The organism is Streptococcus alactolyticus, assembly GCF_012277075.1.
GTDB classification, from domain to species: domain Bacteria; phylum Bacillota; class Bacilli; order Lactobacillales; family Streptococcaceae; genus Streptococcus; species Streptococcus alactolyticus.
In genome coordinates this window covers 57,672-114,036 of sequence record NZ_JAAXMT010000003.1, presented here as the reverse complement: position 1 = coordinate 114,036, position 56,365 = coordinate 57,672, and the positions used below count along the sequence as shown (strand labels likewise).

60 protein-coding genes and 2 pseudogenes (2 of these 62 only partly in view) are annotated in these 56,365 nt (G+C 41.7%); 12 read left to right on the top strand and 50 right to left on the bottom strand.

All coding sequences use genetic code 11. The features are described 5' to 3' along the window. On the top strand, positions 1-1,174 hold the 3' portion of the coding sequence (locus HFK82_RS00995; RefSeq protein WP_168260476.1) for a carboxylesterase family protein. It extends 518 nt beyond the left edge of the window; only the last 1,174 of its 1,692 coding nucleotides appear in the window; the start codon falls outside the window, past its left edge; its stop codon occupies positions 1,172-1,174. 105 nt (positions 1,175-1,279) lie between these two features. Here the strand turns inward: HFK82_RS00995 and HFK82_RS00990 are convergent, their stop codons facing one another. The 7 genes from HFK82_RS00990 to rplK form a co-directional block, all read right to left on the bottom strand. Beyond that, on the bottom strand, positions 1,280-1,495 hold the full coding sequence (locus HFK82_RS00990; protein WP_154455435.1) for a YozE family protein: 216 nt from the start codon (positions 1,493-1,495) through the stop codon (positions 1,280-1,282). Further along, a complete protein-coding gene (gene msrA / locus HFK82_RS00985; RefSeq protein WP_168260475.1) occupies positions 1,492-2,001 on the bottom strand; it encodes a peptide-methionine (S)-S-oxide reductase MsrA in 510 nt (169 codons plus the stop codon). Before msrA ends, HFK82_RS00990 begins: the two co-directional genes overlap by 4 nt. Before the next feature lie 98 nt (positions 2,002-2,099). After that, a complete protein-coding gene (locus tag HFK82_RS00980) occupies positions 2,100-2,957 on the bottom strand; it encodes a CvfB family protein (protein ID WP_168260474.1) in 858 nt (285 codons plus the stop codon). Positions 2,958-3,027: 70 nt separating this feature from the next. After that, entirely contained in the window at positions 3,028-3,585 is a 558-nt protein-coding gene (gene frr, locus HFK82_RS00975; RefSeq protein WP_154455438.1) for a ribosome recycling factor, read from the bottom strand. A 51-nt stretch (positions 3,586-3,636) separates the two neighbouring features. Beyond that, on the bottom strand, positions 3,637-4,374 hold the full coding sequence (gene pyrH, locus HFK82_RS00970) for a UMP kinase (RefSeq protein ID WP_168260473.1): 738 nt from the start codon (positions 4,372-4,374) through the stop codon (positions 3,637-3,639). A gap of 192 nt (positions 4,375-4,566) precedes the next feature. Then, positions 4,567-5,256, bottom strand: a complete 690-nt coding sequence (gene rplA / locus HFK82_RS00965) for a 50S ribosomal protein L1 (RefSeq protein ID WP_154455528.1) — start codon at positions 5,254-5,256, stop codon at positions 4,567-4,569. A 146-nt stretch (positions 5,257-5,402) separates the two neighbouring features. Beyond that, positions 5,403-5,828 carry a 50S ribosomal protein L11 gene (rplK, locus tag HFK82_RS00960; RefSeq protein WP_003065913.1) on the bottom strand — a complete coding sequence of 142 codons (426 nt, stop codon included), beginning with the start codon at positions 5,826-5,828 and terminating at the stop codon, positions 5,403-5,405. 224 nt (positions 5,829-6,052) lie between these two features. Here rplK and HFK82_RS00955 point away from each other — a divergent pair, with 224 nt between their 5' ends. After that, a complete protein-coding gene (locus HFK82_RS00955; RefSeq protein WP_168260472.1) occupies positions 6,053-6,406 on the top strand; it encodes a DUF3397 family protein in 354 nt (117 codons plus the stop codon). Positions 6,407-6,436: 30 nt separating this feature from the next. Here HFK82_RS00955 and HFK82_RS00950 read toward each other — a convergent pair whose 3' ends face one another. Then, positions 6,437-8,815, bottom strand: a complete 2,379-nt coding sequence (locus HFK82_RS00950) for an FtsK/SpoIIIE family DNA translocase (protein WP_168260471.1) — start codon at positions 8,813-8,815, stop codon at positions 6,437-6,439. A gap of 144 nt (positions 8,816-8,959) precedes the next feature. On the opposite strand from HFK82_RS00950, the gene HFK82_RS00945 reads away from it, so the two are divergent. The 3 genes from HFK82_RS00945 to HFK82_RS00935 all read left to right on the top strand — a co-directional run bounded on the left by HFK82_RS00945 (position 8,960) and on the right by HFK82_RS00935 (position 12,452). Further along, positions 8,960-9,790, top strand: coding sequence for a peptidylprolyl isomerase (locus tag HFK82_RS00945; protein ID WP_168260470.1), 831 nt, complete (start codon positions 8,960-8,962; stop codon positions 9,788-9,790). Between the two features lie 117 nt (positions 9,791-9,907). Continuing rightward, positions 9,908-10,564 (top strand): metal-dependent transcriptional regulator, encoded by a 657-nt coding sequence (locus HFK82_RS00940; protein WP_168260469.1) that lies wholly within the window; start codon positions 9,908-9,910, stop codon positions 10,562-10,564. A 166-nt stretch (positions 10,565-10,730) separates the two neighbouring features. Then, entirely contained in the window at positions 10,731-12,452 is a 1,722-nt protein-coding gene (locus HFK82_RS00935; RefSeq protein ID WP_168260468.1) for an alkaline phosphatase, read from the top strand. 59 nt (positions 12,453-12,511) lie between these two features. Here the strand turns inward: HFK82_RS00935 and HFK82_RS00930 are convergent, their stop codons facing one another. The 10 genes from HFK82_RS00930 to metG form a co-directional block, all read right to left on the bottom strand. Further along, a complete protein-coding gene (locus HFK82_RS00930; RefSeq protein ID WP_168260467.1) occupies positions 12,512-13,204 on the bottom strand; it encodes a 5'-methylthioadenosine/adenosylhomocysteine nucleosidase in 693 nt (230 codons plus the stop codon). Positions 13,205-13,256: 52 nt separating this feature from the next. Continuing rightward, on the bottom strand, positions 13,257-13,577 hold the full coding sequence (gene macP / locus HFK82_RS00925) for a cell wall synthase accessory phosphoprotein MacP (protein ID WP_168260466.1): 321 nt from the start codon (positions 13,575-13,577) through the stop codon (positions 13,257-13,259). After that, on the bottom strand, positions 13,577-14,131 hold the full coding sequence (locus HFK82_RS00920) for an NUDIX domain-containing protein (RefSeq protein WP_168260465.1): 555 nt from the start codon (positions 14,129-14,131) through the stop codon (positions 13,577-13,579). Before HFK82_RS00920 ends, macP begins: the two co-directional genes overlap by 1 nt. Positions 14,132-14,296: 165 nt before the next feature. Continuing rightward, complete coding sequence (glmU, locus tag HFK82_RS00915; RefSeq protein WP_154455402.1) at positions 14,297-15,685, bottom strand: bifunctional UDP-N-acetylglucosamine diphosphorylase/glucosamine-1-phosphate N-acetyltransferase GlmU; 1,389 nt, start codon at positions 15,683-15,685, stop codon at positions 14,297-14,299. Between the two features lie 106 nt (positions 15,686-15,791). Further along, the gene (locus HFK82_RS00910; protein WP_168260464.1) at positions 15,792-16,763 is read right to left on the bottom strand and encodes a Gfo/Idh/MocA family protein; all 972 of its coding nucleotides are present in this window, start codon (positions 16,761-16,763) and stop codon (positions 15,792-15,794) included. Between the two features lie 23 nt (positions 16,764-16,786). Beyond that, a complete protein-coding gene (locus HFK82_RS00905) occupies positions 16,787-17,230 on the bottom strand; it encodes an ASCH domain-containing protein (RefSeq protein WP_168260463.1) in 444 nt (147 codons plus the stop codon). A gap of 9 nt (positions 17,231-17,239) precedes the next feature. After that, positions 17,240-17,938 (bottom strand): 3-oxoacyl-ACP reductase, encoded by a 699-nt coding sequence (locus HFK82_RS00900; protein ID WP_154455405.1) that lies wholly within the window; start codon positions 17,936-17,938, stop codon positions 17,240-17,242. Further along, positions 17,931-18,167 carry a DUF2829 domain-containing protein gene (locus HFK82_RS00895; protein ID WP_154455406.1) on the bottom strand — a complete coding sequence of 79 codons (237 nt, stop codon included), beginning with the start codon at positions 18,165-18,167 and terminating at the stop codon, positions 17,931-17,933. The genes HFK82_RS00900 and HFK82_RS00895 overlap by 8 nt, the downstream gene beginning before the upstream one ends. 70 nt (positions 18,168-18,237) lie before the next feature. Next, entirely contained in the window at positions 18,238-19,473 is a 1,236-nt protein-coding gene (locus HFK82_RS00890) for an aminoacyltransferase (protein ID WP_168260462.1), read from the bottom strand. Positions 19,474-19,630: 157 nt separating this feature from the next. After that, a complete protein-coding gene (gene metG / locus HFK82_RS00885; protein ID WP_168260461.1) occupies positions 19,631-21,634 on the bottom strand; it encodes a methionine--tRNA ligase in 2,004 nt (667 codons plus the stop codon). A 179-nt stretch (positions 21,635-21,813) separates the two neighbouring features. On the opposite strand from metG, the gene HFK82_RS00880 reads away from it, so the two are divergent. Then, entirely contained in the window at positions 21,814-22,641 is an 828-nt protein-coding gene (locus HFK82_RS00880) for an exodeoxyribonuclease III (RefSeq protein ID WP_168260460.1), read from the top strand. A 44-nt stretch (positions 22,642-22,685) separates the two neighbouring features. Here the strand turns inward: HFK82_RS00880 and HFK82_RS00875 are convergent, their stop codons facing one another. The 5 genes from HFK82_RS00875 to serC form a co-directional block, all read right to left on the bottom strand. Then, positions 22,686-23,039: an arsenate reductase family protein gene (locus HFK82_RS00875; RefSeq protein WP_240928794.1), complete on the bottom strand. Its 354-nt coding sequence runs from the start codon at positions 23,037-23,039 to the stop codon at positions 22,686-22,688. A gap of 13 nt (positions 23,040-23,052) precedes the next feature. Beyond that, positions 23,053-23,538 carry a methylated-DNA--[protein]-cysteine S-methyltransferase gene (locus tag HFK82_RS00870; protein ID WP_168260499.1) on the bottom strand — a complete coding sequence of 162 codons (486 nt, stop codon included), beginning with the start codon at positions 23,536-23,538 and terminating at the stop codon, positions 23,053-23,055. 112 nt (positions 23,539-23,650) lie between these two features. Beyond that, entirely contained in the window at positions 23,651-24,829 is a 1,179-nt protein-coding gene (locus HFK82_RS00865) for a 3-phosphoglycerate dehydrogenase family protein (RefSeq protein ID WP_168260458.1), read from the bottom strand. A gap of 46 nt (positions 24,830-24,875) precedes the next feature. Next, a complete protein-coding gene (locus HFK82_RS00860; RefSeq protein ID WP_154454582.1) occupies positions 24,876-25,424 on the bottom strand; it encodes a GNAT family N-acetyltransferase in 549 nt (182 codons plus the stop codon). 62 nt (positions 25,425-25,486) lie between these two features. Then, positions 25,487-26,584: a 3-phosphoserine/phosphohydroxythreonine transaminase gene (serC, locus tag HFK82_RS00855; protein WP_168260457.1), complete on the bottom strand. Its 1,098-nt coding sequence runs from the start codon at positions 26,582-26,584 to the stop codon at positions 25,487-25,489. 136 nt (positions 26,585-26,720) lie between these two features. Between serC and HFK82_RS00850 the strand changes: the two genes are divergently transcribed. Beyond that, complete coding sequence (locus HFK82_RS00850; RefSeq protein ID WP_154454580.1) at positions 26,721-27,353, top strand: copper homeostasis protein CutC; 633 nt, start codon at positions 26,721-26,723, stop codon at positions 27,351-27,353. A gap of 39 nt (positions 27,354-27,392) precedes the next feature. Here HFK82_RS00850 and HFK82_RS00845 read toward each other — a convergent pair whose 3' ends face one another. The 25 genes and pseudogenes from HFK82_RS00845 to HFK82_RS00725 all read right to left on the bottom strand — a co-directional run bounded on the left by HFK82_RS00845 (position 27,393) and on the right by HFK82_RS00725 (position 50,168). Then, positions 27,393-27,734 (bottom strand): P-II family nitrogen regulator, encoded by a 342-nt coding sequence (locus tag HFK82_RS00845; RefSeq protein ID WP_154454579.1) that lies wholly within the window; start codon positions 27,732-27,734, stop codon positions 27,393-27,395. A 21-nt stretch (positions 27,735-27,755) separates the two neighbouring features. Beyond that, positions 27,756-28,991, bottom strand: a complete 1,236-nt coding sequence (locus HFK82_RS00840) for an ammonium transporter (RefSeq protein WP_154454578.1) — start codon at positions 28,989-28,991, stop codon at positions 27,756-27,758. Between the two features lie 343 nt (positions 28,992-29,334). Then, entirely contained in the window at positions 29,335-30,204 is an 870-nt protein-coding gene (gene rsmI / locus HFK82_RS00835; RefSeq protein WP_154454577.1) for a 16S rRNA (cytidine(1402)-2'-O)-methyltransferase, read from the bottom strand. 7 nt (positions 30,205-30,211) lie between these two features. Further along, complete coding sequence (gene yabA / locus HFK82_RS00830) at positions 30,212-30,532, bottom strand: DNA replication initiation control protein YabA (protein WP_154454576.1); 321 nt, start codon at positions 30,530-30,532, stop codon at positions 30,212-30,214. Beyond that, on the bottom strand, positions 30,525-31,325 hold the full coding sequence (ricT, locus tag HFK82_RS00825; protein ID WP_168260456.1) for a regulatory iron-sulfur-containing complex subunit RicT: 801 nt from the start codon (positions 31,323-31,325) through the stop codon (positions 30,525-30,527). Before ricT ends, yabA begins: the two co-directional genes overlap by 8 nt. Then, positions 31,322-32,197 (bottom strand): DNA polymerase III subunit delta', encoded by an 876-nt coding sequence (locus HFK82_RS00820; protein WP_168260455.1) that lies wholly within the window; start codon positions 32,195-32,197, stop codon positions 31,322-31,324. Before HFK82_RS00820 ends, ricT begins: the two co-directional genes overlap by 4 nt. A gap of 17 nt (positions 32,198-32,214) precedes the next feature. Then, complete coding sequence (tmk, locus tag HFK82_RS00815) at positions 32,215-32,844, bottom strand: dTMP kinase (protein ID WP_168260454.1); 630 nt, start codon at positions 32,842-32,844, stop codon at positions 32,215-32,217. Positions 32,845-32,956: 112 nt separating this feature from the next. Next, positions 32,957-33,616, bottom strand: a complete 660-nt coding sequence (locus tag HFK82_RS00810; RefSeq protein WP_154454572.1) for a CBS domain-containing protein — start codon at positions 33,614-33,616, stop codon at positions 32,957-32,959. Positions 33,617-33,729: 113 nt separating this feature from the next. Continuing rightward, positions 33,730-34,440, bottom strand: coding sequence for an ABC transporter ATP-binding protein (locus HFK82_RS00805; RefSeq protein ID WP_168260453.1), 711 nt, complete (start codon positions 34,438-34,440; stop codon positions 33,730-33,732). Then, positions 34,440-35,204, bottom strand: a complete 765-nt coding sequence (locus tag HFK82_RS00800) for an ABC transporter ATP-binding protein (RefSeq protein ID WP_154454570.1) — start codon at positions 35,202-35,204, stop codon at positions 34,440-34,442. The genes HFK82_RS00805 and HFK82_RS00800 overlap by 1 nt, the downstream gene beginning before the upstream one ends. Continuing rightward, positions 35,204-36,157, bottom strand: coding sequence for a branched-chain amino acid ABC transporter permease (locus tag HFK82_RS00795; protein ID WP_154454569.1), 954 nt, complete (start codon positions 36,155-36,157; stop codon positions 35,204-35,206). The genes HFK82_RS00800 and HFK82_RS00795 overlap by 1 nt, the downstream gene beginning before the upstream one ends. A 3-nt stretch (positions 36,158-36,160) precedes the next feature. After that, positions 36,161-37,045 carry a branched-chain amino acid ABC transporter permease gene (locus HFK82_RS00790; RefSeq protein ID WP_168260452.1) on the bottom strand — a complete coding sequence of 295 codons (885 nt, stop codon included), beginning with the start codon at positions 37,043-37,045 and terminating at the stop codon, positions 36,161-36,163. 51 nt (positions 37,046-37,096) lie between these two features. After that, on the bottom strand, positions 37,097-38,278 hold the full coding sequence (locus HFK82_RS00785; protein WP_168260451.1) for an ABC transporter substrate-binding protein: 1,182 nt from the start codon (positions 38,276-38,278) through the stop codon (positions 37,097-37,099). A 103-nt stretch (positions 38,279-38,381) separates the two neighbouring features. Continuing rightward, positions 38,382-38,633 (bottom strand): DUF2129 domain-containing protein, encoded by a 252-nt coding sequence (locus HFK82_RS00780; protein WP_168260450.1) that lies wholly within the window; start codon positions 38,631-38,633, stop codon positions 38,382-38,384. 3 nt (positions 38,634-38,636) lie between these two features. Then, positions 38,637-39,065 (bottom strand): YlbF/YmcA family competence regulator, encoded by a 429-nt coding sequence (locus tag HFK82_RS00775; RefSeq protein ID WP_154454565.1) that lies wholly within the window; start codon positions 39,063-39,065, stop codon positions 38,637-38,639. Positions 39,066-39,168: 103 nt separating this feature from the next. Next, complete coding sequence (locus HFK82_RS00770) at positions 39,169-39,759, bottom strand: ATP-dependent Clp protease proteolytic subunit (RefSeq protein WP_154454564.1); 591 nt, start codon at positions 39,757-39,759, stop codon at positions 39,169-39,171. Between the two features lie 160 nt (positions 39,760-39,919). After that, entirely contained in the window at positions 39,920-40,549 is a 630-nt protein-coding gene (gene upp / locus HFK82_RS00765; protein WP_154454563.1) for a uracil phosphoribosyltransferase, read from the bottom strand. Positions 40,550-40,657: 108 nt separating this feature from the next. After that, positions 40,658-41,665 (bottom strand): helix-turn-helix domain-containing protein, encoded by a 1,008-nt coding sequence (locus HFK82_RS00760; RefSeq protein ID WP_168260449.1) that lies wholly within the window; start codon positions 41,663-41,665, stop codon positions 40,658-40,660. A gap of 36 nt (positions 41,666-41,701) precedes the next feature. Next, positions 41,702-42,676, bottom strand: a complete 975-nt coding sequence (locus HFK82_RS00755) for a helix-turn-helix domain-containing protein (protein ID WP_168260448.1) — start codon at positions 42,674-42,676, stop codon at positions 41,702-41,704. 17 nt (positions 42,677-42,693) lie between these two features. Then, positions 42,694-43,508 (bottom strand): annotated as a pseudogene (locus HFK82_RS00750) (oxidoreductase). A gap of 261 nt (positions 43,509-43,769) precedes the next feature. Further along, positions 43,770-44,288, bottom strand: a complete 519-nt coding sequence (locus HFK82_RS00745) for a Rossmann-fold NAD(P)-binding domain-containing protein (protein WP_240928793.1) — start codon at positions 44,286-44,288, stop codon at positions 43,770-43,772. Between the two features lie 222 nt (positions 44,289-44,510). Then, positions 44,511-45,911 (bottom strand): NAD-dependent succinate-semialdehyde dehydrogenase, encoded by a 1,401-nt coding sequence (locus tag HFK82_RS00740; protein WP_168260447.1) that lies wholly within the window; start codon positions 45,909-45,911, stop codon positions 44,511-44,513. A 181-nt stretch (positions 45,912-46,092) separates the two neighbouring features. Next, positions 46,093-47,262 carry a MalY/PatB family protein gene (locus HFK82_RS00735; RefSeq protein WP_168260446.1) on the bottom strand — a complete coding sequence of 390 codons (1,170 nt, stop codon included), beginning with the start codon at positions 47,260-47,262 and terminating at the stop codon, positions 46,093-46,095. A gap of 1 nt (position 47,263) precedes the next feature. Then, complete coding sequence (locus HFK82_RS00730) at positions 47,264-48,358, bottom strand: cystathionine gamma-synthase (RefSeq protein WP_168260445.1); 1,095 nt, start codon at positions 48,356-48,358, stop codon at positions 47,264-47,266. Between the two features lie 175 nt (positions 48,359-48,533). Beyond that, positions 48,534-50,168 (bottom strand): putative polysaccharide biosynthesis protein, encoded by a 1,635-nt coding sequence (locus HFK82_RS00725; RefSeq protein WP_168260444.1) that lies wholly within the window; start codon positions 50,166-50,168, stop codon positions 48,534-48,536. A 103-nt stretch (positions 50,169-50,271) separates the two neighbouring features. On the opposite strand from HFK82_RS00725, the gene HFK82_RS00720 reads away from it, so the two are divergent. The 5 genes and pseudogenes from HFK82_RS00720 (at position 50,272) to HFK82_RS00700 (ending at position 55,643) form a co-directional block, all read left to right on the top strand. Next, positions 50,272-51,723 (top strand): UDP-N-acetylmuramoyl-L-alanyl-D-glutamate--L-lysine ligase, encoded by a 1,452-nt coding sequence (locus tag HFK82_RS00720; RefSeq protein ID WP_168260443.1) that lies wholly within the window; start codon positions 50,272-50,274, stop codon positions 51,721-51,723. Between the two features lie 119 nt (positions 51,724-51,842). Further along, complete coding sequence (locus HFK82_RS00715) at positions 51,843-52,625, top strand: ABC transporter ATP-binding protein (RefSeq protein WP_154454553.1); 783 nt, start codon at positions 51,843-51,845, stop codon at positions 52,623-52,625. A 21-nt stretch (positions 52,626-52,646) separates the two neighbouring features. After that, complete coding sequence (locus HFK82_RS00710) at positions 52,647-53,585, top strand: ABC transporter substrate-binding protein (RefSeq protein WP_168260442.1); 939 nt, start codon at positions 52,647-52,649, stop codon at positions 53,583-53,585. Between the two features lie 37 nt (positions 53,586-53,622). Further along, a pseudogene (locus HFK82_RS00705) lies at positions 53,623-54,645 on the top strand (FecCD family ABC transporter permease). Continuing rightward, positions 54,642-55,643 carry a FecCD family ABC transporter permease gene (locus HFK82_RS00700; protein WP_168260441.1) on the top strand — a complete coding sequence of 334 codons (1,002 nt, stop codon included), beginning with the start codon at positions 54,642-54,644 and terminating at the stop codon, positions 55,641-55,643. Before HFK82_RS00705 ends, HFK82_RS00700 begins: the two are co-directional and overlap by 4 nt. Before the next feature lie 33 nt (positions 55,644-55,676). Here HFK82_RS00700 and HFK82_RS00695 read toward each other — a convergent pair whose 3' ends face one another. Continuing rightward, positions 55,677-56,333 carry a DUF1803 domain-containing protein gene (locus HFK82_RS00695; protein ID WP_154454549.1) on the bottom strand — a complete coding sequence of 219 codons (657 nt, stop codon included), beginning with the start codon at positions 56,331-56,333 and terminating at the stop codon, positions 55,677-55,679. Beyond that, a protein-coding gene (locus HFK82_RS00690) for a YiiX/YebB-like N1pC/P60 family cysteine hydrolase (RefSeq protein WP_154454548.1) crosses the window boundary here: on the bottom strand, positions 56,330-56,365 show its end. The gene runs 477 nt beyond the window's last position; 36 of the gene's 513 nt are visible here — the last part of the coding sequence; the start codon falls outside the window, past its right edge — the gene reads right to left on this strand; the stop codon is at positions 56,330-56,332. Before HFK82_RS00690 ends, HFK82_RS00695 begins: the two co-directional genes overlap by 4 nt.

The window sequence follows — 56,365 nt, the reverse complement described above, 5'->3', positions numbered from 1 at the left end:
AGATGAAGAAAATTCTGGTAATTTTGCGTTACTGGATATCGCTCAAGCACTAGACTGGGTAGAAAAGAATATTGAAACCTTCGGTGGTAACAAAGATAATGTGACCTTAGCTGGATTTTCAGCAGGAGGTCGAGATGTTATGGCCACTTTAATTTCACCTACTTTCAAAGGAAAATATGACAAGGCTATCTCCTTTAGCGGTGGAATGACACTTTCAGATGAAGAGGAAAGTCAAGAGATTTTCGCAACAGCTATTGCACCTTTAGTTGTTGAAAATGGCCTACAACCAACTGAAGAAGATGCTAAAAACTGGCTCCTCGAAGATAATAATGAAATTGCTGATTATCTCAAAAATCTTTCTGCTGATCGTTTAGCTCCATTTATGGGAAATGCAGGTATTCGCTTGTCTGTTTTCCCACATCTTTATAAAGATGGAACTGTTATTCCAGAAGAAGGCTTTGAGACTGAAACATTCAACGATGTGCCGCTTATGCTTGTCACTGGAACTAATGAATTTTCACTCTTTATTGCATCAGATGAGCGCTTCGCAGAGGATTTTAATAGTGGGGACTTATTCCAAGATGAACAAAAACAAGCAGAATTTGACTATTCAAGAAATTACGGTGGTCAACTTTACAGACTTTCAAATGGGGTTGACAGTGCACGAAAATTAGCAGGAAAATATAATTCAGATATCTATATTTCAGAAATTTTCTATGGCGATGATTCAAATGTAACACCTCAATTAGCATCAACTCTAGGAGCTTTTCACGGTATCTTTAAAGCAATGCTTCAAACTCCGTCAAACTATGCTACATTTATTGGAGAAGAATTTGATAACGATGGTGCTAAGGACATGTCAAGTGACTTTAAGGCTTACCTGAAAAACTTCTTAGCCTCAGGTAATCCAAACGATAAAAATTTGGTTAATTGGCCAAAATGGTCAGAGCAAAGCGAAGTCCTATCAATTTCTGCTACTGAAAATGCTAAAGACATTAAAGCAGCGACTGATAGTGAGACTGCCAGTGATATTTTAGAAAAAATGCAAGCGGACACTACCTTATCTGAAGGGGTAAAAAATGAATTGAATACAACTGTATTAGGTGGTCGCTGGTTCTCCGCTCCCCTTGATGAAATCTATTCTAGTCAAGAAGAGCAAGTTGTTAAAAATTAACTCATAATTAAAAGCAATAGCCTCAGTGCTATTGCTTTTATATTAACAATAATACCAATAATTCATTTATTAGAAAAAGTGCTAAAAAAGAGAGGTTATAACCTCTCAATGTGCTAAATAATCTTCCCAAATCTGGTCAAAGTCACTAAGATTGAAGGTGAAGTCCGCCTCATTTTCCAAATAAGTGCTGATAACTTCAAAATCATCGCTATGCTTTGGGAAAGTTGAATCTTCAAATACCAAGTCCGCTAAAATAGCGACAGGTTCGTGACTTTTGGGGTTACGCTGGGTCATTAACCAGGTATAAAATGATTTTCTCATTGCCAATACTCCTTTAAAAACTGATGTCGGATGGCGCTACTTTGGGCATAGCGTTCAGGGTTCTTTTTGTAGAAACCTTGGTGATAGTCCTCAGCCACGTAAAATGCTTGTGCAGGTTCAATCGTCGTCACGATAGGTGAATGAAAACGTCCTGACTCTTGTAGGGCTTGTTTGGATTGCTCTGCGATGCGACGTTGCTTGTCGTTTTCATAAAAAATCACAGGACGGTAATTATCACCGCGGTCCTCAAATTGCCCAAACGCATCCGTCGGATCTGTTTGTGCCCAGTAAATCTCCACCAAATCCGCATAAGAAATAACGTGCTCATCAAAAATAATCTCAACTGCTTCGGTATGCCCTGTCTGGTGGGCTTTGACTTGCTCATAAGTTGGATGAGGCACATGACCTCCAGTGTAGCCCGAACGCACAGATAAAATACCATCTAATTCCTCAAAAGGCTGCACCATGCACCAAAAACACCCACCTGCAAAAATCGCTCGTTCCATTCTAGCACCTCCAAAAATAATGTTTCTATTATAACATAAGACTTTCAAAAAAAGAGCGTGTTAGACCATTTCTAACACAACTCTTTTTGATAAAGCCTTTAATCGATTAATTCTGTTCCAAGGGCATCTTGTTTGACTTTCTTAGCTTTCATCAAACCACCCAAAGCTTTTTTAAATTGTCCTTTTGAAATACCAAAAGTAGCCTTGATATCCTCTGGTGATGACTTGTCATTCAAGGTCATAAAGCCACCATTTGACTGCAAATAAGTCAAAATCATCTGCGAATCATTTTCCAACATTTCAAAAGAACGCGGTTTTAACGAAAGGTTTAGCGTGCGGTCAACAGCACGATAACCAATGACGCGAGCCGTTACTTCTTCCCCAAGACGTGGTTCCGCATAGCGCTCACTTGGATGGATAAAACCAAGCATATTATTATCTGGCAGGTAAACAAACGTTCCTGACAATTTCAAACGGTAAACAATTGCGCGTAACTTCTCATTTTGCATATTGTCATAAGCTGGTCCTGAGAGTTTTTGGAAAACTTCAGGTTCTGCTGGAATGGCCCAAATGCGGTCTTTTTTATCCACATCCAAACGAACATAAAGCTTGTCACCCTTCTTAGGCCAAAGTTCTTTTAAATCAGGCAAAACGTCTAGCGAAACGACAAATTGTTTGTCTGGCAGACCTGTGTCTAGGAAAACACCGAGGTCGCGACGCACTTCTGTCACAACGCCCCAACCATAGCTAGTGCGTGTTGCTGCCACATCTGCAGTTGTTAGACGTGCTTTTTGGTGCAAATCCGTGTAAGCAAAGCCCTTGACCATATCTCCGATAGCGTGTGAACCCTCGCTCTTATCCAAAGTGAAAGTCACTCCATCTTTTTGAACAAAATAGGCTTTTGCATTTTCATCAATTACCAAACCAGTGATAACCGTAGCAAGTAGTTTATTCATGTTTTTTTCCTTTATCATAGAAAAGAGAGTGGAATCTCCACCCCCTTACCTTTGTCTTATAGAGATGACATTAGACTTCTAGCAATTCTTTTTCTTTGTTAGCAGTCATGCTGTCAATGTGTTTCACAGCTTCGTCAGTAACTTTTTGAATATCTTTTTCAAGCACTTTCAATTCGTCTTCTGTGATTTCTTTGGCTTTTTCTTGTTTTTTAGCTTCGTCCATCGCATCACGGCGGATGTTACGGATAGCAATTTTGGCACTTTCACCAACTTTTTTCACTTCTTTAGCCAAATCTTTACGTGTTTCTTCTGTCAATGCTGGAATAACAAGACGGATCACTGAACCATCATTGGCAGGGTTAATACCAAGGTCAGAAGCGTTGATCGCATGCTCAATGTCTTTCAAAACAGATTTGTCAAATGGAGAAATCAAGAGAACACGCGCTTCTGGAACGGTAATAGAAGCCAATTGGTTCAAAGGTGTTGGTGCGCCGTAGTATTCCACTTGAATACGGTCTAAGAGTGACGCGTTAGCACGTCCAGCACGAATAGAAGCAAATTCACGCGCCAAAGCACTGTGTGATTGTTCAAAGCGTTCTTTCGCTTTTTCAATAATAGCATTAGCCATAAGTCAGTATTATCCTCGTTTCTTGTTTTTTTAAAATAGTAGAGCCAACTCTTAATGGTTGTGGTGGTCTGCTTTGTTAGAAACCGTTGTCCCGATAGCTTCACCAAAGACCACACGTTTGATGTTACCAGGTTCGTTCATGTTAAAGACAACTAAGTCAATATCGTTGTCCATTGAAAGGGTAGAGGCAGTAGCATCCATGATTTTAAGACCACGTTTAATCACTTCAACGTGTGTTAATTCGTCGAATTTAACTGCATTGGCATCTTTCTTAGGATCTGCGTTGTAAACCCCATCAACACCATTTTTCGCCATCAAAATAGCTTCTGCTTCGATTTCAGCAGCACGAAGGGCAGCTGTTGTATCTGTTGAGAAATAAGGTGAACCGATACCCGCACCAAAGATAACGATACGACCTTTTTCAAGATGACGAAGGGCACGTCCACGAATATAAGGTTCCGCAACATTTTGCATTGGGATAGCTGTTTGAACACGAGTGTCCACACCATATTGTTGCAAGCTATCAGCCATAACAAGGGCATTCATGACTGTTCCTAACATTCCAGTGTAGTCTGCCTGTACGCGATCCATACCAGCTGCCGCAGCTGGTTCACCACGCCAAAGGTTTCCACCACCGATAACCAAGGCAATTTCAACACCTGAATCATGAACTTCAGCAATTTCTTTTGCGATAGCTTGAACAGTGGCAAGGTCAATACCCACACCCTTATCACCAGCCAAAGCTTCTCCAGACAACTTAATTAAAATACGTTTATACTTAGGTTCCACTACACGTTACTCCTTCTTTTATCCCTACTATTTTATCATAAATTGCTTATTTTACCTAGCAAAATATCTCATTTTTAACGATTCAATACTCGCCAGTCCCTAAGGTACAGCGTTAAAAAATTTTTTGACACAGCTTATAAAAAAATCCGCTTCAGCGAAACGGAAACGGATTTTTTCTGTCATATCATTACATTAGAATGAGCTTGGATCTACTTTGATACCGACACCTTGAGTTGTTGTGATAGACAAGTTAGTCATGTAAGTACCTTTAGCAGTAGCTGGTTTAGATTTCACGATAACATCGTGGAATGCTTTGAAGTTTTCAACCAATTTGTCTGCGTCGAATGATACTTTACCGATGATAGCTTGTACGTTACCAGCTTTATCAGCACGGTAAGTGATTTTACCACCTTTAGACTCTTCAACTGCTTTAGCAACGTCCATAGTTACTGTACCAGTTTTAGGGTTTGGCATAAGGTTACGAGGTCCAAGGACACGTCCAAGACGTCCAACGATAGCCATCATATCTGGTGTTGCGATAACAACGTCGAAATCAAGCCAACCATCGTTGATTTTAGCAACAAGGTCATCTTCACCAACGAAGTCTGCACCAGCAGCTTTTGCTTCTTCAGCTTTAGCACCACGTGCGAAAACAAGCACACGTTGTGTTTTACCAGTACCGTTTGGCAATACCATTGCACCACGGATTTGTTGGTCAGCTTTACGAACGTCAATATTAAGTTTATATGCAACTTCTACAGATGCATCAAATTTTGCGAAGTTAGTTTCTTTTGCAAGCGCCACAGCTTCTTCTACGCTGTATGCTTTAGTGCTGTCAATTTTTTCAAGTGCAGCACGCATTTGTTTGCTTTTTTTAGCCATTTAAAATTCTCCTTGTAATGTGGTCATATCGATTTGATTTAAAATCTCCCACGTCACTCATCAAATCATGATGAAGTCTTGCGGGTCTAGTGTGAGTGATTTTTCGGTCTAGCAACCAAATTCAGTCACAATTTGGGTGTCATTGATTAATCAACAACAGTGAATCCCATAGAACGAGCAGTACCTTCAATCATACGCATTGCAGATTCAATATTTGCAGCGTTTAAGTCTGGCATTTTAGTTTCAGCAATTTCTTGTACTTGTGCACGAGTAACTGTTGCAACTTTTGTTGTGTTAGGTGTTCCTGAACCTTTTTCAACACCTGCAGCTTTTTTCAAAAGAACAGCAGCTGGTGGTGTTTTTGTAACGAAATCAAATGATTTGTCTTCATACACTGAGATAACAACTGGGATGATCATGCCAGCTTGATCAGCTGTACGTGCGTTAAATTCTTTAGTGAATCCCATGATGTTAATACCTGCTTGACCAAGAGCTGGACCAACTGGTGGAGCTGGTGTCGCTTTACCAGCAGGAATTTGAAGTTTAACAACTTTTTCGACTTTTTTAGCCATTTTTAAATCCTCCTGTTGTGGTTTTGGCGGTAATTAAGATTTTTACCTCCCACAGATATGCTCAATCGCATACTTTACCATTATACAGGAATTCAGGGAAAAAGCAAGCTATTTAGCTCATTATTTTTCAAAAAAATCTTCCCCTTTTTTTGAGAGCAAAGGAAATTTGAGGAAAAAGGCTCTAATCATTTACATCTTCAGGGTTTCGGTATAAAATATAGGACATGGTATATAAATTATTTTCGATTGCTTTTTTGGTGCTGACGCCGCTTTTTTCTTACATTTTGGTTACCTTTTTTAACCTAAAACGCTTTGGGATCTTGTTTACAGACCTGTCTTTTCCCTTGTTTGCACTTGAAATTGCTTTAGTGGCAATGCAATCTTTGACATTAGATGTTTTCTTTTACTACTTGATTTGCCTATCTTTGTTGGCTTTGATTTTGAGCATTACTTTTTTGAAACGTTACCACGCTTTTTCTTATCGCCGCTTTTTGAAATTTTTCTGGCGGTCAGGGTTTATTTTGACAGCTATTTTTTATGTCATTGAGTTGATTTTAGTCTTTACAATTGGACGCTAAAAAAACGTTAGCTTTACAGCTAACGTTTTTTTAGTCTTCCGATGTTGCAGTAGTCATCAAAACTTTTCGAGGTTTGGTTCCTTCGGCGGGCCCGATGACACCAGCAGCTTCTAATTCATCCATTAAACGAGTAGCACGGTTAAAGCCTACTGACAAACGGCGTTGGAGCATTGAGGCACTGGCTTTTTGGGTTTCAAGCACTAAAGCCTTAGCGTCTTCAAATAGGGGATCACCTTCTTGAGCGCTGCTGCCATTTCCTGATTTCAAATCAGCCTCAGACACATCACCTGGGTCAAAACTATCGTCATATTCGGCGTCAGCTTGATTTTTAATAAAGCTAACAATATGCTCCACATCGTCATCTGAAATGAAAGAACCTTGCAAACGGACAGGGTGATTTTCATCAATCGGTTTAAAGAGCATGTCCCCACGTCCCAAAAGTTTTTCAGCGCCGTTTTCATCCAAAATCGTACGGCTATCGGTCCCTGATGACACGGCAAAGGCAATCCGCGATGGCACATTGGCCTTAATCAAACCGCTAATAACATCAACAGATGGGCGTTGGGTTGCTAAAATCATGTGAATACCTGCCGCACGCGCTTTTTGCCCCAAACGAATGATGGCATCTTCCACTTCTTTGCTGGCAACCATCATCAAATCTGCCAACTCATCCACAATAACCACAATCAAAGGTAGTGGAATGTGTTTTTGGTCAGATTGTTTGTTAAACTCTTCAACCTTGGCATTGTAACCTGCAATATTGCGAACGCCAAAATGGCTAAAGAGTTCATAACGGTTTTCCATTTCATCCACCACTTTTTGCAAGGCTCTAGCTGCCTTACGAGGGTTGGTTACCACAGGAATCAACAAATGGGGAATATCATTGTAAACCGATAATTCAACCATTTTGGGGTCAATCATCATGAATTTGACTTGGTCAGGTCGTGCTTTCATCAAAATGCTGGCAATGATGCCATTGACCGCAACAGATTTTCCTGAACCCGTTGAACCAGCTACGAGCAGGTGAGGCATACGAGCCAAGTCAAAGGTGCGTGCCGTACCATTGACTGCTTTTCCAAGGGGAACTTCCAACAATTTATTCGGGTCAGTATTGGATTGCTCCCATAATTCACGGAAAGTAACCGTGGCAATTTCAGAATTCGGTACTTCAATACCGACTAAGGATTTACCTGGAATAGGGGCTTCGATACGTACATCTTTAGCAGCCAAGGCTAGGGCTAGATCATCTGCCAAATTGGAAATGCGGTTGACACGCACACCAACGGCTGGTTTGACTTCGTACTTGGTTACCGATGGGCCAATTTCAGCACGTTCTACCTTGACATCAATACCAAAGCTGGTAAAGGTGTCCTCTAACACCTTGATATTATGACGGACAATGCTTTTTTCCTTGGATTGATTTTTGGGCTTGTCTGGTGCAAACAAATCAATCGTTGGCAAGGTGTAATGCAGGGCTGTTTTTGCCGTAAAATCAACGTCCAAAGGTTCGTCAGCTTGTTCTTCTTGCTCAGGTAGATCAGCGGCTTGTTGATCATCATCCGTCACAACTCCTTGGTCATAAGACAAGATTTCAGGCTCTGCGTCTGAAGGTTGGGGCACTTTGTCAGACTCTGTTGCAGGCATGTCAACATTGGCTGAATCAGTCAAAATTTCGCCTGTTTCGAGATCCACTTCAAGCTGGGCCAAACGTTCTTCTTCTGCTGCTTTTTGTTCCTGCTCAGCACGTTTTTGCTCAGCTCTAGCTTTTTTCTCCTCACGTTTCACAAAGCGTTTTTGCTTGTGCAATTCATACCTCGAAGCAAGAGTCTGTCCTCTAGCTTTGACAAAATCAGCAATATCGTACAAATCCCACGGCGTCATCAAATAAATTCCCAAAAGAATAAACAAGCTACCAATCAAGAAGGTTCCAATATTGGAAAAAAGAAAGGAAACAGGCATGTAAAGTAAAGCCCCAATCATCCCCCCACCAACAAAGTGGCTGACTTTAAAATGAAGAATGTCATTAAAAAGCAAGGAAGCCGTTGTGGATAAAACAGGCTTGTCATGATAAGCTGATAGTGAAAATAAATAGGCCTGCCACTCCAATAACATACCAATCATAAACACCACAAAACCACCCACAAGACCGACTTGTTTGTGGAACCATTTAAAACCGATAAAATAAGCCAAAATAGCCAGCATAACCAGATAAGCAAGGCTACCAACGGCAAAGCGCATGAGGTTATAAACCGTAACGCCAAAAATCCCCAGCCGTGTCACTGCAAAGAAAAAGACTATAATCAGAATAATAGTCCCTATAAAGCGTTGCAAGGCTTGTTGTCTTTTTATTTCTGCTTTGGTTGGTCGGCGCGTTTTACGACCTTTTTTTCTATTTTTTGATTTTGCCATGAGTTTATTATAGCATTTTTTAAACTTTTAGGTTATTGAAAACAAAATATGGTAGAATAGCTTAGTTGAGTTTGCTTAGAGCTCAATGAATTTTGACAAATAACCCTATCAACACAGCTTTAAGATACATATTTAGGAGTTTACATGAAAAAAACAATCCCATTGCTTGTTATAATACTTAGTTTGGTAAGCCTATCAGGTTGTAGCCAATTGACCAAAGCCATTCGAGGAGAAGATTACGTCAATGCCAAAGCATCTGCTTCAGCCGCTTCTGCTTCAAAAAGTGCCAGTGCATCGTCCTCAAAAGCCTACCAAAAAGAATTGAAAAAAGCTTTGAGTGCTGATACGTCAGCTTTTCCACAATTATCTAATGACGTCACTGACAACGAGTCAGAAGTCCTCATGCACACCTCTGAAGGTGACATCACCATCAAGTTATTTCCAAAATATGCTCCACTCGCTGTGGAAAACTTTCTCACTCACGCCAAAGAAGGCTATTACAACGGTGTGCTATTTCACCGCGTGATTTCTGATTTTATGATTCAATCAGGTGACCCTAAAGGAGATGGCACAGGCGGAGAATCTATCTGGAAAAATAAGGATAAGAGCATTGATTCTGGCAATGGTTTTAAAAATGAAATCTCACCTTACCTCTACAACATTCGCGGGGCGGTTGCCATGGCAAATGCTGGTGCAGACACCAATGGCAGTCAATTTTTCATCAATCAAAATACAGATGACCAATCGCAAAAACTCTCATCATCAAGCTACCCAGAACCCATTATTGGAGCTTATGCTAAAGGTGGTAATCCAGGCTTAGATGGCAATTACACCGTTTTTGGGCAAGTAATTGATGGCATGGACGTTGTGGATAAGATTGCTCAAACCGCGACCGATGACAACGACAAGCCAACAACCGATGTTACCATCACATCAATTGATATTCTAAAAGACAGTTCTTCACAAAAGGACTAAGGATAACCCTTAAAAAATCAAGTAAGCCTAGCGACTTGATTTTTTTGCTTATGTTGGATTGATGAACAGGAATAAGTGATTTTTTGGTATAATAGAAAGGATAGAAAGCGAGATTATATGACGCCAAATAAAGAAGATTATCTTAAATGTATTAACGAACTTGGAGAAAGTCAAGCCAAGGTAACCAATAAAGGCATCGCTGAATTGATGGGCGTTTCAGCACCAGCCGTTTCTGAAATGGTCAAAAAAATGAGCAACGAAGCCCTCATTGCCAAAGACCAAAAAGTAGGCTATCACTTGACACCAAAAGGTTTGCTCTTGGTTTCTGAATTGTACCGCAAACACCGCTTGATTGAAGTCTTTCTAGCCAATGAGTTGCATTATAGCCCTGATGAAATTCACCAAGAAGCCGAAGTTTTGGAGCACACAGTTTCCACTACATTCATCGACCGTTTAGAAGAAAGTCTAGGTTTTCCAAAATTCTGCCCGCACGGTGGAACCATTCCGCAAAAGGGAGAATTATTGCAAGAAATTCACCGTCAGCCACTCAATCATATCTCAGAATTGGGTACTTATCGCATTTGCCGAGTTCATGATGAGGTGCATTTGTTAAACTATTTGCAAGAGCATCACTTGACCATCAATGATGTTGTGGAGTTGGTTAAACAAGATAGCTACGCCAAGACCCACACACTTATCCACAACTCACAAACCTTGATTATTCCAGAACGCGTCGCCGAACAAATTTACCTCGAAAAAATCGAATCTCTTTAACAGCAAAACATCAGCGTTTTACTGTTTTTTTGTTGTTTTGTAAATTTTATCAAACCCTGCTGCAAAAGGATTTATGGAAGTTTTACAAAAGGCGGTTAGGGAGTTTACATTCATTTGCTAGAATAAGAATCAAGACCAAGGTCTAAAAATTATTAACGAGGTTCTTATGAAAAAAAGTTCAAAATATTTGGCACGCTTAGGGGTGACCTTACTGGTTTCTAGCACCTTGCTAGCTGCTTGTAGTTCAACAACATCATCAGGCAATAAGCTGAAATTAGATACAGAAGCCGCAAACAGCACAAGCTTGGCAAAAGAAACAGCTAACGGTAAAGACGTGCAAATGTACGATACTAGCCGTGCAAAAATGGAAGACCATTCTAAAGTCAATTCTAACCAAGCTAAATATGTTTTCCTTTTCATCGGTGACGGGATGGGGGTAACTCCTGTAACGGCTGCTGAAGATTATCTTGGCTACACACAAACAAACAAAGGCGAAGTTTACCCAGATCGTATGAACTTTACTGAAATGCCAGTTGTTGGTCTGAAAACACAATACGACTGTTCTTCATTCATTCCTGATTCAGCGGCTACGGCTACGGCTTTTGCAACTGGAATTAAGACCCAAAGTAAAGTCATCGGTTTGACAGGCGATTTGGAAAAATCTGCTGATTCTGTGGCTGAAAAAGCCAAACGTGCTGGCAAAGCTGTCGGAATTGTAACCAATGTAACGCTTAACCACGCAACTCCTGCTGCTTTCTACGCAAATGTTGAGTCTCGTAAATCTTACTACGATATCGGACTTCAAATGGCAGAATCAGGTTTTGACTACTTTGCTGGTGGTTCACTTGGACAGCGTACTGGTAAAGATGAGGACCAAAAGGACCTTTATGAAGTCATGGAAGAAAATGGCTACACTATCGCTGATACTAAAGAAAAAGCAGAGAAAATAAATGCTGACTCTGAAAAAGTTTACCTAGTATCTGAGCGTTTACAAGATAGCGATTCAATGCCTTATACCATTGACCAAGAAGAAGGTGACCAAACCCTTAGCGACATGGTAGCTAAAGGAATTGAAGTCATGGAAGATGATCCTGAAGGTTTCTTCATGATGGTTGAAGGTGGAAAAGTGGACTGGGCTGAGCACGCCAATGACGGTCTAACAGCTATTCACGAAGTACTTGGTTTTGAAGAGTCAATTCAAACAGCGATTGACTTCTACAACGAGCATCCTGACGAAACCTTGATCGTTGTAACGGCAGACCATGCAACTGGTGGTTTCACAATTGGTAATGGTTCAACAGGAAATAGCACTTCTTTTGATCTTTTAACTAACCAAAAAGGGTCACCAGTTGCCTTTGCCGATTTGACTACTGAAACTTTGGAAAAAAATCCAGATTTGACTTTCGAAGAATTTGCGCCACAAATTGAAGACTACTTCGGCTTAGTCTTGGATCCAGATGCGCCATCTGAAGACGTTACAAACGCTGAAAGCGAAGCTTACGCGGAAGAACTAGCTAAAAACAGACTTAAATGCTCTAAAGAAGAGTACAACGAGTTAAAAACAGCCTTTGATGAAACTAAAAAATCAGAAGATGAGCAAAATGTAAGCTACGGTGGCTACGTTCCAATTGCTATCACGGCTACTCGTTTGCTAGACAAAAAAGCTGGCTTGGCTTGGACAACAACTGACCACTCTGGTGACAAAGTTCCTGTCTATGCTATGGGTTCAGGTGCCAAAATGTTTGACGGTGAGTACGATGATACTGACATCAGTATTCGTTTAGGAGAGGCCATGGGCTTCAACGGCGATTCAAAAGACGCTGAAGAACAAGTTGAAACAGAAACTAAAAAACCAACTGGAGTCGGACTAAAACAAGCTGACAAATAAAGCAAAAAAAGAAGAAAATACCACTCGGTACTTTCTTCTTTTTTAGGTTTAGATGCTATTTAAGTTAATTTTTCTAAGAAGGCTAACAAAATCTCAGCAGATTGTTTACCTGCTGCAATGATAAATTCATCAAAGGTAATGTTAGCATCGTGGGCTGCGGTGTCAGACATGGCACGCACAACAACAAATGGCTTTTTCAAACTGTGAGCGGCTTGGGCAATTGCAGCCCCTTCCATTTCAACCGCTAAAACCTGTGGGAAAACAGATTTGATGGCATCAATTTTATCTTGGCCAGCGATAAAAGAATCTCCTGTCGCAATCAAACCAATATGGCTTGACACGTCTGCTTCACTCAAGACTTGCTCAAACGTTTCCACGAATGTTTTATCAGATTCAAAATACAAAGGTTGCATAGACATTTGACCGTAGTCATAGCCAAAGGCTGTCAAATCAACATCGTGGTAAGCTAAAGTGTCAGCCACAACAACATCGCCAATTTGCAAACCTTCTGCAACAGCGCCAGCTGACCCTGTGTTAATCAAGGCATCCACTCCAAAATGGTCCGTCAAAATGGCAACCGACATAGCTGACATGACTTTTCCGACACCTGATTGCACCAAGACAACTTGATGACGGCCCAGTTTTCCTTCGTAATACGTGTTTCCTAAAACATGGTGTTCGACTTTATTTTCCAAATGGTCTACAAGAAGTCGTAATTCTTGCTCCATTGCTGCTATAATTCCAATTTTCATCACATCTTCGCACACCGCTTAAGCAGTGGCTTGTCCTCCTTTTCTCGCTTTCTTAGAGTTTAAACACAGCGTAGAATAACGCCACTAGCAAAAGAAAGATAATCAATATCGCCAAGTTTAATTTGCGTTGAAAACGGCTTCGCTTGACATTTTCAATCCGACGGCTTTTATAGACGAACTGATCCTTTTGCTTGCGGTTGGTCCATCTTTCTAAAAAGCCTCTCTCAGCATACTCTTCAGGCGGTATAATGCTGTCGTAACGATCTGTCCGAATAACTTTCGTTTCTTCATCGTCAGTCATCATGTCATCATAAAAAAGTTCACCACGGTTAGCACGCTCGATTATCTCGTCTGTTAAAAGTGGTTTTCCCATTACAAGTTTCCTCCAAATGTTAACGCGTAATATTGTAGGGCGATAATCGTTTTAGCATCCTCGATAGCTCCCGAAGCAACCAAATCCATGCATTCTGCATAAGTCAACTCCAAGATTTCAAGGACTTCATCGTCATCTTGCGGACGAGGATTCGGCACTTTTTGCAAATCAGTTCCAAGATACAATCTGATTTTTTCATTGCAAAAGCCTGTTGCAGTGTAAAAATTATAGATTTTTGTTAATTGTCCTGAGTAGCCTGTTTCTTCTTCCAATTCACGCGCCGCAGCTTCTTGCTCATGCTGAGCTTCACCAGCTTCCAATTTCCCTGCTGGAATTTCATAAGACACTTTTTCAATCGCCTTGCGGTACTGCTTAACCAAGACAATGCGATTGTCCTTGGTCACTGGCAAAACGGCCACCGCCCCACCGTGAAAAATCAATTCCCGTTTAGCTTGCCCTAATTGATTAGGCAATTCCACGTCATCCACGACAACCTTAAAAATATGCCCATCAAAAACCTCAGTGCGTTTAATTGTTTTTTCCTCAAAATCCATCTGCTCTACCTTTAAAATACCTTTCACGTTTGATTCTACTATAAATTTGCCAGAAATGCCATTATTGTCAAAATATCCTTACTATGATAACGCAAAAATGCTAAAAAAATCTAAAAGCGCAAGGCAAATAAAGAACCTGAGACCCTCATCTCAGATTCCATGCTATTACGATTTCTTTTTATTGTTTGGGTGGTGAGGTTTGTTGAGGGCATAGCCAGCTTTGTTGACTTGGCGTCCGCGTCCGATAGCTAAGGCGTCTTTTTCAATATCCATAGAAATGGTAGAACCCGCAGCTGTCAAGGCATTGTCACCAATAGTAAGAGGAGCAATGATGGTCGAATTGCTTCCTACAAAAGCGTTGTTACCGATGGTGGTCTTGAATTTGTGCTGGCCATCATAGTTGGCAATAATCGTACCTGCACCAAAATTCACGTCGTGTCCTACGGTCGCATTGCCAATATAAGTCAAATGCCCTGCTTTAGTATCCTCACCAACAAGTGATGACTTAACTTCGACGAAGTTACCAATATGAACATTCTTTTCAAGGGTTGAATCAGGACGAACATGGGCAAATGGACCAATGGTTACGCCGTCTTTTACAACAGATTGTTCAATCATTGAGTTGGTAATCACGACTTGCTCACCAATAGTTGCATCAACAAGATAAGTGCCATTAGTCAAGACTGAGCCTGTACCGATTGTTGTGTGGCCTTTTAGAGTGACATTGGCTTCGATAGTGACATCAGGGGCGATTTCCACATCAACGTCAATGTAAGTCGCAGCAGGATTTTGGAAGGTTACGCCATTCACCATGTGTTTGTGGTTGATACGGCGACGCATAATCTCTTCGGCAGTTGCTAGTGCCACGCGGTCATTGACCCCAAGACTTTCATCAAAATCATGAAGCACATAAGCCCCAACTTTTTCACCACTATTACGGAAAATAGAAATGACATCCGTCAAGTAATATTCCCCTTGGGCATTGTTGGTGTTAATGTTTTTGAGGGCTTCAAATAAACGTTTGTTATCAAAGACATAAGTTCCTGTATTGATTTCTTTGACTTGGCGTTCAAATTCAGAAGCGTCTTTTTGTTCAACGATTTTAAGCACTTCGCCATTTTCGTTGCGGATAATACGTCCGTAACCAAAAGGATTGTCAGCAGTAGCTGTTAAAATAGTCGCTACATTTTTATGGCTGATATGAAAATCAACCAACTGTTTCAAACTGTCACCTGTAATCAAAGGAGTATCCCCAGCGATAACAAGGGTTTGCCCCTCAAGACCAGCCAATTCTTCCTCTGCCATCATGACAGCGTGACCTGTTCCTAATTGCTCTGTTTGAAGAACAAATTCTGATTGACCTGCTAAAACGTCACGAACCATATCGGCTTTGTGCCCGATAACCGTCACGTTTTTTTCTGGATTTAAGGCTGATACAGCACGAAAAACGTGTTCTAGCATGGTCAGACCGGATACTTGATGAAGCACTTTTGGCAAGTCTGATTTCATACGAGTTCCTTTACCAGCGGCTAAAATAATTGCATAATTTGACATGACTAATATTCCTTATAAATATAGAGTAGCGTGCGAATACTTTGTACTTTCTCACACAATCTATTCCATTATACCATAATTAACATAACTGAACATGATTTTTAAGTTACTGATGCCACATAATTTGAACAGCTTGTTCCAAGACTTCCATAACCAAGCGGCTATGGTCTAGGGCAAGCTTGGTAGCTGTCATATTTTCTTGCTCAATAATAGCTTGAAAGGCCACAAATTCATCGTGCATTCGGTGATTGAGCGTGTTTTCGTTGATAATCGTCTTGCTTTCTTCATTGAGTGCCAGTGCTATTTCGGGCAAGGTATTGGTAGCACCAAGAATGGCCAAAGAACCTTTATTGCCCTGAATAGTTGAAGTCAGTTCTGCCGCACAATCCTTGGCACCGATACAAACCGCTTTGAAATCGCCATAGTCCATAAGCAAAATACCAGACGTATCCACCTCACGCTCCATATTAGCCAGATACTGTACCCGTTGCGGTTTCCCAAACAAGCCTACCACCAAATGAATATTATAAATATTTAAATCACGGAGGGCACCGCCACCTTTTTGTGGGTCAAAGGCTGGCGCAATTTCCCCGCGCTTGAAAGCATCATAACGCGACGAATATTGGGAATAATTACAGGTAACAATCTTAATCTCACCTAACTTGGCAAGATTGGCCTTGATAGAGGTGAAATTACCCAAATATTGATTGGTAATGGCTTCTAGCAAAATGCGTTGCTGCTGCTCGGCAATCTGAGTCAAGTCTTCAAATTCGTCTAAGGTCATTGTAAAAGGCTTCTCACAAATCACGTGTTTGCCCGCCAGCAAAGCCTTCTTGGCATAGGCATAATGAAGGTGATTCGGCAGGGCAACATAAACCGTATCAACGTTTGGATTTGCCAAAAGGCTATCATAGTCGCTAGTCACCTGAGTGATGTCGTAAAGCTTCGCCAATTGGTGCGCTTTTTCTAAACTGCGTGGCGTTGACAAAATAGCTTCAATCGCAATGCCGTTGATTTCTTTTAAAACAGGCAAGACCTCGTCAACGATTTTTCCTGTTCCTAAAATGGCTAATTTCATGAATTTCCTCCTATCGTATCTTACTAAACTGTGGGATAAACCACTTCAAATTCTTCTAAAACGATTAAGCTTTCTGGTGTGAATGTCAACCCACATTCTTTAAAATAGGGTTTGAAAAATGCTTCGTGAACATCTCGCCAGTAAGCAAGCGATTTATCACCCTCACCTTCTTTGAAAGCATGCTTCTCCGAGACTTCTTTAAAAGGTACAACAGAGACTTTTTTAATCTGAATAATGCAAACTGCTCGGTCTTTGCTATCTAAAATCACATCATAAGACCCAACTTCAGGCAGGGGGACATTGTCAATGTGGTACAAATCATAGGCCGGTGCTGTCGCCGTTTTGGTTTCCTCAAGGACCAACTGTGCCAACGCATCAGCTTCCGTACCAAATTGCCAAGCGTCAATGTCATCTCCGATTGAAGGATTCATTTTCTTATACTTGTTCCAAAGTTCTTGTGCATTCATAGTTTTCTCCTACTTCAAACTCCAGCCACCGTCAATTTTAACAATTTCGCCCTGCATAGAGCTGGCTTTGCCTGAGGCTAAAAAGCCTGTTAATTCTGCTATTTCGTCAGGGCTACTCCAACGTCCAATTGGGGTTTCTTGAGCTACCCAATCAGCCAACCCGCCTGGTTCAAAATCACTAGCTGTCATGGCTGTCTTAACCGCACCTGGTGCAATACCAAAAACCTGAACCTTGTCTTTGGCATAATCAAGGGCAAGCTGGCGGGTGAAACCTGCAAGTGCGTGTTTGCTCGCTGTATAGGCTGCTCCACCCCCACCTGCCATAAAAGACGCAATCGAACACATATTGATAATGATGCCCGCTTGTCGTTCCACCATCTTGGCTAAATAATGGCGAGTAATAGCAACGGTTGCAAAGAAATTGGTCTGAAAAACATCTGCTATTTCGTCATCTGATATAGCCAGCAAGGGCTTGTAAGCATCGAGAATACCTGCCGTATTGCATAGGATATCCACATCAGGCACAACATCAAAAAGCGCAGCTAAATTCCCTGTGATATCCAACTGCAAAAAATGAAAATTCTCTTCTTGAATATCAGGGGCTTCTGATTTGTCAACCCCATAAACTGCGCAGCCATTTTTCAAAAAAAGACGAGCTTGTGCCAGTCCAATGCCAGAACTGACGCCTGTGATAAGCACCTTAGTCATGGACTTCCACCCAATCGGTCGCTAAAACGTCACAAGGGGTCGGTGACCACGTAGAAAAGCCCTCGCCCTCACCAGAAACGTTGATGAGGAAATAAGGGGTCACTGGCAAAGCCACACCGTTTTGCTCAATACTGTCAAACAATTGCACGTAGTTTTCGGCACCGCCCCAGCCTGTACGCACGTATTTTTTCTTCGCTTTTAATCCTGGTAAAATCTCTTCAAAAGTCATTTTTCTCTCCTTGTTGTTACTATATCTAGTATATCAAAAAACGAGCCCGTAAGCTCGTTTTGACGAATGGTTAGGCTCTTCCTAACAACTTTTTCACTGCTGTAATGGCTTTATGCAATCTAGGGCGTGGGTAATAACGGAAAGTCCCCATTTTACGGACAATGTAACCATTGAAATTTTGTTTGAAACGAAGGACACCATCGCTACCGTCGAAAACACCTTGAATACCAAGGAAGTTATAAAAGGTAATGCCACGTTTAATAGCTTCTGTCATGACGTGCTCTTGCAGCACTACTGGTGCGTAGAATTTGTTAAATTCGGTGTAAGAACCGCTGAAAAGGTAAACCGCTTCTTGTGGTGTGTAGATAAAGAGACTACCTGCCAAGACCACATCTTCTGAACCGTGCTGAGCAATCAAGTCCTTAGCTTCCTTGATACGAACGTCAAAAGTGGCAATTTGCTTATCCAACTGCGCTTTTTGTTTGTTAACCTTAGCTGAGTTGACCCCGTCAGCAATTTTTTGATTTAAAACCGCTAACTGAGCCGCAATATCATCATAACCTTCTTGAAGGTTGTTTAGATAATCTTTAAAATTCAAAGTCGCAATCATAAATTCACAATTATCCCCAAAACTATCATAAAAGTCCTCATAATAATCTAAAGGCTTGTCTTGATAATCGCGTCTTGCTGATGTGGAAGCTGTGATTTCTTTAAAAATAGACAATTCATCACGTTTGAGGCGACGCACCTTGATACCGAAAGAATTGGTCTTATTAACCAAAGGGCGTCCTTTTTTACTGAAGGAGTTGCGTAGCGTTTCAGGTGTCAAGCCTGTCAAATCCTTGACATAATGCCAATCTGGTTCACCATCAGGGTAGCCCGTCTGCAAACCATCATAGTGATAGCCAAGGTCTGTCAAATCTGTAATCAATTCTGGTCTTTCATCGTCGTTGGGATTGCCATGGGTATCAAAACTTTGATAAATGTCATAAGGTTTGACAATCAGCTCCAAGGCGCCATTTTCCTTGGCGTAGGCTTGTAATTCCCGATAAAAGTCTGAAAGATAGGCTGGGTTCTTAGAAGCTGGACCTGAATTGATTTCCATGTGAAGCCCACCTGTCATCGCCTTGCTATACAAAATGCCAGCCACCTGGATAGCTCCGTCTGCCTCCAAACCTAGAAAAGTCACCTCAAACCCACGTTTTTCAAGTAAATCTGCCATTTCGACAGACTGCATAAACGAGCGTTCTTTAAAAGAGGCACTCACTTGTTCGTAATCCGCTCTGGATAAAATCGTTAAACTCATCTGTTTTTCTCAATTCTATTCGTTTTTTCAGTTAAAAGTCCCTTAAAATCTAGCAAAGGAAACTTAAATGAAAATAAACTGTCATTTCTTGAAAGGAGTTTCATTCCTCAACAAACAAATACTCAGCCTCTGATTTGAGGCTGAATATTCTGCTCTCTTAGCCAATTTGGCTGCCGTTTGGAACACTTGGATTCACTGTTAAAACAGTTAAATGGCCATCGTGTTCAGCTGATAAAATCATTCCTTGACTGAGCAAGCCCATCATTTTCCGTGGTTTCAAATTAGCTACGATTTGTAATTTTTTTCCCACTAATTCTTGTTCGTTTGGATAGTATTTCGCGATACCTGAAAGGATTTGACGGTCTTCACCATCACCGGCATCCAAGCGGAATTTCAAGAGTTTTTCAGAGCCTTCAACTTTAGACACTTCTTTGACTTCAGCGACACGGATTTCAACCTTGTCAAAATCATCAAATTTAATGGCTTTTTTCTCATTGTTAAGTTCAACGTCTGCTGGGTCCCATTCTTTTTCTTCGGCAACAACTGCACCAGCTCCCATGTTGGCTTTGATGTAGTCAATTTCTTCTTCCATATCAAGACGTGGGAAGATTGGTGTTCCTTTAGCAACTACTGTGATACCTTCTGGGAAACCAGCCAAGGTCAAGTTTTCAAGGTCAAAATCATTGCCAAGACCAAGTTGTTCCATGATAGCATCTGAGGTGCTCATCATAAATGGTTGGATCAAATGAGCCACCACGCGCAGACTAGCCGCCAAATGTGCCATTACAGCTGCCAATTCATCGCGTTTAGCCTCGTCTTTAGCAAGAACCCAAGGCGCTGTTTCGTCAATGTATTTATTAGTACGTGAGATGATGTTCCAAACGGCTTCCAAAGCACGTGGGTAATCAACTGCGTTCATTTGTTTGTGGTATTCTGCGATATTTTCTGCCACGACAGCCGCCAAATCCGCATCAAAGGCTGTCACATTTTCCACATATGTTGGAACCTTACCGTCAAAATATTTGTTAATCATGGCAACGGTACGGTTGAGCAAGTTTCCAAGGTCATTTGCCAACTCATAATTGATACGTCCAACGTAATCTTCAGGCGTGAAGGTTCCATCTGAACCGACTGGAAGAGAACGCATGAGGTAATAACGAAGTGGATCTAAACCGTAACGTTCTACCAGCATTTCAGGGTAAACCACGTTACCTTTTGATTTAGACATTTTACCGTCTTTCATGACAAACCAACCGTGAGCAATCAAGCGTTCTGGCAATTTCATGTCCAATATCATCAACATAATTGGCCAGTAAATAGAGTGGAAACGCAAGATATCTTTACCAACCATGTGGAAAACAGTACCTTGGTTCCAGAATTTGTCAAAGTTGGCGTGATCTTCTTGGTCGTAACCAAGAGCAGTCACATAGTTCAATAGAGCATCAATCCACACATATACCACGTGTTTTGGATTAGATGGCACTTTGACACCCCATGTAAATGACGTACGGCTCACAGCCAAATCTTCAAGACCAGGTTCAATGAAGTTTTTGATAATTTCGTTCATACGACCTTCAGGCTGAATAAAATCAGGGTGAGCATGGAAAAAGTCAACCAAGCGGTCAGCGTATTTGCCTAAGCGAAGGAAGTATGACTCCTCAGAAACCCACTCAACTTCATGACCAGAAGGGGCAATACCACCAATGACTTCCCCTTTTTCGTTACGGAAAACTTCTTCTAATTGGCTTTCTGTGAAAAATTCTTCATCTGAAACTGAATACCAACCTGAATATTCGCCCAAATAAATGTCATCTTGTGCCAACAATTTTTCAAACACATCAGCCACCACTTTTTCATGGTAGTCATCTGTTGTGCGGATAAATTTGTCATAAGAAATATCAAGCATTTCCCACAATTTTTTAACGTCAGCAGCCATGCCGTCAACGTAAGCTTGTGGCGTGATACCTGCTTCTTCTGCTTTTTGTTGAATTTTTTGACCGTGTTCGTCAAGTCCTGTTAAATAAAAGACTTCGTGGTTCATCATGCGTTTGTAACGGGCTAAAACGTCACAAGCAATTGTCGTGTAAGCTGAACCAATGTGAAGCTTACCTGATGGGTAGTAAATCGGTGTCGTAATGTAAAAAGGTTGTTTACTCGTCATTTTCTTTCCTTTCAAATCGAAGCTAATGAAACTCCTTTATTGATAACACTTCATTATACCACATTTCTGTGATCCCTTATAGCGTAAATCAATCAGAATAATCAAATTTATCGCTGGATGGGGGATTTTTTGGTAGAATAGCAGGTAGCAAAGTATAGAAAGAAGACCTGTTTTACCTTATGAAATTAATCTCATGGAATATCGACTCGCTTAACGCTGCCTTGACCAGCGATTCTGCACGCGCCGTTTTGTCACGCGCGGTTATTGATACCTTAGTCGCGGAAGAAGCTGACATCATCGCTATCCAAGAAACCAAATTGTCTGCCAAAGGCCCAACGAAAAAACACCTGCAAATCTTACAAGACTATTTCCCAGATTATGAAATCGCTTGGCGTTCGTCTGTTGAACCTGCTAGAAAAGGCTACGCTGGTACCATGTTTCTTTACAAAAAGGGCTTAAACCCAAGTATTTCTTACCCTGAAATTGATGCCCCTGACACCATGGATTGTGAAGGACGTATCATCACCCTTGAATTTGAGCACTACTATGTTACCCAAGTTTATACGCCAAATGCTGGGGATGGGTTAAGACGCTTAGCCGATCGCCAAATTTGGGATGAAAAATACGCAGATTACTTGGCATCATTGGACCAAAAGAAACCTGTTTTGGCAACTGGCGATTACAATGTTGCCCACAAGGAAATTGACTTAGCTCACCCAAGTGCCAACCGTCGTTCACCTGGTTTCACAGATGAAGAACGTTCAGGCTTTACTCATTTGTTGGCTAAGGGCTTTACCGACACTTTCCGTTATATTCATGGCGACATTCCAAATGTCTATAGCTGGTGGGCACAACGCAGCAAAACCAGCAAAATCAACAATGCTGGCTGGCGGATTGACTATTGGCTCACATCAAATCGCATTGCCGATAAAATCGTCAAATCTGAAATGATTGACTCAGGCGCTCGCCAAGACCACACCCCAATTCTTTTGGAAATTGATTTGTAAGCATAAAAAATACCTCAGAGATGCTGTTCTCCGAGGTATTTTACTTATTCAAATAAATCACGGTAAGACTTACGGTGACCCAGTTGCAAGACACGATTGTCCTTGACTAGTACGGGACGCTTAATCAACATGCCGTCTGAAGCCAGCAACTCAGCCGCCTCATCAATGGAAAGACTATCAACCTTATCTTTCAAGCCCAAAGCGCGGTAAGCCTGACCGCTGGTGTTGAAAAAGTTCTTTATCGTGTAATCGGACTCTTGCATCCATTTCTTTAGTTGCTCTGCTGTGGGTGTATCCACCGTCAAATCAACTGCCTTAAAATCCACTCCTAATTTCTGTAAATCTGCTTTAGCACGACGGCAAGTACTGCATTTTGGGTATTCATAAAATGTTAACATCATGTCCTCTTTTCTAAAACGTGACCCCTTCATGGGATAGAAGCCAACGTTTCCGCTCTAGTCCTCCAGCATATCCCGTTAACTGCCCTTGACTTCCTAAAACCCGATGACAAGGAACAAAGACAGACAAAGGATTTTTTCCGACAGCACCACCGACTGCTTGGGCAGATGCACACTGGATTTTTTGGGCAATTTCCCCATAAGTCATCGTTTTTCCATAAGGAATCTCCCTCAAAACCTGCCACGCGCTTTGTTGAAAAGCCGTTCCTTGGGGAGCTAAAACCACGTCCTCAGCTTTAGGATTTTCACCAGCAAAATAAGCATCTAACCACGCTGTTGCATCTGCTAAAAAGATAGAATCACCCTCCACAATCGCTTGGTCGCGGTAGCCATTTTCAAAATACTTTTGCCCGACAAAGTAGCATCCCAGCAAGCCATGCTCATCTGCCAACAAACTGATAGTTCCCAAGGGAGAAGGGTAATAGCTTCGCATCAACATCGTCAGTGCCTTTCCAAATGCTAGAGGTTTAACTGATTTCATTATAGCAAAAAGCGGTGGGAAGGAAAAACAAAAGCCCCTATCACCCACGCGAGGTAATAGGGAACTGGCTTTATTTTTTGGTAATTAAGCGCACACGAACGATGTTGTCGCTGGCTTCAAAGGTTGCTACCAAATCATCAATTTTCGCTTTGTCTGTTTCGTCCAAATCAAGCAAAGTATATGCGTACTCGCCTTTTGAACGGTTAATGATATTGTCAATGTTAATGCCTAGGTTAGACACGGCGGTTGAAATTCTCGCCACGATATTTGGCACATTTTTGTTAATCAAGGTAATGCGATAAGGCGCCGTCAAAGCCTGATGCACATTTGGGAAATTCACAGAATTGGTGATTTCACCTGTTTCCATAAATTGACGAATTGTTTTACCAGCCATAATCGCACAATTCAACTCAGCTTCTGCCGTTGAACCACCAACGTGTGGGAAAACCGTGATTTTATCTTTATTTAAAAGCTCTTCTGTCCCAAAATCAGTGATATAGCGTTTAACAACGCCAGTTTCAATCGCATCAAAAAGTGCAGCATTATCCACCAATTCACCACGGGCAAAGTTGATAATCACAGTTCCCTTTGGCATCAAGGCAAAGGCTTCGCTATTAAAAGTGTGACGGGTTTCATCAGTCAAAGGCACATGAACAGTGATGTAATCCGCATTGGCAAAAATCTCTTTCACATCGTCCACGCGTTTGACATGGTGTGAAATATTCCAAGCCGTTTCAATAGACACATAAGGGTCATAGCCCATGACATTCATACCTAGACGTTGAGCGTAGTTGGCAATGCGACCACCAATGGCACCAAGTCCAATGACACCAAGGGTTTTACCTGAAATTTCACTACCTGCAAATTGTTTTTTGCCTGCTTCAACTTGTTTGGGAACGTCATCACCTGACAAGGTATTGACCCATTTATTTGCAGCAATGTAATCACGCGCAGACATCAAAAGAGATGCTAAAACAGCTTCTTTGACGGCATTTGCATTGGCACCTGGGGTGTTAAAAACCACAATCCCTGCTGCCGTTGCCTCGTCAATCGGAATATTATTCGTACCAGCACCCGCACGCGCAATAGCTTTGAGATTATCTGGAAATGTTGTCCCGTGCAGATTTTGGCTCCGCAAAATATAAGCATCAGGATTATCTGCCAAATCACCATCTACCTGAAAATGATTGCCTAATTCCTTTAGACCCACTTGATTGATATTATTAAACGTCTTAACACTATAGACCATAGACTTCACTCCAAGGCTGCAGGCAGCCTCCCTTTTCTCTTATTTGTTACAAACTATGGTGGTCCGCCTCATCAACTTCTTGATAAAAGGCATTCTCAGCCTTAGTTTTGATTTTTTGATAAGCTAGACGTTCCCCATCAACAGGGACTTTTCCACAATAAACGTAACCGAGTTTGGTCAAAATATGCTGCATAGCAAGGTTTTTCTCGTGGGTATCGCAACGAAAATCATGCCCTTTTGTCCCTTCAATCAAGCCTTGAAGAAAGGTTTGAGCGACTTTTTGCCCTGTCACGCGCGATAAGACCGCCACACGGTGAAAGGTGACGTATTGGTGATTATTGTGCTGCCAATGACCATCGTAAATCTTTTCATAAGCAGGTTCAACCCCAATCACCACCGCAGCATGGGCAACAATTTCCCCATCCAATAAGCCTACATAAGCTTGACCAGCTAAAATATCATCATAAATGGTATTTTCATCAGGGTAAGTCCCTTGCCACTGGTTGCTACCACTTGCAGCTAATTGCTTTCTAGCATCCTCAATTACTCGCATGATTGGTGTCACTTCATTGGGAAAAGCTTGTCTAATCTCCATTTTATTACCTCTTTTTTATTGATATACACCTATTGTATAACATTTCTGCTGTAAAAAGGGCATTAGTTAGATTTATTTTCAGCTTCAAATTGCTTCATAAAGGCAATCAAATCCACCACACCTTGACGTGGGAATGCGTTGTAAAGACTTGCACGCATGCCTCCAACTGAGCGGTGCCCTTTGATGTTTTTAAAGCCAAGCGCTGTCGCTTCTGCCACAAACTGCGCATCCAATTCTTTACTTGGTGTCACAAAAGGAACATTGGCAACAGAACGTTGGGCTGGATTTTTAACAGGATTGGTGTAAAAATCAGACTGGTCAATGAAATCGTACAAAAGTCCTGATTTTTCACGATTGGCTTCTTCCATTTTATCCACACCACCAAAGGCCTTGACCCACTCAAAAACCAATTTTGAAATGTAAATGCTATAAGCTGGTGGGGTATTGTAGAGCGAACCTGCCTCTGCTTGGATGCGATAATCCAGCATTGATGACAAAGTTGGCTCGTCGTTTAGGAAATCTTCGCGGATAATAACCACAGTCACACCTGCAGGACCAATGTTCTTTTGACCGCCTGCATAAATAACCGCAAAATCTTCCACATTGTAGCGCGCAGCTAAAATATTAGACGACATATCAGCGACAATCGGCACACCATTGGTATCAGGAAGGTCATAAATGGCTGTTCCCTCAATGGTATTGTTGGTTGTGATATGCACATAAGCGGCTTCTGGATCAATGGTTTTAGGGTCAAATGTTGGAATATGGTCATACACCGTATCCTCAGACGATGCCAACAAAACAGGCTCAAAAGGAATGGTTTTGGACAATTTTACAGCTTCTGCATAAGCTTTTTTCCCCCATGATCCTCCAACGAGATAGTACGCTTTACGCCCCTTTGCTAGATTCAAAGGCAGCATTGTAAATTGCGTTGATGCACCACCTTGAAGAAACAGTACCTTATAATTATCAGGAATCGCCATCAATTCACGCAACAAGCGTTCTGCTTCTTTAATAATGTGGTCAAACTCTTTGGAACGGTGGGACATTTCTAAAACACTCATGCCGCTACCTTGGTAGTCAAGCATTTCACGCTGTGCTTGTTCAAGCACGGGTTTTGGCAACACTGCAGGACCTGCAGAGAAATTGTAAATTGTCATAAAAATACCTCCGTTATAATTGTTATAAATTATAGCATAATATTCTGAATTTTGTAAAGATTTTTAAGATTTTTACTCAAATGATTTATAAATAATCATGTTATAATGATAACGAAGGACTAGAAAAGGAGTTTTCATGATTATTAAAGAATTTTGTGCAGAAAATACCACACGCCTTAACCAGCTCGATGATACGATTAAACGCGTTGAATTGTGCGATAACTTAGCCGTTGGCGGTACGACTCCCTCTTATGGGGTTATCAAGGAAGCAGCGCGCTATCTCCATGAAAAAAGCATTGCCCTAGCCACTATGATTCGTCCGCGTGGAGGGAATTTTGTCTATAATGATAGTGAATTGCGCATCATGGAAGATGATATTTTACGCGCGGTGGAATTAGAAAGTGATAGCTTGGTTTTGGGATTGTTAACCGAGGACAACCTCATTGACCAAGACGCTATTGAACAACTCTTGCCAGCAACACAGGGCTTGCCGCTAGTTTTCCACATGGCTTTTGACCATATCCCACTTGATCAACAAACAGAAGCCATTGACCAATTGGTGGACTTAGGCTTCACGCGTATTTTGACACATGGGTCTGCTCAAAATAACCCAATTACTGAAAACATCACCCACTTGAAAGACTTGGTTGAATATGCTGACGGTCGCATTGAAATCATGATTGGCGGTGGCGTGACAGCAGAAAACTACCAAGATTTGATTAAACAAACGGGTGCCCAAGCCGCCCACGGTACTAAAATCATGGCCTAAAAGCCAAAAATGAGGACTTAGCCGTCCTCGTTTTTTTGATTAGAGAGCATCTCTGCCCTTTTCGCCTGTCCGAATGCGAATCACCTCATCAACTGGAATGATAAAAATCTTCCCATCGCCGACATCGCCTGTCCGAACAGTCTGGCAGATACTACTCACCACATCATCCACCAAAGCATCGCAAACCACGATTTCCACCTTAACTTTTGCCAGTAAGGTTGGCACAATTTTTTGACCACGAACATATTCCGCAAATCCACGTTGCTTGCCGTGGCCCAAAACCTGACTGACAGTCATGCCATTGGTCAGATTCTTCTTAGACAGGGCATCCTTTAAATCTTCCAAGCGGTCTGCTCGAATAATGGCTTCTACTTTTTTCATAATGTCACTTCCTCGCTTTTATTAAGAATCCAATCCCATGAAGGTTGGGTAGGCTGTTTCTTTATGCTCAGCATCATCAAGACCAATTGCTTCCAAACGTTCTTCCACACGGATGTCCATAAAGAGCGAAATGACTTTGATAATCACAAAACTTGCTACCGCTGACCAAACAATTGTAAAGATAATAGCAGCTACTGTGACCAAAAGCAAGTGAGCATTGCCATAAATCAAACCAACATTATGCGAATCAAGAGCCAATTCTGGCGTTGTGAAAATAGCTGTTGCTAGACCACCAAAGATACCACCGATACCGTGACAACCAAAGGCATCCAAGGCATCATCATAAGCTAATTTTGGTTTCAAAACAGAAATAGCAAAGTAACAAATAGGACTCACACAAAGACCAATGATAAGAGAACTCCAAGTTGATACAAAACCTGCCCCTGGTGTGATCGCAACAAGCCCTGCTACCAAACCTGTTGACGCGCCTACAAGTGAGAAACGACCCGCCATGATTTTTTCAACAATCATCCATGATAATAGGGCTGATGCTGCTGCGATATGTGTTGTGATAAAAGCATGAACCGCAAGTCCATCTGCTGCAAGAGCTGACCCAGCGTTAAAACCAAACCAACCAAACCAAAGGATACCAGCTCCTAAAAAGACAAATGGTACGTTGTGAGGACGGTATTCCAAACGATGATAGTCACGACGTTTACCAAGCATCAAGGCTAGAACCAAACCTGACACCCCTGACGTGATATGAACCACATCGCCACCAGCAAAGTCAATGGTTCCCCATTTAGCAAGAAGCCCTTCATCCCAAACCATATGAGCAAATGGGAAATAGACCAATAAGAGCCAAAAAACAATAAAGATAATCAAAGCACTAAAACGCATACGCCCTGCAGCTGCCCCTGTTAAAATGGCAACCGTAATAATCGGAAACATCATTTGAAATGCTGCAAATAAGGCATCTGGAATTTCTAGACCACGTGTGCTTGTTGTTTCACTGACACCATTTAGAAAGACATGGGACAGATTTCCGATGATATCCCCTTTTCCACCAAAAGAAAGAGAATACCCACAAACAATCCACATCACTGACGCCAGAGCAATCGGCAAGACACACATCATCATCGTGTTGATGACATTCTTACGCCTCCCTAAGCCACCATAGAAGAAAGCCAGACCCGGTGTCATAAGAAAAACCAAACTCGCGCAAATAATGATAAACGCTATACTTCCTGAATTCATATCCTATCTCCTTTACTCTCTTTACCACGACTTTTGGATAAAAAGCCACTTCCTAAAGATGTCAACCTCAATGACTTGAGTTATTATGTTAGATAATATAACACTAAGTTTTCCTAAAAGCAATACTTTTTACAAAAAATTTCTAAATTTTCTGCATTTATAACCTAGAATGTTACTTGTTTTTAAGACAAACGACTATCTTTTCTCAAACAAAACCGCTTTTTCTTCCACTTTTCCCCAAATACATCTGATGTAAGCTTTTACCCGAAATGTTTGTCGTTAGATTATGTCATATTTTATAACACAAAAAGAGTCGTGCTAGCAACTCGACTCTTTTGGATATTTAATCAATATTGTGATAAGCGTTGTAAACCTCTTGGCGTTTTAAACCATAGGTTTTAGCAACTTTTTTGATGGCTTGATTTGTTTTTTCTCCTGAGGCAATCAAGTCATTGACCAAGTCTGGAATGTCGCTCAGAGCCACACTTTCTTGGGGAATAGCTGTTTCATCTTGCCCCGATACAATCAAAAGACACTCCCCCTTCAAAGGCACTTGGGTGATATGCTCCATGATTTCTGAAATCGTTCCTCGTTGGTATTCTTCGTAAATTTTGGTTAATTCACGGACAAGAACGATGGGGCGGTCGCCATAAATGTCCTGCATATTGCTAAGCGTATCCAACACGCGATAAGGTGATTCATAGAAAATTTGCGTTTCAGGATAGGCTTTCTTGCTCTCAAAAAATTCTTTTTGCTGCCCAGCTTTTCTGGGAAGAAAACCGTAGAACACATGGGGTTGAGGCGCCAAACCACTGGCAATCAATGCGGTAATACCAGCCGATGCCCCTGGCAAAGAAATGACAGGAATACCTTCTTCGATAGCTGCCTTGACCAAATCATGACCTGGGTCAGAAATGGACGGCATCCCTGCATCAGATACCTGTGCCAAACGTTTGCCGTCTTTTAACAGGGCAATCAACTCAGGAATTTTGTCATAGGCATTGTGCTCGTGAAAACTAATCTGTTTTACCGGTATATCAAAGTGTTTCAGCAAAATTCCTGTGTTTCGAGTGTCTTCTGCACAGACAAAATCCACCGTCTGCAAAACCTCAACCGCTCTAAAAGTCATGTCTTGAAAGTTGCCGATAGGCGTTGGAACAAGATACAATTCACCTGTCGTAGAAGCGTTATGATAACTTTTTTGGACCTGCATCACAACCTCACTCTCTATCTAGCACTTCCATACAAAACATGCACTCCTCATCATTTTCACGACGTTGTCCGTAGTAATCGTTGCAGATGTGGAAGCCATCGTGGTAGATGCTTTCAATATAGCGTTTTCCTTGTTTAGAGGTCTTAGCCGAAGCATTTTCTTCCAATTGAGCAAGGCGCGTTCTTAATTTATCATTTTCAAGACGCAATGCGGTGTTTTCTTCCAAAAGCGATTGGACTTGTTTTTTCATGGCATCAATTTCAGCCAATGTAATCATCAAATTTTGCGAAAAACCGTCAAAAGCATCAAATAATTTTTTCTTATCCATATCGTTTGACCTCATCTAAAGTATATGTTAATAGGGCGTGTTTTTCAGGAAATTTCACTTTAATGGTATCTGAAAAGACGTCAATGCTGGCCACACTTCCCACACCTTCTGCCGTTTCGATGTCACTTCCCACATCAGGGAATTTTTCCTTGGCTTCTCTGTAAAAATCATCCTCAAAACTCAAGCAACACATGAGGCGACCACAGCGACCAGTTGTCTTGCCTGTGCTCAGTGACATGCCTTGATTTTTAACCATTTTGATGGAAACAGGTGGAAATTCACCCAGAAAAGTTGAGCAACAAAGCGTACGACCACAAGGGCCCAAACCGCCGTAAACCTTGGTTTCCTCCCGATTGTTAATCTGTCTTAATTCAATCCTTGTCTTGAAATGACTAGCCAAATCACGCAGCAATTTTCGAAAATCAACCCGTTCTTCCGCCGAAAAAGTGATAAGCACATAATCGCGCTCCAAAGGAAAGACGATATCAATGACCTTCATCTGCAATTGATTGAGAGCAACCAAGTGATTAACAGCCTCAAAAGAGTCTTTGGCAAAGGCTTTATTGTCTTGATAATGCTTGATATCCTTGGCATCAGCTGCTCGCGAAATCACATCCATTTCAGCTGGTAATTTTGTGTCGTCAATGTCCTGATTTTCGCAGACCACTTCTGCTAAGCGATTGCCTTTTTTGTTTTTGACAACCACCTGCTCGCCAAGTTTGTAGCAGCGATTAGGCAAGACATAGGCAATGCCACCTGTTTCTTTATATTTGATACGCAATACTTCTGTCATGAAACCACCATATATTCTAATACGTTTTGAAAACTCACATTACTTTTCCACATTTGCTGAGCTTGATAAGCCTTTTCCAAATAAACCAAAGTTTGTTTGCGCTCGAGGTGTTTGGATAAATACAAAGTCAACACCTGAAAAGCCAACTCTTGCTCGCTTTTTTCAGGAGCCAACTTCACCAACTCATTGACTTCCAAATAAGCCGTATCCGTGTCTTTAAACAAGGTAGCGACAAAACGCTCGCTCGCTTGCAACAACTCCTCAACCTTTTTATCCTGTATCAATTTTTCAAGGTGTTGGGGCGTCTTAGCCAAGGCAACCAAAATCTCTGCCTGTGTCTTTAAAACACCAGCTTCTTCAGCCTGTTTGCGTAATAGCGCCTCGTTTTTTGGAAAACGAATGACTTGGGTACGGCTCTTAATGGTTGGCAAGACCTTGCTTTCATCACTCGTCAGCAAAATCATATAAGACGAACTTTGCGGCTCTTCAATGAATTTTAACAGGCTATTAGCGGCGTTTGGATGCATCTTGTCACAATCCTGAATGATAAAAACTTGCGATTGGCTCTCAAAACCTGAGCGTGAAAAGTCCCGCAACAAGTCACGAATCGTATCTGTTTTAATAACTTGACCTGTTGGCTTGATTTGTTTCACATCTGAAAATTCATTCTCAGCGATGAGAACACATTCACGGCACTTGCCACAAGGCAAGCCATCTTGAAAATGCTCACAAAAACGGCTTTTAGCTAAGTAAAGGGCAAAGTCCAAGCTCGCAAAATCTCCAGAAAAAAGATAGGCATGGCTCATCCTATCTGACCTTAAGATGTGATTGAATTCCTCAAAAAGATGAGGCTGCAAGCTTTCCAAATCCATTTTCATTTTCCTACTACCTACGCTAAGTGTTGTAAAATCACCTGATACACCTCTTCAACGACGCTGTCCAAGTCACGTGAGGCATCGATGGTCACAATACGGTCTTTTTCCTGTTCTGCCAAACGCAAATAGCCTTGACGCACGCGTTGGTGCATATCTAATTTTTCCAAATCCAGACGATTGACCTCACGTTCAGCATTTTGAGCAATGCGTTGCAAGCCAAGTTCTGATTCGATATCCAAATAAATGGTAATATCAGGTTTACGACCGTCTGTTGCAAAATCATTGAGTTGTGTAATGGTCGCCTCATCCAAACCACGCCCTGCGCCCTGATAAGCAATCGAGCTATCAATAAAGCGGTCAATCAGTACAATCTTCCCATTTTCCAAGGCTGGCAAGACTTTTTCCACATAGTGTTGACGACGTGCTGCCATATACAAAAGCAATTCCGTCTTATAGTCCATATTAACGTGATGGACGTCTAAAATCACCTCTCGAATCCGCTCTGCAATCGCCACACCACCTGGCTCTCGTGTCGCCAAGACACTAAGCCCTTGCGCTTGCAATAGTGGAATGATGCGTTCTAAAACGCTGGTTTTACCAGATCCGTCAGGTCCCTCAAAAGAGATGATTACTCCGTTTTTCATGAAAATTCCTTCCAAACTTATTACTTCTATTCTATCAAAAATATAGCAAAAAGGCACTACCGAATATGGCAGCACCTAAATAGACTTGTGTAACAACCTAGCTAAATCCTTGTTAATCCAATGATTTGGCTTCTGTCAATTCAATAGAATCCACTTGAATACCCTTGGCCAGCAAGGCTTTTTCTAAATGCGATGGATCCACTTTTCCGTCAATTTGAATTTCAATAGCAACTTTACCAGACTTGCGTGTGGCAACCACCGTGCGTTTGATATTTAGATTATCCGCTGAAATGGTTTCTGTGATTTTAGCCAGAGTGCCCACAGTATCATCTGCTGAGATAATGACCCGCACCCCTTCTTCGCCATATCCTGAAATTTCAAGAAAGGCTTTGAAAACATCTTTATCGGTGATAATACCATGTACGCGATTGTTTTCCACAACAGGCAAAATACCAACGTGATTTTTCATCATGAGGTAAATCGCATCTTCCAGCCTATCGTAAGGGGAAACCGTCACCACTTCTCGAATCATCACGTCGCGAATCTTGGTTTTATTGAGCAGGTAATTCATTTCATAAATGGACAAGCTCGTTGCTTTAGAAGGGCTAGCTTCTGCCATGGTTCTTTCAGTGACAAGACCGACAAGTTTATCGTTTTCAATAACAGGCAAGCGGCGTAACTTTTGCTCGCGCATCATATCAGCCGCGTGCGCTACTGTCGTATCAGGCGACACATAGACAACTTTTTTCGTCATAAAATCTTTTACTGGCATATCATTTCTCCAAATCCTTTTTTCGCAACTATTATACCATATAACGCTTTCTTTTGATATCAGGGAAATGGTTCATGCTAGTTGCAGTCAAGTGATACTATTGGCAATTATCACTAGCTTCCTAGGTAAGCTTTACGCACTTCTTCAGAAGCCAATAATTCTTCACCTGTTCCTGACAAGACAATCTTACCTGTTTCCAAAACGTAACCACGGTTAGCGATGGCTAAGGCTTTGTTGGCATTTTGCTCAATCAACAAGACTGTTGTTCCTTGTTTTTGGATATCTTGGATAATGTCAAAGATTTCTTGAATGAAAATTGGCGCCAATCCCATTGATGGTTCATCTAAAAGCAATAATTTGGGTTGACTCATCAAGGCTCTTCCCATAGCAAGCATTTGCTGTTCACCACCTGACAAGGTTGCAGCGTCTTGTGATTTACGTTCTTCCAAACGTGGGAAACGGTCAAAAATTTTCTTCAAATTCTTTTGATTTTCTTCACGGTCACGGCGTAAAAAGGCACCTAGTTCAAGGTTTTCTAAAACCGTCATTCCTGGAAAAACGTGTCGGCCTTCAGGAACTTGCGACAAACCAGAAGCCACAATTTTACGAGCTGGCTCTTTCTGAATCTCTTTTCCTAAAAAGTTGATTTCGCCAGCACTTGGACGCACCAAACCTGAAATCGTACGGAGAATAGAGGTTTTACCAGCTCCATTAGCACCGATAAGGGTCACGACTTCGCCTTCATTGACTTCAAAAGAAACATCCTTAACCGCTTGAATCACACCGTAATGCACAGACAAGTGGTCCACTTTTAACATCGCCATTACCCTTCACCTCCTAAGTAAGCTTCAATAACACGTTGGTTGGTCTTGATTTCGTCTGGTGTTCCTTGGGCAATCAGACGACCATATTCAAGCACATAGATGCGCTCTGTTACTTCCATGACAAGGCTCATATCGTGTTCGATTAGCATAATCGTGATATTAAATTCGTCTTTGATTTTGCGGATGAGTTCTGTCAATTCTGCTGTTTCTTGCGGGTTCATCCCTGCTGCTGGCTCGTCCAAAAAGAGAATTTTGGGTTTGGTTGCCAAGGCACGCACAATTTCCAAACGGCGTTGTTGCCCATAAGGAAGATTTTTAGCAAGAGTATCAGCTTCTGTTTCCAAATTGAAAATAGCCAATAAATCCAAGGCCTTTTGACGCAATTCTTCCTCGCTTTGGTAGTATTTTGGCAAGCGCAAGAAACTAGCTAAAAGATGCGGAGAAGTTTGATTAGCCATCCCAATCAAAACATTGTCCAAAACCGTCATTTCCTTAAACAAACGAATGTTTTGGAAGGTACGCGACAAGCCCAAAGACGCAATTTTATAAGGTTTCATGCCATTTAAAATGGTACCATCAAGTGACACAGTTCCCTCACTTGGCTCATAAACACCTGTTAACAAGTTGAAAAGTGTGGTTTTTCCAGCACCGTTTGGACCAATCAAGCCAACCAATTCACCTTCATTGAGATGCATGGTAACATCACCTACGGCTGTCAATCCGCCAAAATTTTTGGTGAGCTTTTTAACATCAAGAAGTGCCATTACTGCTTACCTCCCTTAGTTTTGTTAAAGAATCGAGATAACGTGAATTCCTTCGTTCCCAAAAGTCCTCCTGGTCGGAAAATCATAACCAAAATGAGGGCAAGAGAATAGATAATCATACGAAGATTTGAGATATTTTGCAAGAACATATTCAAAATACCTAGGGCAACCGCCGCTAAAATCGTTCCTGTAATAGAACCAAGTCCACCAAGAACGGCGATAATCAAGTAGTCGATAGATTTCATAATGGTGAAATCTTTAGGAACAACTGTACCGATGTAACCCACATAAAGCGAACCTGCGATAGATGAAATAATAGCCCCCATCACAAAAATCAGCACTTTCATCTTGGTCACGTTGACACCCATAGCTTCGGCTGCAATTTCATCTTCACGAACGGCAATCACCTGACGTCCCATTGATGAACGTAGGAAATTCAAGACTAAAATGGTAATCACCACAACAAAAGCAAAGATAACAGGCCATGTAGTATAAGGTAAAATACCAGTCAAACCAGCAGCTCCGTTAGTCAAATCGCCACCATTGACAATCAAGATACGGATAATCTCAGCCATACCCAAGGTTGCGATGGCCAGATAGTCCCCCTTCAACCGCAAGGTCGGAATCCCAAAAATAAGGGCAACCACAACGGCAATGAGAACCCCAACGAGCATTGATAGGTAAAAGCCACCGTAAGTTGGATTTTGCTGAGTCATGATGGCTGTTGCGTAAGCACCGATAGCCATGAAACCAGCCTGCCCCAAGGTGAATTGCCCTGAGAAGCCAAGAACCAAGTTGGTTCCAAGCCCCATCAAGATACTAATACCAATCCCCATCAAAATTTGCACGTAGTACAAGTTTAAAATATTTGTGCGGGTTAAAACCTCTAAAATGGCATAAAGAACAACAATCAAGGCCAGCCATGAAAGATTTACTTTTAGATTTTTTTTCATTTTCTACACCTTTTCTTTTACGTTTTTACCGAGAATACCAGCTGGTCTTACTAATAAAATGATAATCAAAACACCGTACACAACGATATCACGATAGCTTGAAAGATTTAGAGAAATGGATAACGTTTCCAAAATTCCAATGACAAAACCACCTAAAGCAGCCCCTGGAATGATACCAATACCACCGAGAACGGCAGCGACAAAGGCTTTAATACCTGGAGTCATTCCCATCAACGGCTCAATTGAATTGTAGTACAATCCAATCAAGACACCTGCAGCACCAGCTAGTGCTGAACCAAGAGCAAAGGTAAAGCTGATGGTTGAATTGACGTTAATCCCCATCAATTCTGCTGCGTCGCTGTCAACAGATACTGCACGCATGGCTTTCCCCATTTTCGTTTTTCTAACGATAATTTGAAGAGCCACCATCAAAACAAGAGCCACAATAAGGATAAGCAACTGAATATTGGTTACAGTAATCGAACCAATGTGGTAATTGACAATTTTAATAGCTTGTGGGAATGAACGCGTGTTAGCACCGACCAAAAAGACCATGCCATACTCCAGCAAGAAGGATACCCCAATTGCTGTAATCAAAGCAGAAATACGTGTCGAATGGCGCAAAGGTCTATAGGCCAGAAATTCGATAAGCATCCCAAAAATAGCCGTTGTAATCATTGTCACAATCAAAGCCATCCAAAGATTCATGTGCAAAGCGCTAATCGCATAATACCCAATGAATGCCCCCAGCATATAAATATCGCCATGAGCAAAGTTAATCAATTTAATAATCCCATACACCATGGTGTATCCAAGGGCAAGTAAGGCATAGATACTGCCCAGAATAATACCATTAACCAGTTGTTGGGGAAGTTGTTCTAAAAACATATAATACCAAACTTTCTAGTGATGTGATATAAACGTTGCAAAAATCATTCGTTAGTTTTTCCCATTGATTTCGACTGCTTCAGCTGAGGCTTCTGCACCATTTTCCATCTTAACCATCAAAGCGGTTTTGATTGGATTGTGATCTTTATCAATCGTCATGGTACCAGTCACCCCGTCAAATTGAGAGAGTTTCGCCAAATTATCAGCAATGTCAATAGACGTTTTAGCACCTTTGGCAGCTTCTGCAATCATGTAAACCGAATCATAAGCCAAGGCTGCAAACATATTAGGCTCAGAACCGTATTTTTTCTTGTAAGCTTCAATAAATTGCGTTGCTTTATCTGAAAGAGCTGTTTTGGTAGAATAACCTGAAACGTAGTAAACGTCGTGTGTATTGGCCACACCAGCCAAGTCAGCAAAACTATCGTCATTAAATCCGTCAGGACCCAAGATTGGCACTTCAATGCCCATATCACGCGCTTGTTTTGTAATGATACCTGTTTCTGTATAGTATCCTGGCATGACAATCGCATCATAATCCAAATCTTTGAATTTTGTCAAAGCTGATTGGAAATCCTTGTCGCCTGAGGCAAAAGTGGCCACCGTTACGATTTCACCTGGGTAAACTCTTTGAAATTCTTCGGCAATCCCTTTGGCATAGTCACTTGAATTGTCATAATAAAGAACGACTTTTTTAGCATTCAAGTTTTGGTAAGCGTATTGAGCAAGAACCTGACCTTGGAAACTGTCTTGGAAAGTTGTACGGAAAATGTATTTTTTCACGCCATCTTTGTCAATGGTCAAATCATCTTGCGTACCACTAGGCGTCAATAAAGGGACACCCGTTTTTTGAGCATTCAAGCTGGCTGCTGCTACGGCACCTGATGTCGCTGGGCCAATCATTGCATTTACTTGGCTTTGAACCGCTAAGTTTGTAGCAGCTGTTGATGCTTCCGCATTTTCCGATTTATTATCCTTGGTGATGACTTCAATCTTTTTGCCGTCAACCCCGCCAGCCTTGTTGATTTGCTCAACTGCTAGGTTAATCCCGTTTTTTTCGGCATTACCGTAGGCCGCAACCGAACCTGTCAATTCCAAATTGACACCGATTTTCAACGTATCGCCAATGGTTGTTCCTGTGGCGTTTGCGGTAACATCTGGCGACTTATTGCAACCAACTAAAACAAGGGCTGCTAAAAAAGGCAACAGAAATGTGGTAACCTTTTTATTCATAGCATCTTTCTCCTTCAATACCTGATAATCCAGATAAAATATACTGAATTATCAGAAAATTTTTTATATTAAATAAATTTTAGTTATCAGAAATTATATTATATCAAAAATTTTCCAGATTGCCTACAAAATTTTGGTTAATATTGTCCAATTGTGACAATGAAACTGATTTCACAAATTTCAAACGGGCAATTTCGTTTGCAATGGCTGGCGCATCGGCCTTATTGACATACAAAATTTGATAGTGCATTTTTCTAGAATGATAGAGGACATCGCCGTATTTTGCCAACTTTCGCGCATCACGATTATAATACAAATAAACGATAATCCCTTGTCGTTCCGTCTTTTCAAACATAGCTTATCCTCCTTTATGATGGCATTGGTGATGAGATGAGTGGGCGGCTAGGGGCAGTCCCGTATCCACAAAAATAGCAGATGAAATCACTGACGAGATGTCTTGGGTCAATTCTGCTAAAATCTTTTGCACCGCAACTTCACTTTGCCGCAAAGCACTCATTTTCTCATGCATATCAATTGTTCTTTTTGTTTGAACCAATTGACGACGCAAGGTTTTGACTTCAGGGCGAAAAGCTGCATAAGTCTCAACAGCCTCATATTCTTGCCGCAGGGCTTGAAAAACTGCAATGTCTTCTTGCAAAGCCTTATCTGAGAGAAAGACTTGCCGCACCGCAAGGTAATCTTGTACGCTATCTAAGGCTAAAAAGGCTGCAACAACCTCATCAATCGCATCATCAATGGCTAATAATTGGTCATCAATTGTCAACATAAATCGATTATACCATATTTGTCTGAAAATGTACCCTCACCTTGTTTTCAAAATAGCACAAAAAAAGCCTGCAAGAGCAGACTTTTATGATAAGGCTTATGCCTTAGTTTAATTCGTTGTTGACCATGATTTCATCGATGAAGCCATATTCAAGGGTTTCTTGGGCACTCATCCAGTTATCACGTTCAGCATCAAGGTGAACTTTTTCAAGCGGTTGTCCTGAATTATCCGCCAAAATTTGTTCTAAGTTTTGACGTGTTTTCAAAAGGTGTTCAGCAGCAATAGCCATATCTGTTTGTTGTGTACCGCCACCAGTACCACCCATTGGTTGGTGAATCATGTATTCAGCATTTGGCAACATGAAACGTTTGCCTTTAGCACCTGAAGAGGCGATGATGGTACCCATAGATGCTGCCATACCCATAACGATAGTTTGAACATCTGATTTGATGAAATTCATTGTATCCACAATCGCCAAACCAGCAGATACTGAACCACCAGGAGTATTGACATAGAGGTAAATGTCTTTAGTATTGTCTTGGGCGTCAAGGAATAAGAGTTGAGCAATGATTGAATTTGCCATATTATCTTCAACAGGTCCAGTCAACATGATAATACGGTCTTTCAATAAACGTGAATAAATATCGTATGAACGCTCACCGCGGCTTGTTTGTTCAATTACTACAGGAATCATAAATATTCTCCTTTTTTAAATAGTCAGAGCAAGCTGTTTATCAAGGATTGTGCTGTGCTCGATTGATATGAGTTTATTATAGTCAATTGGTCAACAAAGGTCAAATAAAAACGTCGCTTTTTAAAAACTTTCTAGCCGAAACTAGAAAGTTTTCTGAATATTATTTTGTTCCAAATAAGCGGTCACCAGCATCGCCAAGACCTGGAACGATGTAGCCGTGTTCGTTTAGTTTTTCATCCAAAGCGGCGGTGTAAATATCCACATCTGGATGAGCTTCTTGCAAGGCTTTGACCCCTTCAGGAGCAGATACGAGGCAGACAAACTTAATGTTAGCAGCACCACGTTTTTTCAAGGAATCCACTGCTAAAATGGCTGAACCACCAGTGGCCAACATTGGGTCAACGACGAAAATTTGACGTTGGTCAATATCTTCTGGCAATTTCACCAAGTATTCAACAGGTTGTAAGGTTTCTTCGTCACGATACATACCAATGTGACCAACCTTGGCTGCTGGTACTAGACTAAGAAAACCGTCAACCATCCCAATACCTGCGCGCAAGATTGGAACGATAGCTAATTTTTTACCAGCCAATTGTTTTTGAACTGTCTTTGTAATAGGTGTTTCGATTTCGACTTCTTCTAGAGGAAGGTCACGTGATACCTCATAACCCATTAACATGGCAATTTCATTAACCAATTCACGAAAATCTTTGGTTGACGTTGTTGAGCGACGCAAAATAGACAATTTGTGTTGAATCAATGGATGTGAGATAACTTGAAATTTTCCCATAATTCTACTCCCTTTTTCATTTTTTGGTATAACCCTATCAATTATATCAGAAATACGAAAAATATGCTCATGATTGACTGACAAATGTCATCATTTTTGTGCCTTTGCTCAGCTAATATTTTGTTGATGAGAAAGGTTAGGTTCGGTTAATAATTTGGTTTGGTATTGTTTAAAGGTCATGCCTGTCCAGCGTTTAAAGACTCTTAGTAAGCTTGAACTTTCAGCATAACCAAGCAAGTATAAGATATCCTCAGTAGATAGACGCAATTGCAGATAGGAGCAGACCATGGCTTTTTGCACTTCTTGCAGTTCTTTATTAAAGCTAGTCCCTTCAGCGACGAGTTTACGTTGTAAGGTTCTTGAGCTAGTGTCTAAACGTTTAGCAAGGGTGTTCAAATCTCCCTTACCGCTAGGGATACTGCGTTTGAGTTCTCGGCGAAGTTTTGCTGTCATGCTATCTTCTGCTACTGGTGAAAAGGTATAGTTTTGGTCAAACAAGGATTCTAAGTAAGACCACATCATGTTGTGAGAAGGAGAGAAATACCTTTCCAAATCGGCTTTAACCAGCAGCATTTGATTATCTGCATCTATTTGTATTGGACAAGCAAATGTGTCATGTAAGATATCCTCGTAAGGATAAGGAGTAGTGACTGAAATGGGATGAATATCAACGCCCGTTCCAGTCCTCAAAACATCTAATAAAAGCAATTGCTGATTAATAATGAGAAAACGTGGTAGAGGCTTGTCAGGTAGCATATAAGAAAACTGAATAGAAACAGTGTCCCCTAAATCCTCCACATGAACAAGGACAGATCCATTGCTTTTTCGATAGGTTTCAATGCGTTCCAAGGCCTCTAAACCATTACGGCAAGACAAGGCTGAAAAATAGGGAGGAAGCAGCATTTTGACGTTAACTAGCTGACTAATCGAATAAATGACCTCATCTGAAATCTCTTCTTCCAATATTTTAACCAATTTCAAGTATTGAGCGGCATCGTATTCGATTTCGTCTTGCCAAAGTTTATTGGGCAGCTCGGCTTTTTCCAAAATATCTCGCATTTGAATATTTATGGAAGACAGGAAACTTTGAAACTGTGGTGTAATGATTAACTTCATCTTTGGCGTGCTTATCCTTTTCAAGAGCGGACGATGCTAATCGTCAGTTGAATTTTTGTATTCGGTGATGGTCATTCCAGTCCATTTTTTGAAGGCGCGTGAGAAAGAAGAAACTTCAGCATAACCAATCAAATACGCGACCTCATCAGTAGTCATTTCTGGTTTTTTCAAGTAACTTAATGCTAATAATTTTTGAACGTTTTGCAATTCTTGGTTGAATTTGGTACCTTCAGCACTCAAGTTGCGTTGTAAGGTGCGGCTGCTAATACCCAAGGCTACTGCGATATCCTCAACTGAGAATTCCCCACTTGGAATAGCTTTGTAGAGCATTTGTTGGACAACACCTGTAAAGCTTTCACCAGAAATAGCTTCGGCTAGGCGTTCTTTCAATTGCGGCTCCAAATAATCCAGCATGATGTTGTTAGCTGTGATAAATGGGCGTTCTAAGTCAGCCTTGTTGAAGATAATTTCATTACCTTCGGTGTATTTCACGTGGCAACCAAATGATTCTAAGGCTTCTTGACCGTATTCGAAAGAAACCCCTATACGAACAGGTTTTATGGCTTCACCTGTTCCTGTCCGAATCATATCCAAAATCAAATGTTGCTCATTTAAGACTGCAAAGCGTGGCAATTCCAAGCCTGTGTAATCGTAACGGTAGCTCACTCGCACCAAATCATCAAAGGTTTCAATATCCACAATGATTGGTCCTGTGATGCGTTTAAATTTTGCAAAATGCTTGATAGCCATCAAGCCGTTTTTTGACGACAAAGCGGCAAAAAACGGTGGCATCATCATTTGGATGTTTTTCAGACGGCTCATTTCTAAAATTTGCTCATCCGTCAAGAGTTCGTCCAAAGCGGTTAATAAATGGAAGTAATCAAGTGTTGATAACGCGAATTCTTCTTTTTGATAATCTTCTTGATAGCGCAGTGACTCAGGTAATTGGTCTAAGTCAACATCAATGCTTTTTAAAAATTGAAAATATTGGCCACTCACACTTAATTTCATAATTTATTTCCCCTTAATTAGCTTGCGTGTTTCATACTATAGTCAAATAGACGAGTTGGTAAGATAGTGTGTAGGAAGACAAGTGGTTTAGCTCCCATACCAATCAAGTAACGTGGGCGAGGACGACGGCTGTTGACCGCTTTTGAAATCGCACGTGAAATGATTTTTGGATCAGACATCATGTTACCTGAATATTGGCTACGCATACCTTTTGCTGCTTTTGTAGCTTGTTCTTCGTAAGCTCCACCTTTTGCAGATGCTTCCAATTTGTCAGCTGCGATGAAGCCCCAATCCGTTTTGATACCACCTGGTTCGATGATTGAAACGTCAATATCAAAGTCAGAGGTTTCCATACGAAGAGCATCAGACAAAGCTTCTACGGCGTATTTTGTTGCATGGTACCAAGCACCAAAGTAAGTTGTCAAACGACCACCCATTGATGAAACGTTGATGATGCGTCCTGATTTTTGTTTACGCATATGTGGCAATACTAGTTGAATCAATTCCGCTAAACTAAATACGTTAACTTCAAATTGAGCGCGTGCTTCTTCCATGCTAACGTCTTCTAGGGCACCGTATGACCGTAACCAGCGTTGTTAACCAAAACATCGATGCGACCTTCGTTTTTGATGATGGTATCGACTGCTTTTTTGATTGAATCGCCATCTGTCACGTCTAGGTAGATTGGTTTAACACTTTTAGCTTTCAAAGGTTCCATAGCATCCAAACGACGTGCTGCACCGTAAACGATATGACCTTGTCCAGCCAAATCTTCTGCTGTTTGATAACCAATACCACTACTTGCTCCTGTTAACAAAATAACCTTTTTCATTTTTTCTTACCTCTATTTCTTCTTTTTCAATTGATATCTTTATTATAGTCCTTAATTTTGGCTTTTGTCATAACTTATAACGCCATTATTATGACAGTTAATGACAAACGCAATAACATTTTTCGTCATATTTTTAGTGAGCGCTGTTCATCATGTCATCATGCAGGTAAACCGTTTGTTTGGTGCGGCGTTCTGCATTTTTCACCATTGCTTGCGCAACGTTTTGTGGGGTGATACCTTTCCAGCCAGACATTGGTCCGACTAGGACAGGTGAGATGACTTGGAAAATCTTAATCCAAATGGCATCGCCAAGTGCAGGTTCTCGCGGTCAGGGGCGATGAGCATTGACAGATGGTAAAAACGCACATCACCAAGTGACATACTGCGTAGCGAATCTTCTAAGCGCCCTTTAACTTGCAAATATTTGTAATAAGATATTTGGCTATTGGCACCCATAGCAGATACTAAATTAAAGCTTCTGATTTTACCTTGACAAATTTTCGCGAATTGGAAATCATAGCCAAAATCAACTTTTTCAAATAACTTGCGGTCATCTGTTCCAATGGCGAAAAAGACATCTGTGTCTTGTAACACCACATCATCGACAATCGGATGGTTAAAATCAATCAAGATTCTCTTCATCTTGTCATGGTCTGGTAAACGTCGAATAAACTCACGTCCTAGGACATAAACCTTATCATAGTAAGCACTTTTCAGTGTTTCATTTAAAATATGGCCACCTACTTCACCAGTAGCAACTAAAATAATTGCTGTTGCCATACTCTTTTCCTTTCTTACAAGTACCTGTCAACACATCCTTAAGATGTTGACTCTTAACTTTTGACACTATTATTATACGTCTAAAGTATTGGAAATAAAATGATAAAGGATGCCTTTCATTTGCCATTTTACGACAATCCTTGACAGCTTTCATCAAAATGAACTGCTAAAAAGAAAAAGAGTGTAGCCTCTTAGCCTCTTAAGGAGTCGTCTTATCTATAATTATAAATGGAAAACTTTCATATCAATGCTATTGCTATTGATGTATTTTTGGTTAGTAAATTCACGGATACCGTCAGCACCTAATTCACAGCCGTAACCTGAGTTTTTGATACCACCAAATGGAATAGCTGGTGATGGAAGAGTTGGTTGGTTAACACTGACTGCACCTGATTCCATTTGTTCAGCAAGGCGGTAAGCACGTTCTGGTGATTCCGTGTAAACTGAGCTACCTAGACCGTATTGTGTACCATTAGCAAGGGCAACCACTTCTTCTTCAGTGTCGAATGAGAAGATCATCAAGACAGGACCAAAGATTTCTTCGTTGAAGATTGGGTTATCTGGAGTCACATTTGTCAAGATAGTCGGTTGAACAAAGGCTGTGTCTTCTGGGACAGGTTGACCATAAGTTGTTGCTGTTGCACCGTGTTCAACGGCAAGGGCAATTTGTGCACGAACTTTGTCAGCGGCTTTTTTATTCACAACAGGAGCTAGAGTTGTTGCTTGGTCCATTGGGTCACCAGATACCAAGTTGCAAACAGCTTCTTTGATTTGTTCCATGAAAGTATCGTAAAGGCTAGAGTGAATGAACATACGTTTGTCGCCTACACAAGCTTGACCTGATAGGGTTAGGCGTCCAACCATAGCACCTTGCATCACTTTTTCCATATCTGCATCGTCTAGAACAACCATGGTATCAGAACCACCTAATTCAAGGACGATTTTCTTAAGGTTTTGACCAGCTGTTGCAGCCACACCACGTCCAACTTCTGTTGAACCTGTAATAGTCACACCTGTCACACGAGGGTCAGCAATGACACGGTCAGATTGTTCGTAGCTGACAAACAAGCTTGTGAAGACACCTTCTGGTGCACCAGCGTCACGCATCAATTTTTCCATTGCAAGGGCACATTGTGGTACGTTTGAAGCGTGTTTCAAGACCATCACGTTACCTGCCATAAGGGTTGCTGACATTGGACGAACGATTTGGAAGTAAGGAGCGTTCCATGGTTCGATTTGGTAAATAATTCCTGTTGGTTGGTAGATACCTACTGCATCACCTGCGTTTTGGTCAGGGTTTTTGATGATTTCTGGTTTCAAGTATTCAGCACCGTGATCAGCGTAGTGGTTAAACATATCAGCAACCACGTTCATTTCCCAAGCTGATTCCATGAAGAGTTTTCCTGTTTCAAGTGTATTGTAGCTTGCCAACTCTTCGCGGCGTTCCATAACTAATTCAGCAGCGCGGTGAAGGATTGCTGCACGTTCTTCAAACGTTGTGTTTTTCCAAGATTGGAAAGCTTCGTGAGCTTTGGCTAATTTTTCTTCTAATTGAGCATCTGTTAATGTATCAAATGTTGCAAGAACTTCGTTGTTATATGGGTTTTTACTTTGGTATGGCATAATCAAATACCTCTTTCGTTTTTTAGTTATTTTTTTATTTGGCCTCTCTCGACATTATGGTATTAGTTTACACCGCCACCCCTAAAAACAGAATAGCAAAAAGCGACTCCTTTTTAGCAATTTATGACAATTCAAATCAAAAAAATCAAAAGACTTGTTGCCAAGTCTTTTGATGGTTTCACTAGTTGATTTTTCCAAAGGTATCTGCTATGCGCATGGTGGCTTCTTTGATGGTTTCAAGGGGAGCGGCGACATTGAGGCGGGCAAAGGTCTTGCCTTCTTCCCCAAAATGCTCTCCGTCATTTAGGACCACACGCGCTTCTTTTTGCAATTTTTCGTTGAGCTGGGGTTGTTGAATGCTGTAAGCTGAAAAATCAAGCCAAATCAGATAGGTCCCTTCAGGTTTCATGACCTTGATATTAGTATTTTCCCCCAAGTAATCCACAACGTAAGTGATGTTTTCCTCAATGACTGATTTCAATTCTTCTAGCCAAGGTTTGCCATAAGTAAAGGCGGTTTCGGTTGTTATCATGCCCAAGGTTGGCACTTCGTGCTGATTATTGGCTAATTGGACACGTTTGAAAGCATCGCGTAATTGCGGATTTTGGATAATCGCAAAGCTGTTCTTTGTTCCCGCGATGTTAAAGGTCTTTGTCGCTGATGAAAGAATGATGGCAAAATCCTTGAAACGCTCGTCCACCGTGTTAAAAGAATGGTGGGTATTGCCAAAAAGGGCTAAATCTTGGTGAATTTCATCGGAAATCAAGATAACACCGTGTTTGGCACAAAGGTCACCGATTTTTTGGAGTTCCTCTTTGGACCACACGCGCCCACCTGGATTGTGAGGACTGCAAAAGATATAGAGCTTGACCTCATTATCCTCAATGTCTTTTTCCAACTGCTCAAAATCAATCTCAAAATGCCCATTTCGAATGAGAAGGGAATTTTCCACCAATTTGCGGTCGTTTAAACGAACGGTTCTGGCAAAAGGGTAATAAACAGGCGAATTGATGAGAACAGCGTCGCCTTTTTGGGTAAAGGCCTGAATAGCAACGGAAATAGCAGGAACAACACCGTCAATAAAGGCAATGTCTTCCTTACTGATAGCGTAGCCATGCTCCTTTTTCTCCCAATAAATCACCGCTTGATACAGCGAGTCTTTGGCATAATTATATCCAAAAATATGCTCCTGACCATAGTTGATGATAGCTTCCTTGATAGTTGGAACAGGGAAAAAATCCATATCTGCCACCCAAAGTTGTAGCAAATCAGGGTCATTTTCCGACGCTTGCCATTTATAAGTAAATTGATTTAGGCGATTGGGTCTGGTTGTAAAATCGTATTGTCCCATATTAAGCCCCCAATGCTGCTTTCAAATCTTGCTTCAAATCGTCTACGTCCTCGATACCAATAGACAAACGCAATAAATCATTGGTCAAGCCGTAAGACAGGCGGACGTCCTCTGGAATATCAGCGTGGGTTTGCGTTCTTGGGTAGGTGATAAGGCTTTCCACACCGCCAAGACTTTCCGCAAACGTGATAACTTCCAAGCGGTTGATAATCGTTGGAATTTTGCTTTCATCAGCCACTTTAAAGGAAATCATGCCACCTTTTCCTGTATAAAGAACTTCCTTAACTGTTGGCAAGGTTTTCAAAAAAGTAACCAATTCACGTGCATTTTCAGTGGCTTTTTCCATGCGCAATTTGAGGGTTTTTAAGCCACGCATCAATAAGTATGAATCAAAAGGCGATAGGGTTGAGCCTGTGGTGTTTAAATTATAGAAGAGTTTGTCATAAATGGCTTGGTCATTGGTCACTACAATCCCTGCTAAAACGTCATTGTGCCCTGCCAAGTACTTGGTTGCCGAATGCACCACAATATCTGCTCCAAGAGGAATAGGATTTTGGTAAATAGGGCTATAAAAAGTGTTATCCACAATGAGTTTGGCTCCTTTGGCGTGAGCGGCTTTGGCAACCGTCGCAATATCAAATTCGACCATTAAGGGATTGGTTGGGGTTTCGATGTAAACAATGTCAGTCTCATCAGAAATGGCTGCCAACAAGTCGCTTTCTGTATTGGCATACTCAACGGTAAAACGTCTTTCGCTTTCTTTGTCGTTGAACCAGCGGAAAGACCCACCGTACAAGTCACGCGCCGCAACTACTTTAGCGCCGACAGGAAAGATTTCAAAAGCCAGCACAATAGCACTCATACCAGAGGATGTGGCTAGGGCATAATCAGCTTGTTCAATCGCTGCTAAGGTTTTTTCCAAGGTCGCGCGCGTTGGATTTTTGGTGCGTGTGTAATCAAAACCTGTTGATTTGCCAAATTCAGGGTGTTGATAAGTTGTGGAAAAGTGAATGGGTGCCGCCAAGGCTCCTGTTGCTTCGTCTGATTTGATTCCCGTATGTGCCAAGATAGTGGCTAATTTGTATTCGTTAGTCATTCTAGTCCCCTTTCTTTTGATTGCTCCAAAGCAATCAATCTCTTTTTAAATGTTATCACTATTCTACCACTTATTAGGCATTAGACAGGCTTTTTGGTTATTCTAATTCTTGATAATGAGCTATAAGTCAAAACTATAACACAAAAAAGCACCGCAAGGGTGCTTTTTTAATATCTTAAGGTAAGTGTAATTTTTGACGCAAGGTTTTGGCGCGTGTTCCGATGAGTTTATCCAGCAAATGAGTGGCTAGGGTCAAAAAACCATAGACAAGGACGCCAATCGCACCAACCAAGGCAATGTAAACCACACTACCAAGACGTGTTGTCGGACTAATGGCAAAATGAAGCCCATAAGCTGCTATAGCCACAACCACACCCATGATAAGTGCTAATAGCGTCATCAAGAGAATCGAACGTCTTAACCCTTGGCGATTAAAGCCAGTCACTTCATGAATACGACGGTACATCAAGACAATGGGCACAGCTAAGCCAATCGCCGTTGAAATCAAAGGACCGTAAGCTTGGAACACATAGATAAGTGGAATTTGCAGCACAATCTTCACCACCAAACCATAGACAAAGTAAAGGATAGCTTTGCGAGGTTCAAAGAGGGCTTGAAGCATTGGTGCTAACAAACTGTAAAGAGCTAGGAAAATAACCTGAATCAAGGCCCCCACAAAAAGCCAGAGAGCTGTATTGCTTGGAGCTCCGTAAAAGAGCGTATAGATAGGTTCTGCCAAGATAATGGCTCCAACCAAGGCTGGGAAGAGCACCATCCAAAGCATTTGCAAGTTGTTGACAACTAATTGAGCAGCGGCTTTTTTGTCTTTGTTGACAAAGTTTTCGGTTAATAGGGGAATACCCGCACCTGCGATAGCCGTTGCAATAGACACCAAAATCATCGTAATCTTGTTAGGGTTACTTGATAGAAAAGCGTACAAGATTTGCAGGTCTTTGTTGCTATACGATGTAAAAGATGTCATCGTATTGATGAAGGACATTTGGTCCACAATTTGAAAGAGCTGAATAGCTGCTCCTGTGATGATAAAAGGAACGGCTTCTTTTATTGTTTCAAGGATAAGGGCTTGCGTGTCAACCGTCACGTCGTTGGTATTGCCAGCAAAAATAGCTTGCCATTTGCCTTCTCGCCACAAGAAAACTACCAAAACCAAGACGCTGGCAATCATTCCAATGAAGGCTGCAAAAGTGGATTGCACGACGGCATTCACATAATCTCCAGAGCCGATATTCATGATGATATAGGCAGTGAGCAGCATCCAAATCACGCGGATAATTTGCTCAGCAATTTGGCTCATGGCGTAGGGTTTTAAATTATTGAAACCTTGGAAAAAGCCACGTAAAACACTCATTGAAGGGAAAATCAGCAGGGCCCAAGACAAGCTTTTCATGACACGAACTAAGTCTTCCCCACCACCACTCCAAGCAGCCAGAAGCGGCGAGCCTAGATACATGATGGCTGCAAAAATCAGCCCTAAAATACTGGTTAATTTCAGTATTTTCCGCAGCAAGTGGTAGCTGGTTTCTTCTTGACCAAGGGCATTGTACTTGGAAACCTGTTTGGCAATGGCAACAGGAATTCCTGCCGTTGATATGAGAAGAAAAACGGCATAAATGTTATACCCCATTCCAAAAAGGGCATTGGCTTGTTCGGCGTGCGTTCCCATCCAAGCGTACCAAGGAATAATGTAGAAAGCACCGAGCAGGCGGCTGAGAAAATTGGAAGCCGTCAACCAAGCCGTCCCACGGACCATCTGTTGTTGCTGTGTCGTTGTTGTATTATTTTCAGACATAGTATTCTCTCTAGATGTAAATTTTAAAAATAAGCGTTACGTTTTATTATAAACTTTTGCTTATGACTTGTAAATTAAAGACTTTAAGTCTAAAATAGAACGTATGATTACACTTGAAGAAACCATCCAGATTTTAACCAAAGACCACAATTTTCGTGAGATTATCTTTGGCAATCATTACAGCCTTGATTGGCCTGAAAATCCGCAGTTTAAGCACATCAGCTTTGATAGTCGCGATGTAGACCAAGACACCCTTTTCTTTGCCAAGGGAGCGACGTTTAAAAAAGAATACCTTGAGCAAGCTATTCAAAAAGGGCTAGGCTTTTATGTGAGCCAAGTGGATTATGGTCTTGCGATTCCAGCCATCATCGTGACGGACATCAAAAAAGCCATGAGTTTGATTGCTATGGTCTTTTACGGACACCCTGAAAAACAATTGCATTTGCTGGCATTTACAGGAACGAAGGGCAAGACTACGGCGGCTTATTTTGCCTACCATATTCTAAAACAAAGCCACAAGCCAGCCATGCTCTCAACCATGAACACCACGCTTGATGGAAAGACTTTTTTCAAATCGCATCTGACAACTCCTGAGAGCCTTGACCTCTTCAAAATGATGGCGACAGCGGTAGACAACGGCATGACCCATCTCATCATGGAAGTGTCTAGTCAGGCTTATCTTGTTGACCGTGTTTATGGTTTGAGCTTTGATGTGGGCGCTTTTCTCAACATCAGCCCAGACCATATTGGACCTATTGAGCATCCGACCTTTGAGGATTATTTCTACCACAAGCGTCTGTTGATGGCTAATAGCAAAGCGGTTGTGGTCAATGCTGACATGGACCATTTCAAAGTGGTGGCCCAACAAGTGGCTGACAAACCGCATGATTTTTACGGCAAAACGACTGACAATACTATCCACAATAGCAAAGCTTTTGCATTTGACGTGGCAGGAACCTTGGCTGGGCACTACGATATTCAGCTCATTGGTTCATTTAACCAAGAAAATGCCTTGGCAGCTGGACTTGCCTGCCACCGTCTAGGAGCTAGCCTTGATGATATTCAAAAAGGAATTGCTGAAACCAGCGTCCCAGGTCGTATGGAAGTCATCACCCAAGCCAATGGTGCCAAGGTCTTTGTAGACTATGCCCATAACGGAGATAGCCTTGCCAAATTGTTGTCTGTCGTGGAAGAACACCAAAAAGGAAACTTGTATTTGATTTTGGGAGCGACTGGTAATAAAGGGGAAAGTCGCCGAGCTGATTTTGCCCGCATCATCAATGCCCACCCTAATCTACACGTGATTTTGACGGCAGATGACCCTAACTACGAAGACCCGCAAGCTATTGCCGAAGAAATTGCCAGCCAAGTCAACCGTCCGCTTACCGTTCAAGTGGACCGTGAAAAAGCTATCGCGCACGCTATGACATTAACAAAAACACAAGATGATGCTGTTATCATTGCAGGAAAAGGGGCTGACGCTTACCAAATCGTCAACGGAGAACACACGCCTTACGCTGGAGATTTACAAATCGCCAAAAAATACCTTGATTAGAATGATTTTAAGTAAACTTTTGAATGATTCTAACCAAGTAGCAATCATAGAAAAAGCCTTTTCTCAGGCTTTTTTTCTTGTTACAATAAAAAAGACATTTTCTAGAAAGGAGGACTTGTATGTCACAAATTGCTGCTGAAAATATCTCAGTTGCCTATGAGGACAAGCTTATTTTGGACAAGCTATCTGTCACCATTGCCAAGCAAGAAATCACCACGATTATTGGGGCAAATGGTTGCGGCAAATCCACTTTATTAAAAGCCTTGACTCGCATTCACCCTGTGAAATCTGGGCATGTTTTAATTGACGGAGAGTCTATCGTACACTTGCCAACTAAGGAAGTGGCGAAAAAACTAGCCCTGCTTCCACAAATGCTTGAGGCAACGGACGGTATTTCAGTTTATGAATTGGTTTCTTATGGGCGTTTTCCTCACCAAAATTCTTGGGGACGATTGACCAAAGAGGACAAGGACAAAATCAATTGGGCGATGGAGATGACCAAGGTGGCTGACCTTGCTAATGAAAGCGTTGATTCCCTCTCTGGTGGGCAACGACAATGTGTTTGGATTGCCATGGCTTTGGCACAAGACACCGACACGATTTTTCTGGACGAGCCAACCACTTATCTCGACATGAATCACCAATTGGAAGTCTTGGAATTGCTCAAAAAGCTCAACACTGAAACCAAGAAAACCATTATCATGGTCTTGCACGATTTGAATTTATCCGCACGTTTTTCGGATACCTTAATCGCTATGAAATCTGGAAAAATCGCTTATCACGGCAGCATCACCGATATTATGACGCCAGCTATTTTGCGTGATATTTTCAACATCGATGCCCAGATCGTTCAAGACCCTATCCACAACCGCCCAATATTGCTGACTTATCAGCTGACATAGATTAATCATTTGGAGAATAATATGAAAAAGTTTTTCGTCGCTTTAGCAACATTTCTAGCAACCTTTACACTCGTGTCTTGCCACAAAAATAACTCATCATCTGATACCAAGCAGGCAGACTTGTCTAGCATGCCTAAAATCACTGGCTTCTCTTACGAAGGGGACATTCCCAAAAATCCTAAAAAAGTCGTCAATTTTGCCTATTCTTACACAGGCTACCTCTTGGAACTTGGGGTCAATGTGTCTAGTTATTCCTTAGATTTGGAAAAAAACAACCCTGCTTTTGAAAAACAATTGGATAAGGCTGTGCATCTGACTTCAGATGATACCGAGGCTATCGCTGCGCAAAAGCCTGATTTAATCATTGCCTTTTCAACTGATAGCAACCTCGCTCAATTAAAAGCCATTGCTCCTGTTTTGGTCATTGATTACGGCAAAAACAATTACTTGGAAATGATGACCGCTCTTGGAAAGGTCTTTGACAAAGAAGACAAAGCCAAAGAATGGCTAAACCAGTGGGAAGAAAAAACCAAGGCTACCAAGGAAGAATTGAGCCAATACATCGACCCATCAAGCACCTTTACCATCATGGATTTTTATGATAAGGACATTTACCTTTACGGTAAGAACTGGGGACGTGGTGGAGAACTGATTTATGACGCTCTTGGCTATGCTGCTCCTCAAAAAGTGCAAGAAGACGTCTTTCCTGCAGGCTGGCTAAATATTTCTCAAGAAGTGCTAGGCGATTATGTTGGGGATTATTTGGTGGTTAACACCAGCAAGGACAGCCAAAACGTGGCAGCTTCCCTGAAAGAAAGCGACGTTTGGAACAACCTCTCTGCCGTCAAAAACAAGCACGTCTTAGAAGTCGATGAAAATCTCTTTTATTTCTCAGACCCCTTGTCATTAGACAAACAACTCGACGTTTTCGTGACAGCCATCAAAGAACTCAACGCTTAATCCCTATCAATCCAATGCTTTCTGAAAAGGAAATCTCATGAAACCAATCTCCCTTCTTTTTCAAAAAAATAAAACCGCTGCTACTTGGCTTCTCCTTATCTGCCTCTGTCTACTTTTTGGGCTGGGCTGGTATGGAGAGCTTCGCTTTGGTGCCATCACCTATTCCAATAGCCAGCTCGTTCAAGTGCTCAAGCACCCTTTGACGGATTCGCCAGTGCAAGATGTCATTATTGATTTACGCTTACCAAGAACGCTGGCTGCTATTTTGGTTGGTGCTGCCATGGCGCAAGCTGGGGCAATCATGCAGGGCATCACACGCAATCCCATTGCTGACCCTGGGCTTTTGGGTATCAATGCCGGTGCTGGATTGGCACTGATTGCGGGCTATGCATTTTTGGGGAGTATGCATTATAGCGTGATGTTGGTGCTTTGCCTATTAGGAGCTATTGTAGCGGCACTCTTGGTTTTTGGCTTGGCTTATCGTCCTAGAAAGGGTTACCAGCAACTGCGATTGATTTTGGCAGGGGCTATGGTTGCTATGCTATTGTCAGCTATCGGACAAGCTTTGACCTTGTATTTTGATTTGTCAAAGGCTGTTATTGGCTGGCAGGCTGGTGGCTTGGCTCAGGTCAATTGGAAAATGCTGGGCATTATCGCTCCTGTCATTGTCCTTGGCTTGATTCTAGCCCAAATATTCGCCCATCAATTGACCATTTTAAGTCTTGACGAAACCGTTGCTAAATCTTTAGGGCAAGAAACTTTCTCCATGACCGTGACTTTTCTTGGTATTGTGGTGATTTTGTCTGCTGCTGCAGTTGCCTTGGTGGGAAGTCTTGCTTTCGTAGGCCTTATCATTCCGCATTTTATAAAACTGTTTGTGGCAAAAGATTACCGCCTCATTCTGCCCTTAACAGCTTTTGCAGGTAGCACATTTATGCTGTAGGTGGATTTGGTGAGTCGCGTTATGAATCCACCTGCTGAAACGCCACTCAGCGCTATCATCAGCATCATCGGCTTGCCTTGCTTTTTATGGTTGGTTAGAAAAGGAGAACAAGCATGACTGCAAAACGACCTACTGCTCGTCATTTTATCTTGTTAAGCGTCTTGCTCGTCCTAGCCTTCCTCCTATCTTTGTCGCTTGGGTATGCGCATTCGTCCTTTGGCGACGTCCTTCAAGTCTTTTTAGGGCAGGCCGACCCAACCACTTCACTCATCGTTTTAGACATCCGTTTGCCACGTATTTTGGCTTGTTTGCTGGGAGGTGCCTCGCTGGCTTTGGCAGGGGTATTATTGCAAACGCTGACGCGAAATCCCTTGGCAGACTCAGGTATTTTGGGCATCAATACAGGCGCTGGGCTGGTCATTGCTCTGATGATTGGATTGTTAGACACGAGTCATCCACTGGTTATTGCACTTATGCCATGCTTTGCCATGCTAGGCGGGATGCTAACCATTTGCATCGTTTATCTCGTATCTTATCGGAAAAATCAGCCCATCAATCCAACACGCCTTATTATTGCAGGGGTGGGGATTTCCAGTCTGCTGTCTGGTGTGATGGTGGCTGTCATGGACCAACTTGACCCAAATGAAACGGACTACATCGTTTCTTGGTTAAGCGGGAAGGTGACTGGCGGCAATTGGCAAACGCTGATAATTTTGGCGCCGCTGCTCATTCTCATCTGGCTGGCAACTTACAGCCGTAGTTACGCTTTAAACATCCTGACCCTAAACGAAGAAAGCGCACTAGCTTTGGGATTACATCTGAAACGAGAACGCTTCTATATTCTCGTATTAGCCACAGCCTTAGCTGCCATTAGCGTGGTACTCGTTGGCAATATCACCTTTGTTGGCTTACTGGCTGGACACATCACGCGCCGCTTTCTAGGCAGCGACCACCGCGTTAGCCTACCTGCCAGCATGATAATGGGAATGCTATTGCTCCTAATCGCCGATACCCTTGGCCGTATTTTCTTAGTTGGAACAGGCATTCCCACAGGCATCGTCGTTGCCATCATCGGAGCGCCTTATTTCCTCTACCTCATGTCAAAAACAGCATAGAATCCCTAAACCATCTCGGTCTAGGGATTTTCTTTAGGCTTTGCTAATCAATAGAAGATTTTCCGTGTCAAAAAGCATCTTTAAGACATATTTGCCTTGGTCATTTTTGTGAATGTAACCCAATAACTCCAAGGCTGTTACAAAAATATCAGGGCGTTTTTGGGCCACCTCGTCCTTGCGTGCAAATTTTAAGAGAAATGTTGTCATGTATTTCAAGGCATACTGAGGATTGACATCCCCTAACAAATCATAGAGCGGCTTTTGGGCAGCTGAAAGAGGCAAATTCTCATCCAGCTTGAAAAAGTAATTGGCCAAGGTCAAGTCATCTCGTGCAATACCTGTTTCTTCTCGCACAACCAAGTCGTTGGTTGTATTGGCTAGTTCGGTTTCAAAACGCAGCGCCATAAGCTCAGCAAAAACCTCGCTTTGGTCATCCACAAAAACCTGACTATCTAAGCTCACACAAGCCACATCCTCTAACAAGTCCAAACCAATCGTGTAGCGTTTATTTTCACGGATAATGTACCCTGCCTGAATGTACTCCTCCAACAAACGGTCAATTTTGGTCACCTCGGGAAATGCCGCCTTTATCTGACGCAAGGTCACATCATCGTGCTGGTACAAAAAAGCTACCAAGTCTTTAAAAAAAGCTTGTCGAGTCCATTTATCTGGATTAAATATACGAATCATATCAATTCTCCTACATAGTGTAATAGCTTAGA

What these genes read in the sequence shown, in the direction of transcription:
- HFK82_RS00990 (WP_154455435.1), bottom strand. Translation starts at nt 1,495, where the DNA reads ATGAGAAAATCATTTTATACCTGGTTAATGACCCAGCGTAACCCCAAA.
- msrA (WP_168260475.1), bottom strand. Translation starts at nt 2,001, where the DNA reads ATGGAACGAGCGATTTTTGCAGGTGGGTGTTTTTGGTGCATGGTGCAG.
- HFK82_RS00980 (WP_168260474.1), bottom strand. Translation starts at nt 2,957, where the DNA reads ATGAATAAACTACTTGCTACGGTTATCACTGGTTTGGTAATTGATGAA.
- frr (WP_154455438.1), bottom strand. Translation starts at nt 3,585, where the DNA reads ATGGCTAATGCTATTATTGAAAAAGCGAAAGAACGCTTTGAACAATCA.
- rplA (WP_154455528.1), bottom strand. Translation starts at nt 5,256, where the DNA reads ATGGCTAAAAAAAGCAAACAAATGCGTGCTGCACTTGAAAAAATTGAC.
- rplK (WP_003065913.1), bottom strand. Translation starts at nt 5,828, where the DNA reads ATGGCTAAAAAAGTCGAAAAAGTTGTTAAACTTCAAATTCCTGCTGGT.
- HFK82_RS00955 (WP_168260472.1), top strand. Translation starts at nt 6,053, where the DNA reads ATGGTATATAAATTATTTTCGATTGCTTTTTTGGTGCTGACGCCGCTT.
- HFK82_RS00950 (WP_168260471.1), bottom strand. Translation starts at nt 8,815, where the DNA reads ATGGCAAAATCAAAAAATAGAAAAAAAGGTCGTAAAACGCGCCGACCA.
- HFK82_RS00945 (WP_168260470.1), top strand. Translation starts at nt 8,960, where the DNA reads ATGAAAAAAACAATCCCATTGCTTGTTATAATACTTAGTTTGGTAAGC.
- HFK82_RS00940 (WP_168260469.1), top strand. Translation starts at nt 9,908, where the DNA reads ATGACGCCAAATAAAGAAGATTATCTTAAATGTATTAACGAACTTGGA.
- HFK82_RS00935 (WP_168260468.1), top strand. Translation starts at nt 10,731, where the DNA reads ATGAAAAAAAGTTCAAAATATTTGGCACGCTTAGGGGTGACCTTACTG.
- HFK82_RS00930 (WP_168260467.1), bottom strand. Translation starts at nt 13,204, where the DNA reads ATGAAAATTGGAATTATAGCAGCAATGGAGCAAGAATTACGACTTCTT.
- macP (WP_168260466.1), bottom strand. Translation starts at nt 13,577, where the DNA reads ATGGGAAAACCACTTTTAACAGACGAGATAATCGAGCGTGCTAACCGT.
- HFK82_RS00920 (WP_168260465.1), bottom strand. Translation starts at nt 14,131, where the DNA reads ATGGATTTTGAGGAAAAAACAATTAAACGCACTGAGGTTTTTGATGGG.
- glmU (WP_154455402.1), bottom strand. Translation starts at nt 15,685, where the DNA reads ATGTCAAATTATGCAATTATTTTAGCCGCTGGTAAAGGAACTCGTATG.
- HFK82_RS00910 (WP_168260464.1), bottom strand. Translation starts at nt 16,763, where the DNA reads ATGAAATTAGCCATTTTAGGAACAGGAAAAATCGTTGACGAGGTCTTG.
- HFK82_RS00905 (WP_168260463.1), bottom strand. Translation starts at nt 17,230, where the DNA reads ATGAATGCACAAGAACTTTGGAACAAGTATAAGAAAATGAATCCTTCA.
- HFK82_RS00900 (WP_154455405.1), bottom strand. Translation starts at nt 17,938, where the DNA reads ATGACTAAGGTGCTTATCACAGGCGTCAGTTCTGGCATTGGACTGGCA.
- HFK82_RS00895 (WP_154455406.1), bottom strand. Translation starts at nt 18,167, where the DNA reads ATGACTTTTGAAGAGATTTTACCAGGATTAAAAGCGAAGAAAAAATAC.
- HFK82_RS00890 (WP_168260462.1), bottom strand. Translation starts at nt 19,473, where the DNA reads ATGAGTTTAACGATTTTATCCAGAGCGGATTACGAACAAGTGAGTGCC.
- metG (WP_168260461.1), bottom strand. Translation starts at nt 21,634, where the DNA reads ATGACGAGTAAACAACCTTTTTACATTACGACACCGATTTACTACCCA.
- HFK82_RS00880 (WP_168260460.1), top strand. Translation starts at nt 21,814, where the DNA reads ATGAAATTAATCTCATGGAATATCGACTCGCTTAACGCTGCCTTGACC.
- HFK82_RS00875 (WP_240928794.1), bottom strand. Translation starts at nt 23,039, where the DNA reads ATGTTAACATTTTATGAATACCCAAAATGCAGTACTTGCCGTCGTGCT.
- HFK82_RS00870 (WP_168260499.1), bottom strand. Translation starts at nt 23,538, where the DNA reads ATGTTGATGCGAAGCTATTACCCTTCTCCCTTGGGAACTATCAGTTTG.
- HFK82_RS00865 (WP_168260458.1), bottom strand. Translation starts at nt 24,829, where the DNA reads ATGGTCTATAGTGTTAAGACGTTTAATAATATCAATCAAGTGGGTCTA.
- HFK82_RS00860 (WP_154454582.1), bottom strand. Translation starts at nt 25,424, where the DNA reads ATGGAGATTAGACAAGCTTTTCCCAATGAAGTGACACCAATCATGCGA.
- serC (WP_168260457.1), bottom strand. Translation starts at nt 26,584, where the DNA reads ATGACAATTTACAATTTCTCTGCAGGTCCTGCAGTGTTGCCAAAACCC.
- HFK82_RS00850 (WP_154454580.1), top strand. Translation starts at nt 26,721, where the DNA reads ATGATTATTAAAGAATTTTGTGCAGAAAATACCACACGCCTTAACCAG.
- HFK82_RS00845 (WP_154454579.1), bottom strand. Translation starts at nt 27,734, where the DNA reads ATGAAAAAAGTAGAAGCCATTATTCGAGCAGACCGCTTGGAAGATTTA.
- HFK82_RS00840 (WP_154454578.1), bottom strand. Translation starts at nt 28,991, where the DNA reads ATGAATTCAGGAAGTATAGCGTTTATCATTATTTGCGCGAGTTTGGTT.
- rsmI (WP_154454577.1), bottom strand. Translation starts at nt 30,204, where the DNA reads ATGCAGGTCCAAAAAAGTTATCATAACGCTTCTACGACAGGTGAATTG.
- yabA (WP_154454576.1), bottom strand. Translation starts at nt 30,532, where the DNA reads ATGGATAAGAAAAAATTATTTGATGCTTTTGACGGTTTTTCGCAAAAT.
- ricT (WP_168260456.1), bottom strand. Translation starts at nt 31,325, where the DNA reads ATGACAGAAGTATTGCGTATCAAATATAAAGAAACAGGTGGCATTGCC.
- HFK82_RS00820 (WP_168260455.1), bottom strand. Translation starts at nt 32,197, where the DNA reads ATGGATTTGGAAAGCTTGCAGCCTCATCTTTTTGAGGAATTCAATCAC.
- tmk (WP_168260454.1), bottom strand. Translation starts at nt 32,844, where the DNA reads ATGAAAAACGGAGTAATCATCTCTTTTGAGGGACCTGACGGATCTGGT.
- HFK82_RS00810 (WP_154454572.1), bottom strand. Translation starts at nt 33,616, where the DNA reads ATGCCAGTAAAAGATTTTATGACGAAAAAAGTTGTCTATGTGTCGCCT.
- HFK82_RS00805 (WP_168260453.1), bottom strand. Translation starts at nt 34,440, where the DNA reads ATGGCGATGTTAAAAGTGGACCACTTGTCTGTGCATTACGGTGTGATT.
- HFK82_RS00800 (WP_154454570.1), bottom strand. Translation starts at nt 35,204, where the DNA reads ATGGCACTTCTTGATGTTAAAAAGCTCACCAAAAATTTTGGCGGATTG.
- HFK82_RS00795 (WP_154454569.1), bottom strand. Translation starts at nt 36,157, where the DNA reads ATGAAAAAAAATCTAAAAGTAAATCTTTCATGGCTGGCCTTGATTGTT.
- HFK82_RS00790 (WP_168260452.1), bottom strand. Translation starts at nt 37,045, where the DNA reads ATGTTTTTAGAACAACTTCCCCAACAACTGGTTAATGGTATTATTCTG.
- HFK82_RS00785 (WP_168260451.1), bottom strand. Translation starts at nt 38,278, where the DNA reads ATGAATAAAAAGGTTACCACATTTCTGTTGCCTTTTTTAGCAGCCCTT.
- HFK82_RS00780 (WP_168260450.1), bottom strand. Translation starts at nt 38,633, where the DNA reads ATGTTTGAAAAGACGGAACGACAAGGGATTATCGTTTATTTGTATTAT.
- HFK82_RS00775 (WP_154454565.1), bottom strand. Translation starts at nt 39,065, where the DNA reads ATGTTGACAATTGATGACCAATTATTAGCCATTGATGATGCGATTGAT.
- HFK82_RS00770 (WP_154454564.1), bottom strand. Translation starts at nt 39,759, where the DNA reads ATGATTCCTGTAGTAATTGAACAAACAAGCCGCGGTGAGCGTTCATAC.
- upp (WP_154454563.1), bottom strand. Translation starts at nt 40,549, where the DNA reads ATGGGAAAATTTCAAGTTATCTCACATCCATTGATTCAACACAAATTG.
- HFK82_RS00760 (WP_168260449.1), bottom strand. Translation starts at nt 41,665, where the DNA reads ATGAAGTTAATCATTACACCACAGTTTCAAAGTTTCCTGTCTTCCATA.
- HFK82_RS00755 (WP_168260448.1), bottom strand. Translation starts at nt 42,676, where the DNA reads ATGAAATTAAGTGTGAGTGGCCAATATTTTCAATTTTTAAAAAGCATT.
- HFK82_RS00745 (WP_240928793.1), bottom strand. Translation starts at nt 44,288, where the DNA reads ATGGCAACAGCAATTATTTTAGTTGCTACTGGTGAAGTAGGTGGCCAT.
- HFK82_RS00740 (WP_168260447.1), bottom strand. Translation starts at nt 45,911, where the DNA reads ATGCCATACCAAAGTAAAAACCCATATAACAACGAAGTTCTTGCAACA.
- HFK82_RS00735 (WP_168260446.1), bottom strand. Translation starts at nt 47,262, where the DNA reads ATGGGACAATACGATTTTACAACCAGACCCAATCGCCTAAATCAATTT.
- HFK82_RS00730 (WP_168260445.1), bottom strand. Translation starts at nt 48,358, where the DNA reads ATGACTAACGAATACAAATTAGCCACTATCTTGGCACATACGGGAATC.
- HFK82_RS00725 (WP_168260444.1), bottom strand. Translation starts at nt 50,168, where the DNA reads ATGTCTGAAAATAATACAACAACGACACAGCAACAACAGATGGTCCGT.
- HFK82_RS00720 (WP_168260443.1), top strand. Translation starts at nt 50,272, where the DNA reads ATGATTACACTTGAAGAAACCATCCAGATTTTAACCAAAGACCACAAT.
- HFK82_RS00715 (WP_154454553.1), top strand. Translation starts at nt 51,843, where the DNA reads ATGTCACAAATTGCTGCTGAAAATATCTCAGTTGCCTATGAGGACAAG.
- HFK82_RS00710 (WP_168260442.1), top strand. Translation starts at nt 52,647, where the DNA reads ATGAAAAAGTTTTTCGTCGCTTTAGCAACATTTCTAGCAACCTTTACA.
- HFK82_RS00700 (WP_168260441.1), top strand. Translation starts at nt 54,642, where the DNA reads ATGACTGCAAAACGACCTACTGCTCGTCATTTTATCTTGTTAAGCGTC.
- HFK82_RS00695 (WP_154454549.1), bottom strand. Translation starts at nt 56,333, where the DNA reads ATGATTCGTATATTTAATCCAGATAAATGGACTCGACAAGCTTTTTTT.